The sequence below is a fragment of the Variovorax palleresanus genome (assembly GCF_051144945.1).
Lineage (GTDB): Bacteria > Pseudomonadota > Gammaproteobacteria > Burkholderiales > Burkholderiaceae_C > Variovorax > Variovorax paradoxus_S.
Genome location: NZ_JBJNVP010000002.1, coordinates 670231 through 726338, shown reverse-complemented (window position 1 = coordinate 726338; position 56108 = coordinate 670231). Strand labels below are relative to the sequence as shown.

At 67.0% G+C, this 56108-nt stretch carries 49 protein-coding genes (2 of these 49 only partly in view); 33 read left to right on the top strand and 16 right to left on the bottom strand.

The genetic code is table 11. From position 1 onward, the window contains the following. Nucleotides 1-112 carry the 5' portion of an MFS transporter gene (locus ACJ7Z0_RS07125; RefSeq protein WP_434789274.1) on the bottom strand. Its footprint begins 1112 nt before the window's first position, so only the first 112 of its 1224 coding nucleotides appear in the window; the start codon lies at nt 110-112; the stop codon falls past the left edge of the window. Between the two features lie 208 nt (nt 113-320). Here ACJ7Z0_RS07125 and ACJ7Z0_RS07120 point away from each other — a divergent pair, with 208 nt between their 5' ends. The 4 genes from ACJ7Z0_RS07120 (at nt 321) to ACJ7Z0_RS07105 (ending at nt 5909) form a co-directional block, all read left to right on the top strand. Then, nucleotides 321-2318, top strand: coding sequence for a DNA topoisomerase IV subunit B (locus ACJ7Z0_RS07120; protein ID WP_434789273.1), 1998 nt, complete (start codon nt 321-323; stop codon nt 2316-2318). Nucleotides 2319-2344: 26 nt separating this feature from the next. Then, on the top strand, nt 2345-3235 hold the full coding sequence (locus ACJ7Z0_RS07115; RefSeq protein ID WP_434789272.1) for a lytic transglycosylase domain-containing protein: 891 nt from the start codon (nt 2345-2347) through the stop codon (nt 3233-3235). Between the two features lie 92 nt (nt 3236-3327). After that, nucleotides 3328-5721, top strand: coding sequence for a DNA topoisomerase IV subunit A (parC, locus tag ACJ7Z0_RS07110; protein WP_434789271.1), 2394 nt, complete (start codon nt 3328-3330; stop codon nt 5719-5721). Further along, nucleotides 5721-5909, top strand: a complete 189-nt coding sequence (locus ACJ7Z0_RS07105) for a hypothetical protein (protein WP_434789270.1) — start codon at nt 5721-5723, stop codon at nt 5907-5909. The genes parC and ACJ7Z0_RS07105 overlap by 1 nt, the downstream gene beginning before the upstream one ends. Before the next feature lie 16 nt (nt 5910-5925). Here the strand turns inward: ACJ7Z0_RS07105 and ACJ7Z0_RS07100 are convergent, their stop codons facing one another. Continuing rightward, nucleotides 5926-7047 carry an MBL fold metallo-hydrolase gene (locus tag ACJ7Z0_RS07100; RefSeq protein ID WP_434789269.1) on the bottom strand — a complete coding sequence of 374 codons (1122 nt, stop codon included), beginning with the start codon at nt 7045-7047 and terminating at the stop codon, nt 5926-5928. Between the two features lie 212 nt (nt 7048-7259). Between ACJ7Z0_RS07100 and ACJ7Z0_RS07095 the strand changes: the two genes are divergently transcribed. Further along, a complete protein-coding gene (locus ACJ7Z0_RS07095; RefSeq protein WP_434789268.1) occupies nt 7260-8852 on the top strand; it encodes an esterase/lipase family protein in 1593 nt (530 codons plus the stop codon). 66 nt (nt 8853-8918) lie between these two features. Next, on the top strand, nt 8919-9455 hold the full coding sequence (locus tag ACJ7Z0_RS07090) for a cysteine hydrolase family protein (protein ID WP_434789267.1): 537 nt from the start codon (nt 8919-8921) through the stop codon (nt 9453-9455). A gap of 6 nt (nt 9456-9461) precedes the next feature. Here the strand turns inward: ACJ7Z0_RS07090 and ACJ7Z0_RS07085 are convergent, their stop codons facing one another. After that, entirely contained in the window at nt 9462-10199 is a 738-nt protein-coding gene (locus ACJ7Z0_RS07085) for a metallophosphoesterase family protein (protein WP_434789266.1), read from the bottom strand. Nucleotides 10200-10246: 47 nt separating this feature from the next. Continuing rightward, nucleotides 10247-11968 (bottom strand): magnesium transporter CorA family protein, encoded by a 1722-nt coding sequence (locus ACJ7Z0_RS07080; protein WP_434789265.1) that lies wholly within the window; start codon nt 11966-11968, stop codon nt 10247-10249. 135 nt (nt 11969-12103) lie between these two features. On the opposite strand from ACJ7Z0_RS07080, the gene ACJ7Z0_RS07075 reads away from it, so the two are divergent. From ACJ7Z0_RS07075 to ACJ7Z0_RS07040, 8 genes are all read left to right on the top strand, one after another. After that, on the top strand, nt 12104-12775 hold the full coding sequence (locus ACJ7Z0_RS07075) for an amino acid ABC transporter permease (protein ID WP_434789264.1): 672 nt from the start codon (nt 12104-12106) through the stop codon (nt 12773-12775). A 28-nt stretch (nt 12776-12803) separates the two neighbouring features. Continuing rightward, complete coding sequence (locus ACJ7Z0_RS07070) at nt 12804-13457, top strand: amino acid ABC transporter permease (RefSeq protein ID WP_434789263.1); 654 nt, start codon at nt 12804-12806, stop codon at nt 13455-13457. A 47-nt stretch (nt 13458-13504) separates the two neighbouring features. Next, nucleotides 13505-14302 carry a transporter substrate-binding domain-containing protein gene (locus tag ACJ7Z0_RS07065; RefSeq protein ID WP_434789262.1) on the top strand — a complete coding sequence of 266 codons (798 nt, stop codon included), beginning with the start codon at nt 13505-13507 and terminating at the stop codon, nt 14300-14302. 34 nt (nt 14303-14336) lie between these two features. Beyond that, a complete protein-coding gene (locus ACJ7Z0_RS07060; RefSeq protein WP_431130093.1) occupies nt 14337-15092 on the top strand; it encodes an amino acid ABC transporter ATP-binding protein in 756 nt (251 codons plus the stop codon). Next, nucleotides 15093-15836 (top strand): sugar phosphate isomerase/epimerase family protein, encoded by a 744-nt coding sequence (locus tag ACJ7Z0_RS07055; protein ID WP_434789261.1) that lies wholly within the window; start codon nt 15093-15095, stop codon nt 15834-15836. 12 nt (nt 15837-15848) lie between these two features. Then, nucleotides 15849-16802 (top strand): sugar kinase, encoded by a 954-nt coding sequence (locus ACJ7Z0_RS07050; RefSeq protein ID WP_434789260.1) that lies wholly within the window; start codon nt 15849-15851, stop codon nt 16800-16802. 2 nt (nt 16803-16804) lie between these two features. Beyond that, nucleotides 16805-17788: a 2-hydroxyacid dehydrogenase gene (locus ACJ7Z0_RS07045; protein WP_434789259.1), complete on the top strand. Its 984-nt coding sequence runs from the start codon at nt 16805-16807 to the stop codon at nt 17786-17788. Nucleotides 17789-17927: 139 nt separating this feature from the next. Continuing rightward, the gene (locus ACJ7Z0_RS07040; protein ID WP_434789258.1) at nt 17928-18953 is read left to right on the top strand and encodes a LacI family DNA-binding transcriptional regulator; all 1026 of its coding nucleotides are present in this window, start codon (nt 17928-17930) and stop codon (nt 18951-18953) included. On the opposite strand, the gene ACJ7Z0_RS07035 is transcribed toward ACJ7Z0_RS07040, so the two are convergent. The 5 genes from ACJ7Z0_RS07035 to ACJ7Z0_RS07015 all read right to left on the bottom strand — a co-directional run bounded on the left by ACJ7Z0_RS07035 (nt 18853) and on the right by ACJ7Z0_RS07015 (nt 27162). After that, the gene (locus tag ACJ7Z0_RS07035) at nt 18853-19233 is read right to left on the bottom strand and encodes a hypothetical protein (RefSeq protein WP_431130109.1); all 381 of its coding nucleotides are present in this window, start codon (nt 19231-19233) and stop codon (nt 18853-18855) included. The genes ACJ7Z0_RS07040 and ACJ7Z0_RS07035 overlap by 101 nt on opposite strands. Before the next feature lie 26 nt (nt 19234-19259). Then, entirely contained in the window at nt 19260-19718 is a 459-nt protein-coding gene (locus ACJ7Z0_RS07030; RefSeq protein ID WP_012748505.1) for a RidA family protein, read from the bottom strand. Continuing rightward, nucleotides 19715-20734: a transglutaminase family protein gene (locus ACJ7Z0_RS07025; RefSeq protein WP_434789257.1), complete on the bottom strand. Its 1020-nt coding sequence runs from the start codon at nt 20732-20734 to the stop codon at nt 19715-19717. Before ACJ7Z0_RS07025 ends, ACJ7Z0_RS07030 begins: the two co-directional genes overlap by 4 nt. Nucleotides 20735-20783: 49 nt before the next feature. After that, entirely contained in the window at nt 20784-23537 is a 2754-nt protein-coding gene (locus tag ACJ7Z0_RS07020) for a circularly permuted type 2 ATP-grasp protein (protein WP_434789256.1), read from the bottom strand. A gap of 85 nt (nt 23538-23622) precedes the next feature. Further along, nucleotides 23623-27162, bottom strand: coding sequence for a transglutaminase family protein (locus ACJ7Z0_RS07015; RefSeq protein WP_434789255.1), 3540 nt, complete (start codon nt 27160-27162; stop codon nt 23623-23625). Nucleotides 27163-27331: 169 nt separating this feature from the next. Between ACJ7Z0_RS07015 and ACJ7Z0_RS07010 the strand changes: the two genes are divergently transcribed. The 3 genes from ACJ7Z0_RS07010 to ACJ7Z0_RS07000 all read left to right on the top strand — a co-directional run bounded on the left by ACJ7Z0_RS07010 (nt 27332) and on the right by ACJ7Z0_RS07000 (nt 32358). Beyond that, nucleotides 27332-29782 carry a DNA internalization-related competence protein ComEC/Rec2 gene (locus tag ACJ7Z0_RS07010; RefSeq protein WP_434789254.1) on the top strand — a complete coding sequence of 817 codons (2451 nt, stop codon included), beginning with the start codon at nt 27332-27334 and terminating at the stop codon, nt 29780-29782. A 79-nt stretch (nt 29783-29861) separates the two neighbouring features. Then, complete coding sequence (locus tag ACJ7Z0_RS07005) at nt 29862-31361, top strand: circularly permuted type 2 ATP-grasp protein (protein WP_431130127.1); 1500 nt, start codon at nt 29862-29864, stop codon at nt 31359-31361. A gap of 40 nt (nt 31362-31401) precedes the next feature. Further along, the gene (locus ACJ7Z0_RS07000) at nt 31402-32358 is read left to right on the top strand and encodes an alpha-E domain-containing protein (protein ID WP_093017596.1); all 957 of its coding nucleotides are present in this window, start codon (nt 31402-31404) and stop codon (nt 32356-32358) included. Nucleotides 32359-32385: 27 nt separating this feature from the next. Here the strand turns inward: ACJ7Z0_RS07000 and glpK are convergent, their stop codons facing one another. Then, nucleotides 32386-33879, bottom strand: coding sequence for a glycerol kinase GlpK (glpK, locus tag ACJ7Z0_RS06995; protein WP_434789253.1), 1494 nt, complete (start codon nt 33877-33879; stop codon nt 32386-32388). A gap of 357 nt (nt 33880-34236) precedes the next feature. Further along, nucleotides 34237-35004, bottom strand: a complete 768-nt coding sequence (locus tag ACJ7Z0_RS06990; RefSeq protein ID WP_281148666.1) for a DeoR/GlpR family DNA-binding transcription regulator — start codon at nt 35002-35004, stop codon at nt 34237-34239. A 121-nt stretch (nt 35005-35125) separates the two neighbouring features. On the opposite strand from ACJ7Z0_RS06990, the gene glpD reads away from it, so the two are divergent. The 16 genes from glpD to ACJ7Z0_RS06910 all read left to right on the top strand — a co-directional run bounded on the left by glpD (nt 35126) and on the right by ACJ7Z0_RS06910 (nt 51089). After that, a complete protein-coding gene (gene glpD / locus ACJ7Z0_RS06985; RefSeq protein WP_434789252.1) occupies nt 35126-36799 on the top strand; it encodes a glycerol-3-phosphate dehydrogenase in 1674 nt (557 codons plus the stop codon). Continuing rightward, the gene (locus tag ACJ7Z0_RS06980; RefSeq protein WP_434789251.1) at nt 36799-37872 is read left to right on the top strand and encodes an ABC transporter ATP-binding protein; all 1074 of its coding nucleotides are present in this window, start codon (nt 36799-36801) and stop codon (nt 37870-37872) included. The genes glpD and ACJ7Z0_RS06980 overlap by 1 nt, the downstream gene beginning before the upstream one ends. Before the next feature lie 10 nt (nt 37873-37882). Further along, a complete protein-coding gene (locus tag ACJ7Z0_RS06975; protein WP_434789250.1) occupies nt 37883-38953 on the top strand; it encodes an ABC transporter ATP-binding protein in 1071 nt (356 codons plus the stop codon). 220 nt (nt 38954-39173) lie between these two features. Beyond that, nucleotides 39174-40064 carry a carbohydrate ABC transporter permease gene (locus ACJ7Z0_RS06970; RefSeq protein ID WP_431130147.1) on the top strand — a complete coding sequence of 297 codons (891 nt, stop codon included), beginning with the start codon at nt 39174-39176 and terminating at the stop codon, nt 40062-40064. A 72-nt stretch (nt 40065-40136) separates the two neighbouring features. Then, nucleotides 40137-40949 carry a carbohydrate ABC transporter permease gene (locus ACJ7Z0_RS06965; protein ID WP_434789249.1) on the top strand — a complete coding sequence of 271 codons (813 nt, stop codon included), beginning with the start codon at nt 40137-40139 and terminating at the stop codon, nt 40947-40949. Nucleotides 40950-41078: 129 nt separating this feature from the next. Then, entirely contained in the window at nt 41079-41387 is a 309-nt protein-coding gene (locus tag ACJ7Z0_RS06960; protein ID WP_055805411.1) for a DUF2160 domain-containing protein, read from the top strand. Between the two features lie 95 nt (nt 41388-41482). Further along, nucleotides 41483-43213, top strand: a complete 1731-nt coding sequence (locus tag ACJ7Z0_RS06955; RefSeq protein ID WP_055805416.1) for an ABC transporter substrate-binding protein — start codon at nt 41483-41485, stop codon at nt 43211-43213. Between the two features lie 208 nt (nt 43214-43421). Continuing rightward, complete coding sequence (locus tag ACJ7Z0_RS06950) at nt 43422-44354, top strand: dialkylrecorsinol condensing enzyme (protein WP_434789248.1); 933 nt, start codon at nt 43422-43424, stop codon at nt 44352-44354. Further along, the gene (locus tag ACJ7Z0_RS06945) at nt 44344-45486 is read left to right on the top strand and encodes a beta-ketoacyl-ACP synthase III (protein WP_434789247.1); all 1143 of its coding nucleotides are present in this window, start codon (nt 44344-44346) and stop codon (nt 45484-45486) included. Before ACJ7Z0_RS06950 ends, ACJ7Z0_RS06945 begins: the two co-directional genes overlap by 11 nt. A gap of 2 nt (nt 45487-45488) precedes the next feature. Beyond that, the gene (locus ACJ7Z0_RS06940; RefSeq protein ID WP_434789246.1) at nt 45489-45887 is read left to right on the top strand and encodes a DarG family dialkylresorcinol biosynthesis protein; all 399 of its coding nucleotides are present in this window, start codon (nt 45489-45491) and stop codon (nt 45885-45887) included. Continuing rightward, nucleotides 45884-46864 (top strand): BtrH-related acyltransferase DarH, encoded by a 981-nt coding sequence (gene darH, locus ACJ7Z0_RS06935; RefSeq protein ID WP_434789245.1) that lies wholly within the window; start codon nt 45884-45886, stop codon nt 46862-46864. The genes ACJ7Z0_RS06940 and darH overlap by 4 nt, the downstream gene beginning before the upstream one ends. Nucleotides 46865-47104: 240 nt before the next feature. Next, a complete protein-coding gene (locus ACJ7Z0_RS06930; RefSeq protein ID WP_434789244.1) occupies nt 47105-48013 on the top strand; it encodes an ABC transporter ATP-binding protein in 909 nt (302 codons plus the stop codon). A 5-nt stretch (nt 48014-48018) separates the two neighbouring features. Further along, a complete protein-coding gene (locus ACJ7Z0_RS06925) occupies nt 48019-49176 on the top strand; it encodes an ABC transporter permease (protein WP_434789243.1) in 1158 nt (385 codons plus the stop codon). Nucleotides 49177-49217: 41 nt separating this feature from the next. Then, the gene (locus ACJ7Z0_RS06920) at nt 49218-49448 is read left to right on the top strand and encodes an acyl carrier protein (protein WP_434792625.1); all 231 of its coding nucleotides are present in this window, start codon (nt 49218-49220) and stop codon (nt 49446-49448) included. 61 nt (nt 49449-49509) lie between these two features. Further along, nucleotides 49510-50589 (top strand): beta-ketoacyl synthase N-terminal-like domain-containing protein, encoded by a 1080-nt coding sequence (locus ACJ7Z0_RS06915; protein ID WP_434789242.1) that lies wholly within the window; start codon nt 49510-49512, stop codon nt 50587-50589. Continuing rightward, nucleotides 50586-51089, top strand: a complete 504-nt coding sequence (locus ACJ7Z0_RS06910; RefSeq protein WP_434789241.1) for a hypothetical protein — start codon at nt 50586-50588, stop codon at nt 51087-51089. Before ACJ7Z0_RS06915 ends, ACJ7Z0_RS06910 begins: the two co-directional genes overlap by 4 nt. Before the next feature lie 31 nt (nt 51090-51120). Here the strand turns inward: ACJ7Z0_RS06910 and ACJ7Z0_RS06905 are convergent, their stop codons facing one another. The 5 genes in view from ACJ7Z0_RS06905 to ACJ7Z0_RS06885 are tightly spaced (at most 54 nt apart) and all read right to left on the bottom strand, a layout consistent with a single transcriptional unit that may run on beyond the window. Then, nucleotides 51121-51747, bottom strand: coding sequence for an HD domain-containing protein (locus tag ACJ7Z0_RS06905; RefSeq protein ID WP_434789240.1), 627 nt, complete (start codon nt 51745-51747; stop codon nt 51121-51123). Between the two features lie 4 nt (nt 51748-51751). Next, nucleotides 51752-52843, bottom strand: a complete 1092-nt coding sequence (gene mltB / locus ACJ7Z0_RS06900) for a lytic murein transglycosylase B (RefSeq protein ID WP_434789239.1) — start codon at nt 52841-52843, stop codon at nt 51752-51754. 54 nt (nt 52844-52897) lie between these two features. Beyond that, entirely contained in the window at nt 52898-54916 is a 2019-nt protein-coding gene (locus ACJ7Z0_RS06895) for a transglutaminase TgpA family protein (protein WP_434789238.1), read from the bottom strand. Between the two features lie 31 nt (nt 54917-54947). After that, the gene (locus ACJ7Z0_RS06890) at nt 54948-55919 is read right to left on the bottom strand and encodes a DUF58 domain-containing protein (protein ID WP_434789237.1); all 972 of its coding nucleotides are present in this window, start codon (nt 55917-55919) and stop codon (nt 54948-54950) included. Nucleotides 55920-55956: 37 nt separating this feature from the next. Further along, nucleotides 55957-56108, bottom strand: partial view of an AAA family ATPase gene (locus ACJ7Z0_RS06885; RefSeq protein ID WP_434789236.1) — the final stretch only. Its footprint extends 769 nt past the window's final position; only the last 152 of its 921 coding nucleotides appear in the window; its start codon lies beyond the right edge, outside the window — the gene reads right to left on this strand; its stop codon occupies nt 55957-55959.

The following is a 56108-nucleotide window of genomic DNA, read 5'->3' as shown; positions in this document are numbered from 1 at the left end:
TCGGCTGCAGCCAGAGGCCGAAGCCGTGGCGAATACCCATCGAAAGCGTGACGATCATGGCGCCGCAGATCAGCACCTGCTTGATCGAGAGAGTGGGAGGGGAGGCTTGCATTGCGTCGAATGTAGCGACTTGCATCCTCTGGCAGGTGGAGGGGCCTTGCGCCATTGATGATTTATAGCCAGTGCTTTGATGCGCCCCGGGCATCAAAGCAGACCGGCGCCGTGAACGCCGCGAAATTCGATGGCATGGAGCAGTTGCCGGGCGATGTTCCTGTATGGGTATCCAGTCATTTCGGTTCGACTGACTACAATCCGCCCCCATGGCGACTCCCCTCAAGACTCCCCCCAGTTCATCGTCCGCGTCCTCCGGGTATTCGGAAGGCTCCATCCGCGTGCTCAAGGGCCTGGAGCCCGTCAAGCAGCGACCGGGCATGTACACCCGGACCGACAACCCGCTGCACATCATCCAGGAAGTGCTCGACAACGCAGCCGACGAGGCGCTGGCGGGCTACGGCAAGAAGATCAAGGTCACGCTGCACGCCGACAACTCGGTCAGCATCGAAGACGACGGCCGCGGCATTCCGTTCGGCCTGCACCCTGAAGAAAAGGCCCCGGTGGTCGAGCTGGTGTTCACCCGGCTGCACGCGGGCGGCAAGTTCGACAAGGGCTCGGGTGGCGCCTACAGCTTCTCGGGCGGGCTGCACGGCGTGGGCGTGTCGGTGACCAATGCGCTGTCCAAGCGGCTCGAAGTCGTCTCGCATCGCGAAGGCTCCGTGGCCAGGCTGGCGTTCAGCGCCGGCGACGTGATCGAGGCGCTCGAAATCCGCAAGCTCGAGGCCGGCGAGCGCCGCCAGGGCACCACCGTGCGCGCCTGGCCCGACGCCAAGTATTTCGAGACCGCCGCGCTGCCCATGAGCGAACTCACGCACCTGCTGCGCAGCAAGGCCGTGCTGATGCCGGGCGTGAGCGTCACGCTCACGGTCGAGAAGACCAAGGAAACGCAGCAGTGGCTCTACAAGGGCGGCCTGAGCGACTACCTGATGCAGACGCTGAGCGGCGACCCGGTGATTCCGCTCTTCGAAGGCAGCGGCCATGCCGACAAGAACGCCGACAATTTCGCCGAAGGCGAGGGCGCCGACTGGTGCGTGGCCTTCACCGAAGACGGCCAGCCGGTGCGCGAGAGCTACGTCAACCTGATTCCCACCAGCGCCGGCGGCACCCATGAAAGCGGCCTGCGCGACGGCCTGTTCACGGCGGTGAAGGGTTTCATCGAACTGCACTCGCTGCTGCCCAAGGGCGTGAAGCTCCTGCCCGAAGACGTGTTCGCGCGCGCTTCGTACGTGCTGAGTGCCAAGGTGCTCGACCCGCAGTTCCAGGGCCAGATCAAGGAACGGCTCAACTCGCGCGATGCGGTGCGGCTGGTGTCGAGCTTCGTGCGTCCCGCGCTCGAGCTGTGGCTCAACCAGCACGTCGACTACGGCAAGAAGTTGGCCGAACTGGCCATCAAGGCCGCGCAGACGCGCCAGCGCGCAGGCCAGAAGGTCGAGAAGCGCAAGGGCTCCGGCGTGGCCGTGCTGCCCGGCAAGCTGACGGATTGCGAGAGCAAGGACATCAGCCACAACGAAGTCTTCCTGGTCGAGGGCGACTCCGCCGGCGGCAGCGCCAAGATGGGCCGCGACAAGGAAAGCCAGGCCATCCTGCCGCTGCGCGGCAAGGTGCTGAACACCTGGGAAGTCGAGCGCGACCGGCTCTTTGCCAACACCGAAATCCACGACATCTCGGTGGCCGTGGGCGTCGATCCGCACGGCCCCGCCGACACGCCCGACATGAGCGGCCTGCGCTACGGCAAGATCTGCATCCTTTCCGATGCCGACGTGGACGGCTCGCACATCCAGGTGCTGCTGCTCACGCTGTTCTTCCGGCACTTTCCGAAACTCATCGAAGCCGGCCATGTTTATGTCGCAAAGCCGCCACTCTTTCGCGTGGACGCCCCGGCGCGCGGCAAGAAACCGGCTTCCAAGGTCTATGCGCTCGACGAGGGCGAACTGACCGCCACCCTGGATAAACTGCGCAAGGACGGCGTGCGCGAAGGCGCCTGGAACATCAGCCGCTTCAAGGGTCTGGGAGAGATGAGCGCGGAACAATTGTGGGAAACCACGCTCAATCCGGACACCCGGCGCCTGATGAAGGTGCAGCTGGGACGCTTCGACTTCACGTCCACCCAAGGGGAGATCACCAAGCTCATGGGCAAGGGCGAGGCAGCGGCTCGGCGCGAGCTGATGGAACTGCGCGCTGACGATGTCGACATCGATGTTTGACCACCCTCGTGAAAATTTCAGATTTCATGCGTCCGTTGTTCCTGGCCTTGCTGCTGCTTTGCACGCAGCAGGGGCTGGCGCACGCCGCTGACATCTACGGCTACGTCGACAGCAAGGGCGTGGCCCATTTCGCGGCGGAAAAGATCGACGAGCGCTACCAGATCTTCTTTCGCCGGGGCCAGAGCTTCGACACCTCGCAGGGCGTGTCGCCATTCGGACGCGGCGGGCGCAAGCTCGATGGGAAGGTGCCGCAAGCGTCGCAGACCCTGCTCGCTCTTTTCGAAGCCTCGCCCAGCTACAAGACCGCGAAGGCCGCGCTGCGCGATGCGGCGGACAAGCATTCGATCGACTACGAATTGCTGCAGGCGCTGATCGCCACCGAGTCGGGCTTCGATGCGCAGGCCGTGTCGCCCAAGGGCGCGATGGGGCTCATGCAGCTCATGCCAGGCACCGCGCAGCGCTACGGCGTCTCGGCGGACAAGCGCAGCAGCATCGAAAAGAAGCTGTTCGATCCGCGCATCAACATCGCCGCCGGCTCGCGCTACCTGCGCGACCTGATCGCCATGTTCCCGGGCCAGATCGAACTGGCGCTGGCCGCCTACAACGCCGGCGAGGGCGCCGTGCAGCGCGCGGGCAACAAGATTCCGAACTACAAGGAAACGCAGAACTACGTGCAGACGGTGCTGCAGCTCTACGCCTACCTCAAGCCGTCGGCGGCGCTGGGCGGTGGAGGTGGCAGCAATGCGCGCGGCGGCAAGGCGCCGGGGCGCATTCGCATGGAGCTCACGGTGCCGAAGGGCGGCGCCCTGGGCCGTGGCAACCTGCCGCCCGACTCGCCAAGCGGCATGCCGGCCATGCCCGACATGCCCGAGCAGCCGACGGTATCGGACGGCACAGCGGAAGTGCCGCTGTCCTGAACATGCCGCATCCGCGTTTTTCGTCGCCGATCACTGGGTTGAGCGCATAAAAGGCGCACGGCCCGACAACTGTTTTTCTTTTTCTCTTCTACATGGACTCCCAACCTCCGCTCGATCTCCAGGGTCCCACCGACGGCGACACCACCCTCACGCTGGCCGATTACGCACAAACCGCCTATCTCGAATACGCGCTCAGCGTGGTCAAGGGCCGCGCGCTCCCCGACGTGTCCGACGGCCAGAAACCGGTGCAGCGGCGCATCCTCTATTCGATGTCGCGCATGGGCCTGGGCTTTGGCGGCGCCAACGGCACCGTGGGTGCCAAGCCCGTCAAGAGCGCGCGCGTGGTGGGCGACGTGCTCGGCCGCTTCCATCCGCACAGCGACCAAGCGGCCTATGACGCGCTGGTGCGCATGGCGCAGGATTTTTCGCAGCGCTACCCGCTGGTCGACGGCCAGGGCAACTTCGGCAGCCGCGACGGCGACGGCGCCGCGGCCATGCGCTACACCGAGGCGCGGCTCGCGCGCATCACCAGCCTGCTGCTCGACGAGATCGACGAAGGCACGGTCGACTTCATTCCCAATTACGACGGCAGCACCGAAGAACCGCGCCTCTTGCCCGCGCGCCTGCCGTTCACGCTGCTCAATGGCGCCAGCGGCATCGCGGTCGGCCTGGCCACCGAGATCCCGAGCCATAACCTGCGCGAGATCGCCGATGCCTGCGTGGCGCTGATCAAGGCGAACGGCAAGCTCAGCGACGAGGAGCTGCTGCAGATCGTGCCCGGCCCCGACTATCCCGGCGGCGCCCAGATCATCAGTGGCCCGGCCGACATCGCCGACGCCTACCGCACCGGCCGCGGCTCCCTCAAGGTGCGCGCGCGCTGGAAGATCGAAGATCTTGCGCGCGGCCAGTGGCAGCTCGTGGTCAACGAGTTGCCGCCCGGCGTCAGCACGCAGAAGGTGCTCGAGGAAATCGAGGAAATCACCAACCCGAAGGTCAAGGCCGGAAAGAAGGCCCTCTCCGCCGACCAGACCCAGCTGAAGGCCGCGATGCTCTCGGTGCTCGACGTGGTGCGCGACGAATCCAGCAAGGACGCCGCGGTGCGCCTGGTGTTCGAGCCCAAGACCTCGCGCATCAGCCAGGACGAGTTCATCACCACGCTGCTCGCGCAGACCTCGCTCGAAACCTCGTCGCCGATCAACCTCACGATGGTGGGCATCGACGGCAAGCCCACTCAGAAGTCGCTGCGCCAGATGCTCAACGAGTGGATCGCGTTCCGCGAGATCACGGTTGAAAAGCGCTCGCGACATCGGCTCAACAAGGTGCTGGAGCGCATCCACATCCTCGAAGGCCGGCAGCTGGTGCTGCTCAACATCGACGAGGTGATTGCGATCATCCGCGCAGCGGAAGACCCGAAGGCCGCGCTCATCGCGCGCTTCAACCTCAGCGAACGCCAGGCCGAGGACATCCTTGAAATCCGGCTGCGCCAACTCGCGCGGCTCGAGGCCATCAAGATCGAGCAGGAGCTGAAAGGCCTGCGCGAAGATCAGAAAAAGCTCGAAGACATCCTCGGCAGCCCGACCGCGCTGCGCCGCCTGCTGGTGAAGGAGATCGAGTCCGACGCCAAGACCTTCGAAGACCCGCGCCGCACGCTGATCCAGGCCGAGAAGCGTGCCGTGGCCGAAGTCAAGGTGGTCGACGAGCCCGTCACCGTGATCGTTTCGCAGAAGGGCTGGGTCCGTGCGCAGAAGGGCTGGGCCAGCGAGAAGAACGGCGCCAACGGCTCTGCGGCACCCGAATACAGCTTCAAGTCCGGCGATGCCCTTTACGGCGCCTTCGAATGCCGCAGCGTCGACACGCTGCTGGTCTTCGGTAGCGCCAAGGACAAATCGGTGCGCGTCTACACGGTGCCGGTGGCGTCGCTCCCTGGCGCGCGCGGCGACGGCCAACCCGTGACCACGCTCATCGAACTCGATGCCGGCACGCACGTCACGCATTTCTTCGCGGGGCCGGTGGGCGCAAGCGTGCTGCTGGCCAATACAGGCGGCTACGGCTTCATCGCCACGGTCGAGAACATGATGTCGCGCCAGCGCGGCGGCAAGGCCTTCATCGACGTGGGCGAGGGCGAGCAGCTCTGCCGGCCCTCGCTGGTGGGCGGCGCGAGCGGCGCGGAGCCGATGCCGGCGGCCACGCACGTGGCCTGCGCCTCGACCGGCGGCCGCATCCTGACCTTCGACATCACCGAGCTCAAGAGCCTGCCCAAGGGCGGCCGCGGCCTCACGCTGATCGACCTGGAAGCGAAGGACACGCTGGCGGGCGCCGCGGCCTACACGCGCAGCGTGAAGATCGAAGGCATCGGCCGCGGTGGCAAGGAGCGCGACGAGACGCTGGAAATCCGCACGCTCAACAACGCGCGCGGCAGCCGCGCGCGCAAGGGCAAGGCGGCCGACCTCGGCTTCAAGCCGGCCAGCATCGTGAGGGTGCTGTGATGGGCGGCATCGACATCAGCGTCATCGGCCTCTTCATTGCGGTGGTCACCGGCCTTGCCAGCTTCTGGTTCGGCCGCCGCATGCGCCTGAAGCGCGGGGCCAAGCAGCGCGAGAAGGACCGCATCGCGGCGCAGGCCAACGAAACCCGGCAGCAGCGCCGGGCGCGCGAGCGCAAGGAGCGCAATTAGAGGGCTGTTGCAGGCCTCAATGCAGGCCCTGCCACCAGCGCTCGTTGGTGCGCGCCTTGCCCACCGTCAGCACTTCGCCGATCACCGGCGTCGCCAGTTCGATCTTCTTGGCTTCCGACAGGTCCGCAATGCGATCGAGCGGATCGTGCCAGGTGTGAAAGGCGAGGTCGAAGGTGCTGTTGTGCACTGAATAGAGCACCTTGCCACGCAGGTCTTCGAAGGCCTGCACGCTCTGCTCGGGCGTCATGTGCACGGCGGGCCAGTAGGCGTCGTAGGCGCCGTTTTCCATCAGCGCCAGGTCGAAGCCGCCGAAGCGCTCCCCAATCTGCTTGAAGCCCGGGAAATAGCCCGAGTCGCCGCTGTAGAAGATGCGCTGATCGCCGCTTTGCACCACCCATGAGGCCCACAGCGTGCGGTCGCGGTCGGTCAACGTGCGGCCCGAGAAGTGCTGCGCCGGCGTGGCGGTGAGCTTCACGCCGTCGTGTTCGCCGCCTTGCCACCAGTCGAGCTCGGTCACACGCTCCGCGGGCACGCCCATGGCCACGATCCGCGCACGCACCCCCAGCGGCACGAAGTAGCGCTGCACGCGCTGCGCCAGGTACTCGATGGTGGCCACGTCGAGGTGGTCGTAGTGGTCGTGCGAGAGGATCAGGCCTTCGATCGGCGGCAGCTGCTCGAGCGTGAGCGGCGGCTTGTGGAAGCGCTTGGGCCCGGCGAAGCTGAACGGCGAGGCCCGCTCGCTGAACACCGGATCGATCAGCCAGTATTTGCCCTGCAGCTTGAGCAGGTGCGACGAATGGCCGAGCCGCACCACGTGGTTGGCTTTGTTGTCGAGCGTGTCCAGGTCGGCGGTACTCAGCATGCGCACCGGAATCGGATCGACCGGCACGGTGTCGACCTTGCTGCCGACGATGAAGCGCGACCAGATTCGCCATGCGCTCGCGGAAGGCATGACTTCGGGGTTCGGCAGATTCTGGAAGGTGCAGCCCTTGAACTGCGGCGACCCGTCGTAGCGCACCTCGCAGCCGCTGTTGCTGGTGCATGCGGCCACCAGCGTGCAGCTGGCCGCGAACAGCAGGGTGCCGCAGCGGCGGAAGCTGCGCTGGAGGAGATTCGCGGGGCGGGCGTCTTCGTTCATGGGCTCGGGTGTGGTCGGGTTTTGCGGCGCGAGCTTAGCCCGGGCGCCGCGCCGAATGGTTTCAGCGGCAGAAACATTCGGCGCAAAGGGGCATTTGCGCGGCCCGCCACCTGTCGTATGCCATGCGTTCTATGGATGGCAAGGACCTGGCGCGGCACACTGAAAAGCGCCGCGTCTTGCGGTTTTGCGAGCATGGAAGAGGTGCACACACCATGAGCAGCAACCGCTATCCCATCATCTACGTGCGCGGCTACGCGATGACCGAAGCCGAGCGCGACGACACTGCCGCCGATCCGTTCTGCGGCTTCAATGTGGGCTCCACCGTGTACCGCGCCACGGTCAAGAAGGACGCGCCGGCGCAGAAGTTCGTCTTCGAATCTCCGGTGGTGCGGCTGCTGGCCGACTACCAATACCAGAGCGTCTATCAAAACGGCCTGGACATCCTGGACAACGACTGGAAGCCTTCGCCCGACGAAACCGGCAAGGACGTGGACGGCATTCCGGCTGCCTCCATCGTCATCTACCGCTACTACGACAGCGGCTCGGAGCTGCTCGGCGACGGCAAGTCGCGGGACGTGAAGATCTACGCGCAGGGTTTGAGCAAGCTGATCCTTCGCGTGCGCGACCTGGTGGCGCTGCGCGAGGGGCCCGCTTTCCCGGCGGCCGACTTCCGCTGCTACCTGGTGGCGCATTCGATGGGCGGGCTGGTGGTGCGGGCCTTCCTGCAGAACCCGGCGCTCGGCGATGCGGCGGCGCGCGCCTGCGTGGACAAGGTGTTTACCTATGCCACGCCGCACAACGGCATCGACATGGGCGGCGTCAACGTGCCGGCCTGGCTCACGGCCAACGAGATGAACACCTTCAACCGCGAGAAGATGTCGGAGTTTCTGGACACGGCGCCGGTCGACGGCCGCATGGACTACCTGCCGGCCGCGTCCTTTCCGGCCGAGCGCTTCTTCTGCATGGTGGGCTCCAACCGCGGCGACTACGAAGCGGCCAAGGGCCTTTCGCGCATGTTCGCGGGCCACGGCAGCGACGGGCTGGTGCGCATCGAGAATGCCTCGCTCTGGTCCATCGACGAGCTGAAACGCAGCAAGCCCGTGGCCACCGCCTACGCCTTTCGTTCGCACTCGGGCTACTTCGGCATCGTCAATTCCGAGGAGGCCTACCAGAACCTCGTGCGCTTTCTGTTCGGCGACGTGCGCGTCGATCTCTGGTTCGACGTCGATGGCGTCACCTTGCCGCCCGACCTGCCCAAGGACGCCGACGTCGATGCGCTCTACCAGGTCGAGCTGCTGGCCGCGCCGCGCGGCAAGCGCTGGTACCTGAGCCGGCGCGTGGCCGAGGAAGACTCGCCCGCCTGCCGCACGCACAAGGAACTGACCGATCCGGAAAAGCCCGAGCGCCGCTCGATCTATCTCTCGACCGTGTTCCTTGCCAACAAGGCCCGCGTGAAGCAGGACCGGCCGACGCTGGCCTACGCCATGACGCTGGGCGTGCGCGTGCCCGACTACCAGGTGAACAAGAAGTTCTGGCTCGACGGCCACTACGAAGGCAGTTCGCTGTTCCGCGACACGCTGGTCATCGAGATCGCGCCGCCCCGGGCGGACGATCCGGCGCAGAACTGGAACGTCAAGTACGGCTGGCAGACCGACACCGCGGGGCAGGCGTCGCTGCCGATCAGCCCGAAGCAGCTGGCCAATGGCAAGCTGCAGTTCATCGTGCCGCTTTCAAGCCTGGGCGCGGCACCTGCGGCGCCGGGCATCAGCGGCAAGGTGCGGCTCGAGGTGAGCGCCTGGAGCTGAAGCGGCGCCCCGGAAGGCCGGCTCCGGGGTCATACTCTGTGACCCAAGGTCCTGCTTTCCATCACCATGAAAACTGCCGTCCTCGTCATCGACATGCAGCGTGGCCTCTGTGACGATCCGCCTCGCCCTCACGAGGCCGGAGAGGTCGTGCAGCGGATCAATGCGCTCACCGAACGCGCGCGTGGCGCAGGCGTGCCGGTGGCCTTCATCCAGCACGAGAACGCCGTCGACCTGGAGTTCGATTCCGAGCGCTGGCAGCTGGCCGATGCGCTGCACGTCGATGCGCGTGACACCAAGATCCGCAAGACCACGCCCGACTCTTTCCTGCGCACGCCGCTCGAGGCCTGGCTGACCGGGAAAGGCGTGCAGCGCGTGGTGGTCTGCGGCTATTCGTCGGAGTTTTGCGTGGACACCACCACGCGCCGCGCCGCCGGGCTGGGCTACGAGGTCACGCTCGCGGCCGACGCGCACACCTCGCACGACAAGCCGCACGCCACAGGCGCCTTCATTCGTGCGCACCACAATGCCACGCTCTCGGACATCACGAGCTTTGGCGTGCCGATCCGCGCGGTCGACAGCGCGGAGATCGCGTTCGGCGACTGAGTGCCGCTACGGCATGCGTCCGGTGGAGAGCGCAGAGGCCCAGTCCGGACGCGCGTGCTCCAGAGCCAGCGCAGCCATGGCCGCGTGGTCATACGGCACGGCAATGAGCGTCGAGATCCAGGCACCTTCCGACCGCTCGACGATGGCATAGCGCGCATCCGGCGAACCTGTTTCGACGGCGTGCGGATAGGGATGGATATCGTCATACGCCGGCAGGCCGACGCTGCCCGGATTGACGATCAGCTGCCCGCCGGATGCGCGGGCCACGCGCGGCACGTGCGTGTGACCGCACGCGATCAGCTCGGCATCGACCTTGCCAAGGCGCGCATCGATTTCCGGCATGGTTGCCGCGCGGAAGTTCGAGGACTCGACGGTCTCCAGAAAGTACTCGAGATCGCTCGCCGGTGTGCCATGGCAGAGCAAAACTTCCGCACTGAAGCGAAAGCTCGGCCCCAGCGACGCCATCCATGCGAATTCCTTCCCGCCGAGCCTCGAATGCGCGAACTCGTCCGACGGTCCTCGCCGGCCGGAGGGCAGGGTAAGAAGCTGGCGCTCATGGTTCCCGGCAAGATGAACCCAGTCCTGGGCCATCAGGAACTGCGCGGTCTCCAGCGGCATCAGCGGACCGGAGAGGCTGTCGCCCAGGTTGACGACGGCGTCCACGCCGCGGCGGCGGATGTCCTTGACCACGGCCTCGAGTGCAGGAAGATTCCCATGGATGTCGGAGACGATCGCAATGCGCATTCGCAAACCCTGTGCAGGCAACGGAGAGAGGGGAGAGGGGCGCGATCTTAGTCCGAGCCCGGCCGCCACACCCGCGCCAGCGCGGCCAGCTTGCCCCTGAAGCCCAGCCGGTCGTTCGAGAGCGCATCGATGAAGTCGGAAAGCCGCTGCGACTTCACCATGGTGTAGATGGTCAGCCAGGTCGTGAACCCGAACACCACGCCGAAGGAGATCACCTTGCGCCACAGCGGCGCGTCGGCCTCGGCGAGGAGGTTCATGCCGAGAAAGCCTGTCGTCACCGTGCCGATCAGGCCGAACAGCGTGACCACGGTGAGGCGGACCACGGTGCTGGCTTGCCGGCGCAGGCTGTCTGCATCCAGGTAGGTGTTCATGTCGGCGATGCGCGCCTTGACCTCGTCGTAGAGCGGATCGAGCCCGAGGTGCGCGGTGCACATGTGGGAGAGCGCGCGCACCTGCGCCTGCTCCGAGATCTCGTGGAACCAGTAGCGGTGCGTGAAGCGCAGAAAGCGTTCGAAGCTCGCGCGGATGGCGCGCTTGAACTGCTTCACGCTCGGCGTGCTGCGGATGTCGAGCCGCTTGAGGGCCTCCACGAGCTGGTCCGAGAACATCAGGAGCGAGGCCTTCTGGAAGTGCGCGATGAGAAACAGCAGGAAGTGCTGGTGCCTGAACTGCGCGAGCACGCCGCGGTCGCGGCAACAGAAGAACTCGGAGCGTGCATCGCCCACCACGACCAGTGCGTGGCCGTTGCACAGGTAGCGCGTGTTGGGCGCCGCGCCCGCATCGACCCAGAAGCGGTCGTAGCAATAGCGCTTCTCGAAGTCGGCAAGATGCTGGTCGGCATAGGGCAGGTGCGACTGCTGCGCCGCATCGGCCTCGGCGGCGCCGGTGACCAGTCCGAGCCGGATGAAGTCGTTGCGCGAGAGGCGCTTGGGATCGTCGAGCGAAAGATATGCCATCACCGGCATGCGGTAGTACTCGATCTGGCGGTAACGCAGAAGGCCAGGGTCGTCGGAATGGTCGCTCACCAGCGGCTGCATCAGATAGGCCCAGTGGGCCGAGATGCGCGGCGCGCGGTGCTGGGCCACGTGCGAAAGAAAGGCTTCGCGTTGCTGCGCATCCGAACGCGCGAGCACGCTGCCATCGGCAGCCAGCCATTCGACGCTGGCCATGCAATGCAGCGCGCCGCCCTCGGCATTCCAGCCGGCCGGATACGCGCGGCCGAAACGGTAGAGCAGGTCTTGCGCCTGCGCCAGGCTCAGGTGGTCCGCGCCAACTTCGAGGTTGAGCATCACCACGTCGATGTCGAAGAAGAAATACAGGTCGCAATGCACCACGTCGAGTGTGATGGGCGCATCGCCGGCTTGCGCGACCACGCGCACTGCCGCAATGTCGTGGCGGCGGAATACGCGCATCGGCGAATCGCCGCCGTGGCCGTCTTCATTGCCGCTCTTGCTCTTGGAGCGGCCCTCGCCGTAGAGAAAGCGCTGCACGTACGGCAGGAAGCTCACGAACTCGTTGTAGTGCCGTTCGTGAAAGCGGCTGCTGTCGCCGGTGTATTCATCGATCTCTTCGCGCCATGGCGAGGCATCGCCCATCTCGCGCAGCACGTGCCAGGGACCGTGGTGCGAAGGCTTGTCGTCCGGAGCCGGCATCAGCCGCAGGGGCCAGAGCAGGGCCTGCCTGAAATGCTGCACGGCAGGCGGCGCATAGGCGCCCGCCAGGGATGCGCTTGCCTCTGCGCGGACAGGAGCCTCGGGTGTATTCAGCATCGCATGAGTGTAGGCAGAAGGACTGTCAAAAGGCTGACCTAGGGGAATCCCTAGGTAGGCCTGAAACCGGTTTCATATAAGCTGCAAGCATTGCTTCCGAGGCATGCGCGCGGCCACGCCGTGTTTGCCGCACCCATGAATTACCAGTTTCAATTCGACGCCGTCTTCGCTGCCTGGCCGCTGCTGCTCAAGGGCACCTGGATCACCGTCCAGCTCTCCCTGGTGGCCACGCTGCTGGGCCTGGTGGTCGCTATCTTCTGCGCCTGGGGCAAGACATCGGGGCCAGGCTGGTTGCGCTTCATCGTCAATGCGTACATCGAGGTGATCCGCAACACGCCGTTCCTCGTGCAGCTGTTTTTCTTCTTCTTTGCACTGCCCGCCATCGGGCTGCGCTGGTCGCCGCAAACGGCCGCGCTGGTGGCCATGGTGGTGAACCTGGGCGCATATGCGACCGAGATCATTCGCGCGGGCATCGAGTCGATTCCCAAGGGGCAGATCGAGGCGGGCAGGGCGCTCAACCTGAAGCCCTGGGAGATCTTCCGCTTCGTGATCATCAAGCCCGCGCTCAAGGCCATCTATCCGGCGCTCACGAGCCAGTTCATCCTCTTGATGCTGAGCTCGGCCGTGGTGTCGGTCATCTCGGCCGACGACCTGACTTCGGTGGCCGCCAACCTGCAGTCGCAGACCTTCCGCAGTTTCGAGATCTACATCGTGGTGGCTGCCATCTACCTGGCACTGGCGCTGGCGTTCTCGGCGCTGTTCAAGCTCATCTACAAGCGCACGCTCAACTACCCGGACCGCCGGTAACAGGCCACGCACCCGAGCACAAACAATCATGCGTACCTTCGGCTTTCCCGAATTCCTTTTCATTCTCGAAGCGGCCAAGTGGACGCTGGCGTTGTCGGCCATTGCCTTCATTGGCGGCGCGATCCTGGGGCTGACCATCGCGCTCATGCGCACCTCCGATTCGACCTGGGCACGCACCGTGTCGACGGTGTTCATCCAGATCTTCCAGGGCACGCCGCTGTTGCTGCAGCTGTTCCTGATCTTCTTCGGCGCGCCGGTGCTCGGGCTCGACATCAACCCGTGGATTGCCGCGGGCGTGGCGCTCGTTCTCAACAGCGCGGCCTTCCTGGGCGAGATCTGGCGCGGCTGCATCCAGGCCATTCCGCGCGGCCAATGGGAGGCGGCCGAGGCGCTGAGCCTCAAGTACAGCGCGCGCATGCGCGACGTGGTGCTGCCGCAGGCCTTCAAGATCGCGCTCGCGCCCACGGTGGGCTACCTGGTGCAGATCATCAAGGGCACCTCGCTCGCGGCCATCATCGGCTTTGCGGAGATCACCCGCGCGGGCCAGATCATCAACAACGCCACCTTCCAGCCGCTCGTCGTGTTCTCGGTGGTGGCCGCCATCTACTTCGCGATCTGCTGGCCGCTGTCGCTGCTCGCTGCCCGCATGGAGCGCAGGCGCGCGCAGGCCCTGGCCCGCTGATTCCCTTTTCTCGTCGCTTTCTTTCTTTTTCCCGGAGACACATCCCCATGACCCGTATCACCACCCGCCGCGTTGCGCTGGCAGCTCTCGGCCTGGGCGCCGCGCTCACGGTGTTCGCACCCTTTGCCTCGGCGCAGTCCGTCGCCGACATCAAGAAGAAGGGCGAGATCACCATCGGCATGCTGGTCGACTTTCCGCCCTACGGCACCACCAATGTGCAGAACCAACCCGACGGCTACGACGCCGACGTGGCCAAGCTGCTGGCCAAGGAGTGGGGCGTCAAGGCCAACATCGTGCCGGTGACCGGCCCGAACCGCATTCCCTTCCTGCTGACCAACAAGGTCGACGTGCTGGTCGCCTCGCTGGCCATCACGCCCGAGCGTTCGAAGCAGGTGCAGTTCTCGCAGCCCTATGCGGCCGCGACCATCGTGCTGTACGGTGCCACCAAGACGCCTATCAAGGCGGCGGGCGACCTGAAGGGCCTGCGCGTGGGCGTGGCCCGCGCCTCGACGCAAGACGTGGCCGTGACCAAGGCCGCGCCCGAAGGCACCGAGATCCGCCGCTTCGACGACGATGCCTCGGCCATGCAGGCGCTGATCTCCGGCCAGGTCGATGCCATCGGCTGCTCGGTCACCGTCGCAGCGCAGATCGCCAAGCGCGTGCCCGCCGGCACCTACGAAAACAAGTTCACGCTGGTGCAGCAATCGATGGGCATCGCGATGCGTCCGGGCCAGGACGACCTGCACAAGGCGGTCAACGAATTCGTCGCGAAGAACACTGCCAACGGCGAGCTCAACAAGCTCTACCAAAAGTGGCTGCAGGCCGACCTGCCCAAGATGCATTGAGCCGCCAAGGCAGAGAAAAACGAGGAATCCTGGCATGACGACGGAATCGATCATCCGCATGGAAGCGGTCAACAAGTGGTACGGTGAATTCCAGGTGTTGACCGGTATCGACCTGTCGGTGCGCCAGGGCGAGCGCATCGTGATCTGCGGGCCCTCGGGTTCGGGCAAGTCCACGCTCATCCGCTGCATAAACCGGCTCGAGACGGTGCAGAAGGGCCGCATCGTGGTCGATGGCATCGACCTCACGGCCGGCGGCAAGAATGTGGACGCGGTGCGCGCCGAAGTGGGCATGGTGTTCCAGCAGTTCAACCTGTTCCCGCACCTCACCATCCTGGAAAACTGCACGCTCGCGCCGATGCGCTCGCGCGGCATGACCCGTGCACAGGCCGAAGAGGTGGCCATGAAGTACCTTGCGCGCGTGCGCATTCCCGAGCAGGCCCACAAGTACCCGAGCCAGCTCTCGGGCGGCCAGCAGCAGCGCGTGGCCATTGCGCGCGCGCTGTGCATGACGCCCAAGATCATGCTGTTCGACGAGCCCACGTCGGCGCTCGACCCCGAGATGGTCAAGGAAGTGCTCGACACCATGATCGGCCTGGCCGAAGACGGCATGACCATGCTGTGCGTGACGCACGAAATGGGCTTTGCCCGCAGCGTGGCAGACCGCGTGATCTTCATGGCCGACGGCAAGATCGTCGAGCAGGCGCCGCCCGCCGACTTTTTTGGCAATCCCAAGGACGAAAGGACACGACAATTCCTCGGCCAGATCCTCAGCTCCCACCAAGCACACTGAATGTCCTTTTCCGTTTTGATTTCCCTGTCGTCCTTCGGCGCGGCCGAAGTGGGGCGGCATGGCCAGCTCTGGTGCGCGCAAATGGCATTGGCAGCGGGCGCCGATTCCGTTGAAGTGCGTGGCGAGATGCTGCGTGATGCGGACGCCGAACTGCCCGCGCTGAAGGGCCTCGCCTCCGTGTACTCCAGCCCCGAAGGCCTCTGGGCCGAAGGCGGCTGGCTCGACAGCGCCGCGCTCAAGCGCGGCATCGCCGCAGCGACGCGCATCGGTGCGAAGCGGCTCAAGATGTCCATCGGCGATTTCCAGCCTTCTTCGCACGGCTCGCTCTGGGGCCTGAAAGTGGAACTGTCGCAAACCCGCGTCGAGCTGCTGATCGAGAACGACCAGACCGTGCGTGCCGGCACGCTGCCCGCGCTGCAGGCATTCTTCGATGCGGCCGAGCGTGCCGGCGTCGAGCTGGGCATGACCTTCGACATGGGCAACTGGCACTGGGTTGGCGAGTGCCCCTTGCAGGCCGCAGAGGTGCTGGGCCGCCGCGTGCGCTACGTGCATTGCAAGGGCGCGCAGCGCCTGCCGCACAAGTGGGTGGCGGTGCCGCTGGGCGACTCCGCCGCGCCGTGGCGCGCGGTGCTGCGTGCATTGCCCGCCGACGTGCCGCACGCCATCGAATACCCCTTGGTCGGCGACGACCTGCTGGCCGCCACGCGCACGCAGATCGACTTCATCCGCGCCGCGCGGGCGTAGGCAGAACCACATATGACAGAACCCACCGCTTTCGACGTTGCCCTGTTCGGCGAGGCCATGCTGCTGCTGGTGGCCGACCGGCCCGGTCCACTGGAGAACGCAGAGGCGTTCCACAAGCGCACGGCCGGTGCAGAGACCAACGTGGCCATCGGCCTTTCTCGCCTGGGGCTCAAGGTGGGCTGGGCCAGCCGGCTCGGCACCGACTCGATGGGGCGCCACCTGATCGCCGCCATGAGGGCCGAGGGCATCGACTGCTCGCACGTCATCTGCGATGCGGCGCAGCGCACGGGTTTCCAGTTCAAGGGCCGCGTCACCGATGGCAGCGACCCACCCGTCGAATATCACCGCAAGGGTTCGGCCGCAAGCCAGATGGGGCCGGCCGATGTCGATGAAGCCTGGCTGCGTTCGGCGCGGCACCTGCATGCCACCGGCGTGTTCGCGGCCATCTCGGACACCAGCCTGCAGGCCGCGCTCAAGAGCATGGACGTGATGCGCGCGGCCGGCCGCACGATCTCGTTCGACACCAACCTGCGGCCGACGCTGTGGTCTTCCACCGAAACGATGCGCCACTGGGTCAACGAGCTGGCCTCGCGCGCCGACTGGGTGCTGCCCGGCATCGAGGAAGGCCTGCTGCTCACGGGCCACACCAGGCCCGAGGACGTGGCGCGCTTCTATCGCGAGCGAGGCGCGAAGCTGGTGGTGGTCAAGCTCGGTGCCGAAGGCGCCTACTACGACAGCGACGTGGCCGGCACCGGCCGCGTCGATGGCTTTCCGGTGAAGGAAGTGATCGACACCGTGGGCGCGGGCGACGGCTTTGCGGCTGGCGTGGTGAGCGCATTGCTCGAAGGCAAGAGCGTGCCCGAGGCCGTGCGCCGCGGTGCCTGGATCGGCGCGCGCGCCGTGCAGGTTCTGGGCGACACTGAAGGCTTGCCCACGCGCGCCGAACTCGAAGAAGCAGGACTCTGACCATGACGACAAAAAAGAACGTGCTTGTCTTTCGGCCCTTGCCCGAAGACCAGCTGGCGCGCCTGCAGGCTGCGCACCATGTGACCGTGGCCGATCCGCGCAAGGAGCCCGAGGCTTTCGCCGCCGCGCTGCGCACGGCGAACGGGCTCATCGGCGCGAGCCACACGGTCGATGCGGCGCTGCTCGACGCAGCGCCTGCGCTCGAGGTCATTTCGAGCATATCGGTCGGCGTCGACAACTACGCGCTGGCGGAACTGCACAAGCGCGGCGTCGTGCTGTGCCACACGCCCGACGTGCTGACCGAAACGGTGGCCGATACGGTGTTTGCGATCCTGATGGCGACGCAGCGGCGCGTGGTCGAGCTTTCGAACCTCGTGCGCGAAGGCCGGTGGACGAAGAACATCGGCGACGAACTCTTCGGCACCGACGTGCATGGAAAGACGCTGGGCATTCTCGGCTTCGGCCGCATCGGCCAGGCCGTGGCGCGGCGCGGCGCGCTCGGGTTCGGCATGCCGGTGCTCTATCACTCGCGCCGGCCGGTCGACCTGGCCACGCAGGCACCCGAGCTGCAGGGCCGTGCCACGCACACGCCCCTGGACGACCTGCTCGCGCGTTCGGACATCGTGCTGGCGATGCTGCCGCTGACCGACGCGACGCGCGGCATGATCGACACCGCCTTCTTCGCGCGCATGAAGCCGGGAGCAGCCTTCATCAACGGCGGCCGCGGCGCCACGGTGAACGAAGCCGCCTTGCTCCACGCCCTGGACCACGGCACGCTGCGCGCCGCGGGCCTCGACGTGTTCGCGAAGGAACCGCTCCCCGCCGATTCGCCCTTGCGCACCCATCCGCGCGTGACGCCGCTGCCGCACATCGGCTCGGCCACGCATGAGACGCGGCATGCCATGGCGGAGCTGGCAACCACCAACCTGCTGCAGGTGCTGGCCGGCGAGAAGCCGACGGCGGCGTACGACACGGCGGCTGCATGAACCCGGTGTCTTGCTCCCTCTCCCCCCGGGGAGAGGGTTGGGGTGAGGGCGTCGGCCGTCGTGCAAACGCTACCCACGCCATCGCCGCCGGCCCTCACCCCAACCCTCTCCCCAGGGGGAGAGGGAGCGAGAGCCGCGCATGAACCCCGCGGGCCGCGCGACCATCGCCGACGTCGCGAAGGCAGCAGGCGTTTCCAAAGCCACCGTCTCGCGTTTTCTCAACCACCGCGACCGCCTCCTGAGCCGCGACATCGCGGCGCGCGTGGAGGCGGCCATCGCCAAGCTGGCCTACACGCCCAGCCCGATGGCGCAGGCGCTGAGCCATGGACGCTCGCGGCTCATCGGCCTGATCGTGGCGGACATCACCAACCCTTATTCGGTGGCGGTGCTGCGCGGTGCCGAGAAGGCCTGCCAGGAAGCGGGCTACCTCGTGATGCTGTTCAACCTGGGCAACGAGAGCGAACGCGAGCGCGAGGCCATCGATGCGCTTGCGGGCTACCAGGTCGACGGCTTCATCCTCAACACGCTGGGCCGCGGCAGCAACGTGGTCGACGCGGTCACGCTGCATGGCAAGCCCGCGGTGCTGGTCGACCGCCGCCATGTTGGCATGCACACCGACTTCGTCGCGCTCGACAACCATTCGGCCATGCGCGACACCTGCGGCCACCTGGTCGAAGGCGGCTTTCGCGAACTGCTCTACGTGACCGAGCCGCAGAAGGGCGTGAGCTCGCGGCGCGAACGCACGGCCGCCTTCGGTGCCTGCGTGGCCGCGCACGAGCCGCGGGTGGCGGGCGAGGTCTTCGAGAGCGTCGAAGGCGACGGCGATGCGCTCGACGAAGCCTTGCGCTCGCTGCGGCAGCGCGCAAAAAGGGGGCGCCGGGCGGCGGTGGTCGCGGGCAATGCGGTGGTCACGCTGCGCATCGCGCAATCGATGGCGCGGCTGGGCTGGCAGTTCGGACAAGACCTGGGCTTCGTCGGTTTCGACGATCCCGAATGGGCCTCGCTGATCGGCCCCGGCCTGAGCACCGTGGCGCAGCCGACCGACGCCATCGGCCGCTCGGCCGCTACCTGCCTGATCGAACGGCTGCGGGGGCTGGATGCAGCGCCGCGGCAACTGCTGCTGCCGGGACAACTGGTGGTGCGGGGCTCGTCCCGGCCGGCATGACGGGCTGATCCGCGGCGCGGGCGAGGCCGGCCTCGACGCGCTCTGCAATCCAGCGCTGGAAGCCGCGTTCGGCCTGCAGCTTGAACTCGTTCCTCGTCTGGTTGCAGATGGCGTGGGCAAGCCGCCGGTGCTTCTGCTTGCGGACGCCGCCCAGCGTCGAATCGTTCAGGTGCTCGATGGTGGCCGACTCCGGCGCGCTGCGAGGCTCCGCAAAATCCATCGGCAGCCCGCACCAGTGGCACTTGTTGCCGAAGGACGAGCGCAGGGCCTGCACGCTCATGGCTGTTGCTGCCTGCGCAGAGCCGGTCAGCCGACTTCGGCGATCAGCTCGATCTCGACGCAGGCGCCCATGGGCACTTGCGCCACGCCGAACGCGCTGCGCGCATGCGCGCCCTTCTCGGGGCCGAACACTTCGGCGAAGAACTCGCTCGCGCCGTTGGTCACCAGGTGCTGTTCGGTGAACGTGCCCACGGAATTGACCAGGCTCATGACCTTGACGATGCGGGTGACCTTGTTCAGGTCGCCCACGGCCGCATGCAGCGTGCCCAAGAGGTCGATGGCAATGGCGCGTGCGGCCTGCTTGCCTTCTTCGGTGCCGATGTTTGCGCCGAGCTGGCCGGCCCAGACCTTGCCGTCTTTCTTGGCAATGTGGCCCGAGAGAAAAACGAGATTGCCGGTCCGCACGAAAGGCACATAGGCGGCGGCGGGGGCGGCGACAGGGGGGAGGGTGATGCCGAGGCTGGAAAGCTTGTCGTAAACGCTCATTGGAGGTCCTTGTCTATGGGTTGCGATTCAATCTGCGATTGTGTCTGTGATTGTGACTGCGCCGCCTCCGCGGCCTGGGTCCGCAGCTCTTCGATGGGCCGCACCGTCACGCCCACCTTGAGCGTGTGGCGCGCGCCGCCGTGCAGCACGCCGCGCATGGGCGAGACATCGGAGTAGTCGCGGCCGATCGCGAGTGCAACGTAGTCCTCGCCGGGCTGGCGACCGTTGGTGGGGTCGAATTCGGCCCAGCCGCCGGCGCTGTCGTGGCCGTCTCTGTTGCCGTCGCCGTTGCCGCCATCACTTTCACCGGGCAGGTACACCGAGACCCAGGCGTGCGAGGCGTCGGCGCCCACCAGCCGAGGCTGGCCCGGTGGCGGCTGCGTGAGCAGGTAGCCGCTCACGTACCGAGCGGGCAGGCCCATGGCGCGGAAGCAGGCGATCATGATGTGGGCGAAGTCCTGGCACACACCCTTGCGCTGCGCGAGGGCCTCCACGGCGGGTGTGTTGATCTCGGTGCTGTCGGCGTCGTAGGCAAAGTCTCGGTACATGCGCTCGGTGAGGTCCATCGCCACGTCGAAGGTCGACCGCTCGGGCGCGAAGCTCGCGCGCGCATAGGCCGCGAAGTCGTCGTGGCGCGGCACGTAGGGCGACGGAAAAACGAACTCCGAGGCCGGGTCGAAGGTGGCGTCCTTGCGGTAGCGGAAGCGCTCGCGCACGGCCTCCCAGGGCATGTCGCGCGCAATGCCCGGCGCAAGCAGCGGCGTCGAGGTTTCGACCACGCTTTCGGCGGTGACGACGAGGCTGTCGTGCGTGGATTCGAGCGCAAAGAACGCGCGCATGTTGCCGTAGACGTCGGGCTGCTCGCTGCGCTGCGCGGGCTGCGGCTCGATGGCGAGCTTGTGGCTCACGAGCCGCTGCGAGCCGGTGGCCAGCGGCTTCAGGTGGGCCAGGTGCTGCGCCGTTTCGACCGGGGGCGAATACTCGTAGCGGGTTTCGTGCGTGACATGAAGGAGCATGAAATTTCTCTTTGGCTGCTTCGGTTGCAACCTCGCGGGGAGCGCGTCATCAGGCGCCCACGGAGCGCAGCGATTCGGAAGTGAGCGTGAAGTAGCGCGTGCCGATGGCGTCGGACACATGGTAGGCCGCCGTCTCGCAACTGGCCAGCAGCTCGGCCAGCGCAGGGTAGTTCGCGTCGGCTCCCACCACGCAGAGATGCTCGAGCGTCCAGGTGGCCGGATCGGGCAGTTCGTAGGACAGCGCGGTGAGCTTGCCGGGCGCACTGCCGGCCAGGCGCGCAATGCGCCCGCGCAGCGTTTGCGTGACCCACGCGAGCGAGCGCGGATTCTCGGCATCGAGCACCAGCAGGTCGACCAGCGTGGCCACGTCGCGCCGTTGCTGGTAGCGGGCGTGAAAGGTGATGGTGCTGTCGAACAGAGCCACCATGGCTTCGAAGCCGCTCACTTCGTGCACCGCGCCGTTCTCGAAGCCGGCCTCCAGCGCACTCGAGAGAAAGCCCAGGCGCTCGATGTGGCGGCCGATCGACAGCAGGCGCCAGGCGTCGTCGCGCGTCATGCGGTCGGTCTGCGCACCGGTCATGGCGGCAAGCGCGGTGCTGGCGGATTCGAGCGCGCGCAGTGCCGCGCCGGTGGCAAAGCTGCCTTCGCCGGCCTGCTCGGCCGCGCGCCGCAGAAACTCGGCTTCGGCGCGCATGATCTGGTTCCAGTTGTCCTGCGACAGTCGCTCGCGCACGGCGGCGGCAGCCTGCCGGATGCAGCGCAGGCTGAAGCCCACGCTGCCGCCGCGCTCCACATCGCCGAGCTCGGCGACCAGCGCGCGTTCGAACACGCGGCGCGACTGCGGCGCGGTGGGCACTTCGGCCGGCACCAGCGCATTGCGCAGCGCCATGCGATGCAGCCAGTCGAGCAGCGGGCGCGACGACTGGTCTTCGCTGCCCAGCAGGTTGAGCGTGAGGCGCGCCAGGCGCACTGCGTTTTCGGCGCGCTCGGTGTAGCGGCCGAGCCAGAACATGTTCTCGGCTGCGCGGCTGGTCACGGGCGCGCGGTGCCGCGCCAGCGAGGCCGGCGTGGCGTGCGGCTGCAGCAGGGTGGTGCGGTCGACTTCGCCATGCGTCTGCACCCATACATCGGCGCTGCTGCCGCCGCGCTGCATGGAGGCGATCTGCGCATCGCGGCCCGCGAGCCGTGCCAGCCCGCCGGGCAGCACCCGCCACGACTGCGCGCCGTCGCTCACCGCGAAGACGCGCAGCAGCACCGCGCGCGGTGCGATGTGGCCGGGGCCCATGTCGCTGGCCCAGGTGGGCATTTGCGACAGCGGGAGGTAGCTCTGGATCGTGTGGGCTTCGCCTTCGCGCACGATGCGGCCGGCCCATTCGTCGAGCTGGCGCCGGCTCAGCTGGCTGCCCAGCACCGCGTCGAAGCTGGTCTGGCCGTCGGAGCCGGGATAGGTGGGCTTGATGGCGCAATCGCCCAGCTGCGGCAGCACCGCCTCGAGCGCGGCGCGCTCGCCGCACCACCAGGTCGGCAGCGCCGGCAGCTTGAGCTTTTCGCCGATGAGGCGGCGCGCGAGGCCGGGCAGGAAGCCCAGCAGCGCGGGCGATTCGAGAAACGCCGAGCCCGGCATGTTGGCCACCAGCACGTTGCCGGCGCGAATGGCCTGCAGCAGGCCCGGCACGCCGAGCGTGGAGTCGGGACGCAGTTCGAGCGGATCGAGGAACTGGTCGTCCAGCCGCTTGATGAGCCCGTGCACCGGCCGCAGCCCCTGCAGCGTCTTGAGGTAGAGCCGCTGGTCGCGTACGGTGAGGTCGCTGCCCTCGACCAAGGTGACGCCCAGGTAGCGCGCGAGGTAGGCGTGCTCGAAGTAGGTCTCGTTGTAGGGGCCGGGAGTCAGCAGCGCGATGTGCGGTGGTACGCCGGCCGGGCACATGTGCTGCAGGCCGTCCATCATGGCGCTGTAGGTGGCGGCCAGGCGCTGCACGTGCAGCGCCTCGAAGGCCTGCGGAAACTGGCGCGCGATGGCAAGCCGGTTCTCCAGCAGGTAGCCCAGCCCCGACGGCGCCTGCGTGCGCTGCGAGACCACCCACCAGTTGCCGTCGGGCCCGCGGGCGAGGTCGAAGGCCGCGATGTGCAGCCATGTGTCGCCCGGCGGCTTCACGCCGTGCAGGGCGCGCAGGTAGCCGGGATGGCCACGCACGAGCGCCGCGGGCAAGAGCCCTTCGGCCAGCAGCTGCTGTGGGCCGTAGACGTCGGCCATGACGCGGTCGAGCACGCGCACGCGCTGCAGCACGCCGGTTTCGATCTGGCTCCAGCTCTCGGGCGAGACGATCAGCGGAAAGAGGTCGAGCGACCAGGGACGCTGCGGCCCGTTGGCGTCGGCATAGACGTTGTAGGTGACGCCGTTGTCCCGGATCTGCCGCTCCAGGCTGACCGCGCGCCGTGGCAGGTCGCCGAACCCGCCCGGGCCGAGCTGGTCGAAGAAGGCGTTCCAGCCTGGCGTGAGGGGCGGCTTCTCTCTGGGGGGCGGCGCTGGCTGGACACCCTGGGACTGCGTTTGCGTCTGGGTCTGCGCCTGCGGCGCGCCTGGCACCACGGCCGGGCGCTCCGCCGTGGCGTCGTAGAGCAGGGGCGGCATTGGCGCCATGGGCGGAATGCCCATGGCAGGCCGCGCCGGCGCCGCGGGCGTGGCCTCGCCGCGCAGCTCGTCGAAGTGGCCGGGCAGCGCGGCCGGGGCGAGCGCCGACGCCAGGGCGGCTGGAAATTCCAGCGCCTGGGCGTCGAACAGGGATTCGTTCAAAGGTTCCACAGGGGATGGATTGTCACATTGCCGTCACGGGTGGTGTGACGGCCGATGTGCCAAATGTCCCTTTGCGCCCTTTTAATGCCCGTGCTCAGCGCCGCAAGTCCAGCGTGAATGGGAATTCGCGGCTGCCCGCGAGCTCGATGGTGGCCGGCGGCGTGCGCATCAGGCCGGGCGTATGGCCCATCTCGGTGAAGCGCGACATGCGCCGGCTTTCCGCTTCGTAGGCATTGACCGGGAAGGTGTCGTAGTTGCGTCCGCCTGGGTGGGCGACGAAATACTGGCAGCCGCCCAGCGAACGCTTCATCCAGGTGTCGACAATGTCGAAGGTCAGCGGCGCATGGGCGCCGATGCTCGGATGCAGCGCCGAAGGCGGGTTCCAGGCCTTGTAGCGCACGCCCGCGACAAACTCGCCCACGGTGCCGGTGGGCTGCAGCGGCAGCACCTTGCCGTTGACGGTGATCACGTGGCGGCTTTCGTTCAGGCCGGTGACGCGCACCTCGATGCGTTCGAGCGACGAATCGACATAGCGCACCGTGCCGCCGGCCGAACCTTCCTCGCCCATCACGTGCCAGGGCTCGAGCGCGTTGCGCAGCGAGAGCTCCACGCCCATGGCCTGCACCTGGCCCACCAAGGGGAAGCGGAACTCGAAATGCGGCGCGAACCAGTCGACGTCGAAGCCGAAGCCGGCCTGGCGCATCTCGCTGATCACGTCGTCGAAGTCCATCTTGACGAAGGTGGGCAGCAGGAAGCGGTCGTGCAGCTCGGTGCCCCAGCGCGTGACGGGGGCCTTGTACGGGTCGTCCCAGAAGCGCGCCACCAGCGCGCGGATGAGCAGCTGCTGCGCAATGCTCATGCGTGCGTGCGGCGGCATCTCGAAGGCGCGCAACTCGAGCAGGCCGAGCCGGCCGGTGCTGGAGTCGGGCGAGTAGAGCTTGTCGATGCAGAACTCGCTCCTGTGCGTGTTGCCCGACACGTCGATCAGGATGTTGCGCAGCGTGCGGTCGACCATCCACGCTGGCATGTTCTGGCCGTGGATCTCGCGGTTCTTCGCGATTTCCTTCAGCGCGATCTCGAGCTCGTAGACCTGGTCGTTGCGCGCTTCGTCCACGCGCGGCGCCTGGCTGGTCGGGCCGATGAACATGCCCGAGAACAGGTAGCTCAGCGACGGGTGGTTGTGCCAGTAGAGCAAGAGGCTCGCGAGCAGCTCGGGCCGGCGCAGGAAGGGGCTGTCCGCGGGCGTGGCGCCGCCCATCACGAAGTGATTGCCGCCGCCAGTGCCGGTGTGGCGCCCGTCCGTCATGAACTTCTCGGCCGAGAGGCGGGTTTCGAACGCGGCGTTGTAGAGAAACTCGGTGTGGGCGACCAGTTCCTTCCAGTTGTGGGCCGGATGGATGTTGACTTCGATCACCCCCGGATCGGGGGTGACGGCCAGCATCTTCAGGCGCGGGTCGCGCGGCGGCGGGTAGCCTTCCATCACGATGCGCATGCCCAGCTGCTGCGCCGTGGCCTCGACGGCCGCGACGAGGTCCAAGTAATCTTCCAGGCGGGCGAGCGGCGGCATGAAGACGTAGAGCACGCCCGAGGCGCTGCCTTTTTTCTCGGCCGCGGGGCCGTTGGCGCGCCGCGGGTCGCGCACCTCGACGCACAGTGCGGTGCGCGTGACCCAGTGGGCCGATTCGCCGCGCTGGGGCTGCCGCGTGGCTGGTGTCGCGGAGCGGTCGGCTGCATCGGCCGGGGCCTTGCCGTCGCCTGCGGCTGCGGCATCGCCGCTCGCGGTTCCGCTGCCGCCCGGCGCCTGCATGCGCAGGGCCGCGGGCACCACGGGCGGCGCACCGAATTCATAGGGCACGGCGCCAAGATCGGCGCCCATTGCACCGCCGGCAGGCACGGCATAGCGTGCGCGGTAGTCGGACGAACTCGGCAGTGCTGCGCGCGGCGCGGTCGGGTCGCGCTCGACCAGGTAGGGGTAGTCGCCCTTGCTGGCCCAGGGCTGCGAATCGAGCGGCAGGCGATAGCCCATCGGCGAGTCGCCCGGGATCAGGTAGAGCCGGTCGTCGCGCAGGAACCAGGGGCCGGTTTTCCAGCCCGGGCCTTCGAGCGCGGGAGCGTCCACATCGGCATTGGCGGGTTCGAGCGGCAGCATGTAGCCGATGACGGCGTCGAGCTTTTGCGTGAACACGCGGCGCAGGCGAACCCGCTCGAGTTCGTCGTCGAGCTTCGATTCGAAGGGGTCGACGTTGACCGGCAGGCGGCGTTCGCGCCAGAGGTAGTAATAAACGTCTTCGTAGCCGGGCTGCACGTAGCGCTCGGTGATGCCGAGCTTGTGCGCCAGCACGGTGGTGAAGCGGCGTGCGTCTTCGCTCGTGTAGTGCGTGGGCACGCGCTCGTCGGCAAAGAGCTCGGGCTCGTGCCAGAGCGTCTGGCCGTCGGCGCGCCAGAAGATCGAAAGCGCCCAGCGCGGCAACTGCTCGCCCGGGTACCACTTGCCCTGCCCGAAGTGGAGAAAACCACCCTGGCCGTACTCGGCCCGCAGCTTGTGGACGAGTTCGGTGGCATAGCCGCGCTTGGTGGGGCCGAGCGCATCGGTGTTCCATTCGGGCGCGTCGCGGTCGCTGGTGGCCACGTAGGTGGGCTCGCCGCCCATCGTGAGCCGCACGTCGCCGGCCGTGAGGCGCGCGTCGACCGCGTCGCCGAGCGCCAGCACCTCGGCCCACTGTTCGTCGGTGTAGGGCTTGGTCACGCGCGGCGATTCGTAGATGCGCGTGACCTTCATTTCATGGCCGAAATCGACCTCGGCTTCGTCGACACCGCCTTCGATGGGCGCGGCGCTCGAAGGCGTGGGTGTGCACGCGAGCGGAATGTGGCCCTCGCCGGCCAGGAGGCCCGACGTGGCATCGAGGCCGACCCATCCCGCGCCGGGCAGGAACACTTCGCACCAGGCATGCAGGTCGGTGAAGTCGACCGTGGTGCCGCTCGGGCCGTCGAGCGCCTTCACGTCGGGTGTGAGCTGGATCAGGTAGCCCGAGACGAAGCGCGCGGCCAGCCCGCAGTGACGCAGCAGCTGCACCAGCAGCCAGCCCGAGTCGCGGCAGGAGCCGCTGCCGTTGGTGAGCGTTTCTTCCGGCGTCTGCACGCCGGGCTCCATGCGGATCAGGTAGTTGACGTCTTGCTGGACCTGCTGGTTGATGCCGACCAGGAAGTCGATGGTGCGCTGTTCCTTGCGCTCGATCTTGTCGAGGTAGGCCGACAGGAGCGGCGTGGGTTCCTCGGTGACGAGGTATGGCGCGAGCTCTTCGGCCTGCGAGGCGGTGTACTTGAACGGAAAGTTCTCGGCCTGCGGCTCCAGAAAAAAGTCGAACGGGTTGTAGACCGCCATCTCGACCACGAGGTCGACCGTGACCTTGAACTCGCGCGTCTTCTCGGGAAACACGAGCCGCGCCTGGTAGTTGGCGAACGGATCCTGCATCCAGTTGACGAAGTGATCGGCCGGTTCGACCTGCAGCGAATACGAGATGACCTTGCTGCGGCAGTGCGGTGCGGGGCGCAAGCGCACGACCTGCGGGCCCAGCTGCACCAGGCGGTCGTATTTGTAGTGGGTGACGTGGTGGAGTGCGGCGTGAATGGACATGCGTTTTGTGTGCAGTACTGCGAGATTGCATCGAAAAGATGTCTCTTGTGAGACGCATACTAGCCGAGAAGCAAAGCAATTAACGCGCCATTGAGCGCGGGCCTGGGAGGGTTTGCATCATGTGTTCCGGAGTTTGCTGTTGACGCCGGCGCGGGCGTCCGGTGTCGTCATGGCCGGGTCGTGGGCCTTTGCCGCGCTGGGCGGAACGCTGCTCGGCGCGGCATGCCAGTTGCATCAGGCAGGGCTGTGGAGCGGGGGTGCCTATGCGGCCTTGTTCTTCACGGGTCTCGCGGGGCTGGCCCTGCTTTCGCGGCGATGGCGGCCGATGTTCCATTGGCCTCGTGCATGGCGCATGCTGGCCGGGCTGCCGGTGATCGGGGCCCTGGCCTGCGGAACCTTCGCCGGAGGCGGGCTCGCAGGGTGGCGGGCGGCTGCCTATGCGAGCGGCGCGCTGGACCCGGCCATCGAAGGACGAGACCTGCAGGTGGTCGGTGTGGTGGCACAGATGCCGCAGCGCAACGAGGGCGGTACGCGGTTTCGGCTCGACCTGGAGTCGGCCCGCTGGGCCGATGAGCCCCTCGCATCGCCGCCGCGTGTTCCGGCACGCATTGCGCTCGGCTGGTATCGCGACGACACCAGCCTCTGGGGACGCGCTCCCGAAGGGCGCGCCGCGGCCAGGGGAGACGCGGCCGCCCCGCTGCACGCGGGCGAACGCTGGCGACTCACGGTCCGGCTCAAGGCGCCGCACGGCAATCTCAATCCGCATGGCTTCGACAGCGAACTGTGGCTGTGGGAGCAGGGCGTGCATGCCAGCGGTTACGTGCGAACGGGCGCCCGCGACGCGGCGCCGGCACGTTTGCAGGCCACGTGGCGGCACCCGCTCGAACGTGCGCGCGAAGCGGTGCGAGACGCGGTGTTCGAACGCGTCGCCGACCCCCGGCAGGCGGGCGTGATCGCTGCCCTCGTCACCGGAGACCAGGGCGCCATCGAGCGCAACGACTGGGATATTTTTCGCGCCACCGGCGTGGCTCACCTGATGTCGATTTCGGGCCTCCACATCACCATGTTCGCCTGGCTCGCGGCGCATGCGGTCGGCGCGCTGTGGCGCCGCAGCGGGCGGCTGATGCTGCGCTTTCCCGCACCGCAGGCCGCGCTGGTCGGCGGCGTGTTCCTGGCCGGGCTCTATGCGCTTTTCAGCGGGTGGGGCGTGCCTTCGCAGCGCACGGTCTGGATGCTGGCCACCGCGGCGCTGCTGCGACTCACGGGGCGGCGCTGGCCGTGGCCCCATGTCTGGCTGCTGATCGCGGCGGTGGTGGTCGCCATCGATCCCTGGGCGCTGATGCAGGCCGGCTTCTGGCTCAGCTTCGTCGCAGTCGGGGTGCTGTTCACGACCGGCTTCATGCGGGCGGCCGACGAGAAGACGGGGCCGTCGGCCCGGCTGCTGGCGTTTTTTCGCGAGCAATGGGTGATCACGCTGGCGCTGACGCCGCTCGGCCTGCTGCTGTTTCAGCAGGTCTCTGTGGTGGGCCTGCTGGCCAATGCCGTGGCGATCCCCTGGGTCACGCTGGTGATCACGCCGCTGGCCATGCTGGGCACCGCGGTGGCGCCCCTCTGGGATGTTGCCGCATGGGCGGTCCAGGCGCTGGCCTTGCTCCTGCGCTGGCTGGCCGCGCTGCCGTACGCCACGCTGTCGATGGCCGCTCCGCCGGCGTGGATGGCAGCCTGCGGGGTGGCCGGGGGCGTCCTGCTGGCCATGCGGCTGCCGTGGTCGCTGCGCACGCTGGGGCTGCCGTTCCTGCTGCCGGTGCTGCTGTGGCAGGCGCCCCGGCCGCCTGCGGGGGAGTTCGAACTGCTGGCCGCGGACATCGGGCAGGGGAATTCGGTCCTCGTGCGTACCGCAACGCACAGCCTCCTGTACGACGCGGGGCCGCGCTATAGCCTCGAAAGCGACGCCGGCCATCGCGTGCTCGTTCCTTTGCTGCGCGCCTTCGACGAACGGCTGGACATGCTGCTGCTGAGCCACCGCGACAGCGACCACACGGGTGGCGCGCCCGCGGTGCTCGCGATGCAGCCGCAGGCCGCGCTCCTGAGCTCGATCGAAGCCGCGCATCCGCTGCAGTCGGTGCGCCCGGCCCGGCGCTGCGAAGCCGGCCAGCGTTGGACCTGGGACGGCGTGGATTTCGAGATCCTCCATCCCATGCCGGCCGACTATCTTTCCTTCACCAAGCCCAATGCCATTTCCTGCGTGCTGCGCGTTGCCAACGGCCGCGCCACGGTGCTGCTGGCCGGCGACATCGAGCGCCTGCAGGAAGCGGCGCTGGTGTCGCGAACCCCCGCGCTGCAGGCCGACGTGCTGCTGGCGCCGCACCACGGCAGCAAAACCTCGTCGAGCGCGGTGCTGCTCGAGGCGGTGCGCCCGCGCATCGCGCTGGTCCAGGCGGGCTATCGCAATCGCTTCGGTCATCCGGTCCCGGAGGTGGTCGAGCGCTATGCTGCGTATGGCGTGCGGCTGGTCGAAAACGTGCCCTGCGGCGCCGCTTCATGGCACAGCCGGGCGCCTGCCGAGGTCGGCTGCGAACGGGAGCGCCAGGCCCGTTACTGGCACCATCGCCTGCCTTGAAGACGCGCGGCCGCGCCAACTTAGGGCTTTCACTGGCCTCGAACTTGCTAAGCTATGGCTCAAGGAGATTGGTCGTTCCATGCACAAATTCGATGAGATGTATGAGCAGTTGCCCTATGCGGGGGCTGCAATCAGGCAACACTACAAGCGCTACGACCAATGGCTCGCGAAGCAACCCGGCGAGGTGATGCGGGCGCGTCGCGAGGAAGCGGAAATGATCTTCCGCCGGGTCGGTATCACCTTTGCGGTGTACGGCGCCAAGGACGAGGACGGTTCCGGCACCGAGCGGCTCATACCGTTCGACCTGCTGCCGCGCATCATTCCCGCCCACGAGTGGGAGAGCATGGAAAAGGGGCTGGTGCAGCGCGTCACGGCGCTCAACCGCTTCCTGCATGATGTCTACCACGATCAGGAAATCATCAAGGCCGGCATCATTCCGGCCGAGCAGATCCTGAACAACGCGCAGTTCCGCCCCGAAATGATGGGCGTCAGCGTGCCGCACGACGTCTACTCGAACATCTCGGGCATCGACATCGTCCGGGCGCCCGACGCCCAGGGCAACGGCGAGTACTACGTGCTCGAAGACAACCTGCGAGTGCCCAGCGGCGTGAGCTACATGCTGGAGAATCGCAAGATGATGATGCGGCTCTTCCCGGAGCTGTTCAACCAGAACCGTATCGCGCCGGTGGCGCATTACCCCGACCTGCTGCTCGAAACCCTGCGCGCCAGCGCGCCGGCCGCCACGGCCGAGCCCACGGTGGTGGTGCTGACCCCCGGCATGTACAACAGCGCCTACTTCGAGCACGCCTTCCTGGCCCAGCAGATGGGCGTGGAGCTGGTCGAGGGGCAAGACCTGTTCGTCCGCGACAACTTCGTCTACATGCGCACCACGCGCGGGCCGAAGCGCGTGGACGTGATCTACCGCCGCGTCGACGACGATTTTCTCGACCCCGAGGTGTTCCGCCCCACGTCGACGCTCGGTTGCGCCGGCCTGATGCGCGCCTACCGCGACGGCAACGTCGTCATCTGCAATGCGGTGGGGACCGGCGTCGCCGACGACAAGTCGATCTACCCCTACGTGCCCAAGATGGTGGAGTTCTACCTCGGCGAGCAGCCGATCCTGAAGAACGTGCCCACCTACATGTGCCGCAACAAGGACGAGCTGCAGTACACGCTCGACAACATGAAGGACCTGGTCGTCAAGGAGGTGCACGGCGCCGGCGGCTACGGCATGCTGATCGGCCCGGCGGCCACGCAGGCTGAGATCGAAGACTTCAAGAAAGCCGTGATTGCCAAGCCCGACGGCTACATCGCGCAGCCCACGCTGAGCCTTTCCACGTCGCCGACCTTTGTCGACGCCGGCATTGCACCGCGCCACATCGACCTGCGCCCCTTCGTGCTCTCGGGCAGCGAGGTGCAGATGGTGCCCGGCGGCCTCACGCGCGTGGCGCTCAAGGAAGGCTCGCTGGTGGTCAATTCATCGCAAGGCGGCGGCACCAAGGACACCTGGATTCTCGAGGCGGACCGCGGCGCCAAGCCGAAAGCGACGCAGTCGCAAAGTCAAACGCAATCGGCCTAGCGCAGCAGGCAAGCAAGCAAGGAATCAGGAGAACAAAACGATGCTGTCACGCACTGCCGATCACCTCTACTGGATGTCGCGCTACACCGAGCGCGCGGAAAACACCGCCCGCATGCTCGACGTCAACTACCAGACCTCGCTCCTGCCCCAATCGGCCGAAGTGGCCAAATACGGCTGGCAGGGCGTGCTGTCCATCAGCGAGCTGCTGCCTTCGTACAACAAGAAGTACGAGCAGATCACGCCCCACGACGTGATGGAGTTCATGGTCAAGGACGAGAGCAATCCGTCTTCGATCGTCTCCTGCCTCAAAGCCGCGCGCGAAAACGCGCGCGCGGTTCGCGGCGCGCTCACCACCGAGGCCTGGGAAACGCAGAACACCACATGGCTCGAAGTCAACCGCATGCTGCGCGCGGGCGATTTCGAGCGCGACCCGGCCCAGTTCTTCGAATGGGTCAAGTTCCGCTCGCACCTCTCGCGCGGCGTCACGCTGGGCACCATGCTGCAGGACGAGGCCTTTTACTTCTCGCGCCTGGGCACTTTCCTGGAGCGCGCCGACAACACCGCGCGGCTGGTGGACGTGAAGTTTCACGCCCTCAACAGCGAGTTCTTCGGCACCGCCACCGAGGAAGACCAAGAGTACGACTTCTATCACTGGAGCGCCATCTTGCGCAGCGTCTCGGCCTTCGAGGTCTACCGCAAGGTGTACCGCGACGTGATCAAGCCCGAGCGCGTGGCCGAGCTGCTCATTCTTCGCGCCGACATGCCGCGTTCGCTGCACGCGAGCCTGGTCGAGGTGGTGAACAACCTCGCCAAGGTGCAGAACGAGCAGAGCGCCGAAACCCAGCGCCGCGCCGGCAAGCTGCTGGCCGACCTGCAGTACGCGCGGGTCGACGAAATTCTCGCGACCGGGCTGCATGCTTATCTCACGCAGTTCCTTGATCGCGTGAACGAACTCGGTGGGCGGATCAGCCAGGACTTTCTGGTTCCGGCGCAGTAGTAAAAAAGAACCGCGAGCCGATGCGCCTCAGGTGGCGGTGGCCTGCCGCACCGCCCGCTCCCAGCGGGCCATCGACTCCTCGGCCTGCGCGCGGCCCATGGTCGGCATGAAGCGCCGCTCCACCTTCCACAGCTTCGAGAGCTGGCGCGCGTCGCTGTAGACGCCGGTGGACAGGCCCGCGAGATAGGCGGCGCCCAGCGCGGTGGTCTCGATCACTTCGGGCCGCACCACGGGAATGCCCAGCAGGTCGGCCTGGAACTGCATCAGCAGGTCGTTCACGCTCGCGCCGCCATCCACGCGCAGCTCCGCCACGGGGGTGCCGCCGGCGGCGACTGCATCGCGGCTCATGGCCTGCAGCAGTGCGGCGCTCTGGTAGGCGATGCTTTCCAGCGCGGCGCGCGCGATGTGGGCCACCGTGGTTCCGCGCGTGAGGCCGGTGATGGTGCCGCGTGCGTCGGCGTTCCAGTAGGGCGCGCCAAGGCCGGTGAAGGCCGGCACCATCATCACGCCGCCCGCGTCGGGCACACTCTCGGCGAGCGACTGCACTTCGGCGCTGCCCTTGATGGCCTTGAGGCCGTCGCGCAGCCACTGCACCACGGCGCCGCCGACGAAGACGCTGCCTTCCATCGCGTACTGCGGCGTGGCGTCGGTCTGCGCGGCGCTGGTCACGAGCAGGCCGTTGTGCGAGGGCTGGAACGCGGCGCCCGTGTGCATCAGCAAGAAGCAGCCGGTGCCGTAGGTGTTCTTGGCCATGCCGGCCGCGAAGCAGGCCTGGCCGAAGAGGGCGCTCTGCTGGTCGCCGGCCACGCCGCCGATGGGCAGCGCGCGGCCGAGCAGCGCGGCATCGGTGTCGGCAAAGTGCGAGCTCGACGGTTGCACCTTCGGCATGAGCGCAGCGGGAATGTCCAGCAACTTGAGCAGGTCCGCGTCCCATTCGTTGCGGTGCACGTTGAAGAGCATCGTGCGCGACGCGTTGCTCACGTCGGTCACGTGCACCTTGCCGCCGGTAAGCTGCCACATGAGCCAGCTGTCGACGGTGCCGAAGGCGAGTTCGCCGCGCTCGGCCTGGGCGCGCGCGCCGGGTACGTTGTCGAGCAGCCAGCGCAGCTTGGTACCGGAAAAATACGCGTCGATGACCAGCCCGGTTTTTTCCTGGATGGTGCCGGTCATGCCTTCGTCGCGCAGCTTTGCGCACAGCGGCTCGGCACGACGGTCTTGCCAGACGATGGCGTGATGCACCGGCTGGCCGGTCTTGCGGTTCCACAGCACGGTGGTCTCGCGCTGGTTGGTGATGCCGATGGCGTGGATGTCGGCGGGCTGGAGCTTGGCCTTGGCGAGCACTTCGCGCGCGGTGGCGAGCTGGCTGTTCCAGATCTCCATCGGATCGTGTTCGACCCAACCGGGTTGTGGGTAGATCTGCGTGAGCTCCTTCTGCGCGATGGCGACGATATGGCCTTCGCGGTCGAACACGATGCTGCGCGAGCTGGAGGTGCCTTGGTCGAGGGCGAGCAGGTAGGTCATGGGTTGGGTGTTCCTTGGGGTCTTGTCTTGCGTTCTTGGCGCCGGTTTTTGGGACGCTCTTGTTCAGGGCGCGTGCACAGGCCACCGGGTACTCCCCTCCGCGAATGTCCCCCGCCTTCGGCTCCTCCTTTATTTCGCTGCGGGGAGCACCCGGCGCCCTGCGCCCACTGGGCGCTGCGCTTGTTCAGCTCGATCAATAACCGCTCTGGACAACGATCCCGTCGATGGGGTGCCTTGCGCAGCGAAATAAAGGAGGAGGCCGCAGGCCGGGGGACATTCGCGGAGCAAGGTACCCCGTCGGCGGGAGCGCCCCCCGAATGCCTTAAAGCGCGGCAAGCAAAACGACGAGCTCTCATCTCAATCGCGCGCAATCTCAAGCCGAACCTGCGCAGCATGCAACAGGTCGGCAAATGGCGGTGGTGGCTCCGCATCGGTAAACAGCCGGTCGATCTGCGAGAGCGTGCCGAGCTGGATCATCGCGGGCCGGTTGAACTTGCTTGCATCGGCTGCGAGCCACACCTCCCGTGCCTGCGCGATGATGGTTTGCGCCACTTTCACTTCGCGCAGATCGAAGTCGCGCAGCGACCCGTCGGCCTCGATGCTCGAGACGCCGATCAGCGCGATGTCGACCTTGAACTGGCGGATGAAATCGATGGTGGCCTCGCCCACGATGGCGCGGTCGCGCGGCCGCACCGACCCGCCCGCCACGATCACCTCGCACGAGGTGTTGCCGCTCAGGATGGTCGCCACGTTCAGGTTGTTGGTGATCACGCGCAGGCCGGTGTGCCGCAGCAGCGCCTTGGCAATGGCCTCGGTGGTGGTGCCGATGTTGAGGATCAGCGAGCAGTCGTTGGGCACCAGCTCGGCCACGCGCCGCGCGATGCGCGCCTTGCCTTCGGCATGAAGCGTTTCGCGCTGCTGGTAGCCGATGTTCTCGGTGGTGGAACTCGGTACGCGCACGCCCCCGTGAAAGCGAGTGAGCAAGCCTTCGTCGGCCAGCCGCTGCACGTCGCGCCGCACCGTTTGCAGCGTGACGCCCAGCATGTCGGCCAGCTGCTCGACGGTGACGGAGCCGCGCGTGCGCACGGTATCGAGAAGGTTGATCTGGCGCGGATTGGAGTTCACAGGGGCGTCGTAAAGAACGTGAAGACTCTTTGGAGAGTACAGGCCGTGCCACTTTAAAGCGAAAGAAAACGAAGATTTCTAAGGGAAAACTCGGGGGAAAATCGCGTCAAAAGGAACCCAAATGAAAAGACACGAAAATACAATGGCGCCCTTCCGTGACCAAAGTCACGAATCAACGGGCCCATTTCCTGTGAGCGATTTCTCCTCCAATCCGCCTCTGCCGGCAACCGAATGCGACGTGCTGATCGTCGGCGGCGGCATCAACGGCTGCGGCATTGCGCGCGATCTGGCGGGCCGGGGCTGGCGCGTGGTGCTGTGTGAAAAGGACGATCTCGCCTCGCACACGTCTTCCTCGTCGACCAAGCTCATCCACGGCGGGCTGCGCTATCTGGAGTATTACGAGTTCTCGCTCGTGCGCAAGGCGCTGCAGGAGCGCGAGGTGCTGCTCAAGAGCGCGCCGCACATCATGTGGCCGCTGCGCTTCGTGATGCCGCATGACCCGTCGATGCGGCCGGCCTGGATGATCCGCATCGGCCTGTTCATGTACGACAACCTTGCCAAGCGCGAAGTGCTGCCGGGCTCGCGCAGCATCGACTTGCGCCGCCACGCGGCCGGGGCGCCGCTCAAGCCGCAGTTCAAGCGCGGCTTCGTCTATTCGGACGGCTGGGTCGACGACGCGCGGCTGGTGGTGCTCAACGCCATCGACGCCAGGACGCGCGGCGCCGAGGTGCTCACGCGCACCCGCTGCGTCCATGCGCAGCGCGACGCCGACGGCTGGACCGCCACGCTGGAAGGCGCGGACGGTGGCATTCGCGTGGTGCGCGCGCGCGCCGTGGTCAATGCCGCGGGGCCGTGGGCCGAATCGTTCCTGCGCGGCGTGGCGCAATCGGCCAAGGGCGAGGCGCTGGCCACACGGCATCTGCGGCTGGTCAAGGGCAGCCACATCGTGGTGCCGCGCCTGTTCGAGCACGACCATGCCTACATCTTCCAGAATCCCGACAAGCGGATCATCTTTGCGATCCCCTACCAGGACGAGTTCACGCTGATCGGCACCACCGACATCGAGCTGAACGGCGACGATCCCGGCGCGGCGCGCATTGCCGAGGAAGAGATCGCGTATCTCTGCATGCAGGCGAGCCGCTATTTCGACAAGCCGATCAAGCCGGCCGACGTGGTCTGGACCTATTCGGGCGTGCGCCCGCTGCTCGACGATGCGTCGGGCGACCCGTCCGCGGTCACGCGCGACTACATGCTCGAGTCGAACACCGCGGCGGCGCCGCTGCTCTCCGTGTGGGGCGGCAAGATCACGACCTTTCGCAAGCTGGCCGAAGACGCGGCCGACGAGGTCGGCAAGATGCTCGGCCAATCGAGCGCGCAGCGCCCGCCATGGACCGACGGCGCCTTCCTGGCCGGCGGCGATCTGTCGGCGTGGATCGGTGCCGCCACGCGGCCCGACGACGATTTCGAGCGCTTCGTGGCCGCGGTGCAGGCCCGCCATGCATGGCTCGATGCCAAGCTGGCGAGGCGGCTGGCCCGCGCCTACGGCGCACGCGTGTCCGAGCTGCTTGGAGATGCGCAGGCGATGGCCGACATGGGAGAAGCCGTGGCACCGGGGCTTCACGAGCGCGAACTGCGCTTCCTGCAAGAACAGGAATGGGCCATGAGCGCCGACGACGTGCTCTGGCGCCGGTCGAAGCTCGGGCTGCGCTACACGGCCGAAGAGCGCCAGCAGGTGGCCGACTGGCTGCAGGCGCGCGCAACCAACAACCTCTACATGATCAACGGGAAGCGCTGATGCAATTGACTCTGGAGCGCGTCACCAAGAAGGTCGGCGCGCAAACCTGGCTCTACGAACAGAGCATCGCGCCGAGAAGCGGTGCGGTCACCGTGCTGCTGGGCGCCACCCAGGCCGGCAAGACCAGCCTGATGCGCCTGATGGCGGGGCTGGACACGCCCAGCACGGGCAAGGTGCTGGTCGACGGCAAGGACGTGACCGGCATGCCGGTGCGCGAGCGCAACGTGGCCATGGTGTACCAGCAGTTCATCAACTATCCGTCGCTCAAGGTGGCCGACAACATCGCCTCGCCGCTCAAGCTGCGCGGCGAGAAGAACATCGAGGCGCGCGTGAAGGCGCTGGCCGACAAGCTGCACATCGGCATGTTCCTCGACCGCCTGCCGGCCGAGCTGTCGGGCGGGCAGCAGCAGCGCGTGGCACTGGCGCGCGCGCTGGCCAAGAACGCGCCGCTGATGCTGCTCGACGAGCCGCTGGTGAACCTCGACTACAAGCTGCGGGAAGGCCTGCGCGAAGAACTCACGCAACTGTTCGCCACCGGCGATTCGACGGTGATCTACGCCACCACCGAGCCCGGCGAGGCGCTGCTGCTGGGTGGCTACACGGCCGTGATGGATGCGGGCGAACTGCTGCAGTACGGGCCGACAGCCGAGGTGTTCCATGCGCCGCAGTCGCTGCGCGTGGCCCGCGCCTTCAGCGATCCACCGATGAACCTTTTGCCTGGTACCGCAACCGCTGGATATGTGCAATTGGCCGGCGGCCCCAAGCTCGCGCTGGCCGTGCCGGAGAACGTCTCGGGCGCGGTGACGGTCGGCCTGCGCGCAAGCGCATTGAACGTCGGGGCGGGGGAGGGCGACATCGCCTTGCCAGGCAAGGTGGAGCTGGCCGAAATCTCGGGCTCCGACACCTTTGTGCACGTCGACACGGCGGTCGGCGAACTGGTGGCGCAGCTCACCGGGGTGCACCGCTTCGAATTGGGCACGCCGATCACGCTGTATTTCAGCGCGTCGCAAGCCTATGTGTTCGATGCCGGCGAAAAGCTGGCGCTCGCGCCGGCATGGCGCAAAGGAAACTAGGAGCCTCGCTATGGCACGCATCGATCTCGACCTGGCCCACGCCTACCGACCCAACCCGACGCAGGACAGCGACTATGCGCTGCTGCCGCTCAAGATGAGCTTTCGCGACGGCGGCGCCTACGCCTTGCTCGGCCCCTCGGGCTGCGGCAAGACCACCATGCTCAACATCATCTCGGGCTTGCTCGTGCCTTCGCAGGGCACGGTGACGTTCGACGGCCGCGACATGACGCGCGCCACGCCGCAGGAACGCAACATCGCGCAGGTGTTCCAGTTTCCGGTGATCTACGACACCATGACCGTGGCCGAGAACCTCGCGTTCCCCTTGCGCAACCGCAAGGTGCCTGAGGACCAGATCAAGAAGCGCGTGGGCGAGATCGCCGAGATGCTCGACATGAGCGGCCAGCTCAACCAGCGCGCGGCGGGCCTGGCGGCCGATGCCAAGCAGAAGATCTCGCTCGGCCGCGGGCTGGTGCGCAACGACGTGTCGGCGGTGCTGTTCGACGAGCCGCTGACGGTGATCGACCCGCACCTGAAATGGCAGCTTCGCCGCAAGCTCAAGCAGATTCACCGCGAGCTCAAGCTCACGCTGATCTATGTCACGCACGACCAGGTCGAGGCGCTCACCTTCGCCGAAGAAGTGGTGGTGATGACGCGCGGCAAGGCTGTGCAGGTGGGCAGCGCCGAGGCGCTGTTCGAGCGTCCGGCCCATACCTTCGTCGGCCACTTCATCGGCTCGCCGGGCATGAACTTTCTTTCTGCGAAGAACGCGAACGGCGCGCTCGAGGTCGCGGGGACGCCGCTCGTACCCACGCGCGAGCTGCCGCAGGGCGCGCTCAAGATCGGGATCCGGCCGGAGTACCTGCGCCTTTCTAACGCGGGCGCTGCCGGTGCCGTGCCCGCCGTGGTGAAGCAGGTGCAGGACGTCGGCACTCACGCCATGCTGAGCGCGCAGGTCGATGGCAGTGTGATCAAGGTGCGGCTGCACTCGGAAGACCAGCCGCCGGCGGTGGGCGACACGGTGTGGTTGCGGGTGCTCGACACCCACACTTGCTATTACAAGGACGAGGAACTGGTGGCATGAACACCCCGATCAAACTGGGCCTGATGCCTTCGTCTTTCTCCCTCCCCTCCCGGGGGAGGGCAGGGGTGGGGGCAAGCGGCGCATCCATTGCGCGCTCTGCCCGCCCCCATCCCAACCTCGGTGCAGGCAGCCAGAGGCTGCCGCTCTTCGGGCTGTCCAGTTCCGCGCAGGCGGAACTGGAGCCGCAGCCCTCAGCCCCAAAGGGGGAAGGAGCAACACCATGAACGCAACCAACAAGCCCATCAATCAAAAGGCCTGGTGGCTCGTGCTGCCGGTGCTGATCTGCGTGGCCTTCTCGGCCATCGTGCCACTGATGACGGTGGTCAATTACTCGGTGCAGGACATCATCTCGCCCGACCGGCGCGTGTTCGTCGGCACTGAATGGTTCGCCTCGGTGATGCGCGACGACGAACTGCACCAGGCGCTGTGGCGCCAGCTGGGCTTCTCGCTCTCGGTGTTGCTGGTCGAGATTCCACTGGGCATCTGCCTTGCCTTGTCGATGCCGGCCAAGGGCTGGAAGTCTTCCGCGGTGCTGGTGGTGGTGGCGCTGTCGCTGCTCATTCCGTGGAACGTGGTCGGCACCATCTGGCAGATCTATGGCCGTGCCGACATCGGCCTCCTGGGCCACGCGCTGCAGAAGTTGGGCGTCGACTACAACTACACCGGCAGCGCGGCGGACGCCTGGCTCACGGTGCTGGTGATGGACGTGTGGCACTGGACGCCGCTGGTGGCGCTCTTGTGCTTTGCCGGGCTGCGCTCGATTCCCGATGCCTACTACCAGGCGGCGCGCATCGATGGGGCCAGCAAGTTCGCGGTGTTCCGCTACATCCAGTTGCCCAAGATGCGCGGCGTGCTCATGATTGCGGTGCTGCTGCGCTTCATGGACAGCTTCATGATCTACACCGAGCCCTTCGTGCTGACGGGCGGGGGGCCGGGCAATGCCACCACCTTCCTGAGCCAGTACCTCACGCAGAAGGCCGTGGGCCAGTTCGACCTGGGGCCGGCGGCAGCTTTCTCGCTGATCTACTTCCTCATCATTTTGTTGTTCTGCTTCGTGCTCTACAACTGGATGCAGCGGGTCGGCACGCAAGAAGTGGAGAAAGAACAATGAATCCGTCGCTGAGCCGCCTCAAGGCGGATGCTCCCCCTCGGGGGGACGGCGCGCAGCGCCAAGGGGGTCAACATGTCTGAAAAGCGATTCCGCAAGCGCAGCATCTTCCTGATGCTGTACATCCTGTTCGCGCTGTTGCCCATCTACTGGATGATCAACATGAGCTTCAAGACGAACGAGGAAATCGTCTCGAGCTTCTCGTTCTTCCCGCACGAGCTCACCTGGGCCAACTACGCGCGCATCTTCACCGACGAGTCGTGGTACTCGGGCTACATCAACAGCCTGATCTACGTGGCGATCAACACGGTGATCTCGCTCACCGTGGCGCTGCCGGCGGCCTATGCGTTCTCGCGCTATTCGTTCCTGGGCGACAAGCACGTGTTCTTCTGGCTGTTGACCAACCGCATGACGCCGCCCGCGGTGTTTTTGCTGCCGTTCTTCCAGCTGTACAGCACCGTGGGCCTGATGGACACTCACCTGGGCGTGGCGCTGGCGCACCTTTTGTTCAACGTGCCGCTGGCGGTGTGGATTCTCGAAGGCTTCATGAGCGGCATTCCGCGCGAGATCGACGAGACGGCGTACATCGACGGCTACTCGTTCCCGCGCTTCTTCGTCCGGATCTTCCTGCCGCTCATCAAGGCCGGCGTGGGCGTGGCGGCGTTCTTCTGCTTCATGTTCAGCTGGGTCGAGCTGCTGCTGGCCCGTACGCTGACCAGCGTGAACGCGAAGCCCATCGTGGCGACCATGACGCGCACGGTGAGCGCCTCGGGCATGGACTGGGCCACGCTGGCCGCGGCGGGTGTGCTCACCATCGTGCCGGGCGCGATCGTGATCTGGTTCGTGCGGCACTACATCGCAAAGGGCTTTGCGATGGGACGGGTTTAGGTATTGACTCCTTCTCCCTCTGGGAGAGGGCAGGGGTGAGGGCAAGCGGCGTTTCCATCGAGCGCCGATGCCCCCATCCCAACCTTCCCCCAGAGGGGGAAGGAGCAAGAAAAGAAAAGGAGCTGAGAAATGTTCGATTGGATGGTCTGGACCACCCCCGTGGCCGTTTTCTTCACCTGCATCGCACTCATGCTGGTTGGCATGACGGTGTGGGAGTTCAAGTCGCCCACCACGATGCGGCGCGGCTGGCTGCCCATTGCCACGACGCGAGGCGATCGGCTTTTCATCGGCCTGCTTTCGGCGGCCTACTTCAACCTGGTCTTCATCGGCCTGGCCGGCAAATTCCAGGAATGGCTGGGCCTGCAGGCCGAGCCTTCGATCTGGATCAGCTTCGTGCTGTCGATGTTTCTCCTGGCGCTGGTGATGCGCAAGGGCTAGGCCCAAGAATTTGTTTTCAGACGCGACCGGCTCTCCGCCTCCCCGGAGCCGCGATCGAAAAAACCGGGGAAGCTTTCAACCGAGGAGACACATTCATGAAGATGCGCTACACGGCATTGGCAATGGCAGCGGCGATGTTCGCCGCGCACGGTGCATGGGCCGCAGAGCCCGAGGCCAAGAAATGGATCGACAGCGAGTTCCAGCCGTCGACCCTCAGCAAGGACCAGCAGACCGCCGAGATGAAGTGGTTCATCGATGCGGCCAAGAAGCTGCAGGCAAAGGGCGTGAAGGAGATCTCGGTGGTGTCCGAGACCATCACCACGCATGAATACGAATCGAAGACGCTGGCCAAGGCTTTCGAGGAGATCACCGGCATCAAGGTGAAGCACGACCTGATCCAGGAAGGCGACGTGGTCGAGAAGCTGCAGACCTCGATGCAGTCGGGCAAGTCGATCTACGACGGCTGGATTTCCGACTCCGACCTGATCGGTACGCACTACCGCTACGGCAAGATGATGAACCTGACCGACTACATGGCCGGCGCAGGAAAAGAGTTCACCAATCCGGGACTCGATCTCAAGGACTTCATCGGCACCAAGTTCACCACGGCACCGGACGGCAAGCTCTACCAGCTGCCCGACCAGCAGTTTGCCAACCTGTACTGGTTCCGCGCCGACCTGTTCGACCGCAAGGACCTGAAGGACAAGTTCAAGGCCAAGTACGGCTACGACCTGGGCGTGCCGCTCAACTGGAGCGCCTACGAAGACATCGCCGAATTCTTCAGCGTCGACGTGAAGACCATCGACGGCAAGCCGATCTATGGCCACATGGACTACGGCAAGAAGGACCCGTCGCTGGGCTGGCGCTTCACCGACGCATGGCTGTCGATGGCCGGCACCGCCGACATCGGCAACCCGAACGGCATGCCGATCGACGAATGGGGCATCCGCGTGGGCGACGACAAGTGCACGCCCGTGGGCGCCGCGGTGTCGCGCGGCGGTGCGACCAACTCGCCGGCCGCCGTTTACGCGCTCACCAAGTACATCGACTGGATGAAGAAGTACGCGCCCAAGGAAGCCATGGGCATGACCTTCGGCGAAGCCGGCCCGGTGCCGGCGCAGGGCCAGATTGCCCAGCAGATCTTCTGGTACACCGCCTTCACGGCCGACATGACCAAGAAGGGCCTGCCCGTGGTGAACGAGGACGGCACGCCCAAGTGGCGCATGGCGCCCGGCCCGAACGGCCCCTACTGGAAGCAGGGCATGCAGAACGGCTACCAGGACGTGGGTTCGTGGTCCTTCTTCAACGGCCATGACGCCAACAAGACGGCCGCCGCCTGGCTCTACGCGCAGTTCGTCACGTCCAAGAGCGTCTCGCTCAAGAAGACCATGGTGGGCCTGACGCCGATCCGCGAATCGGATATCCAGTCGAAGGCAATGACCGACATGGCGCCCAAGCTCGGCGGCCTGGTCGAGTTCTACCGCAGCCCGGCCCGCGTGGCATGGACGCCCACCGGCACCAACGTGCCCGACTATCCGAAGCTCGCGCAGCTCTGGTGGAAGAACGTGGCCGAGGCCGTGACGGGCGAGAAGACCCCGCAGAAGGCGATGGACAACCTGGCCGACGAGATGGACAACGTGATGGCCCGCCTCGAGCGCGCCGGCATGGCCCATTGCGCACCCAAGCTCAACGCCAAGGGCGATCCCAACAAGTGGCTGAGCGACAAGAACGCGCCGTGGAAGAAGCTGGCCAACGAAAAGCCCAAGGGCGAGACCATCGAATACAGCAAGATGCTGGCAGCCTGGAAGGAAGGCAAGGCGCGCTGACCGCCTGCGTTTCTTGCAGAACAGCCGACGAGGGCCGCGCCGAAGGGTGCGGCCCTTTTTTCGTCTCTATCCGTGGGGTCGGCGCGACGGCATGACCAATGGCAGATGCGCCAGTGCGACGCTTGGCTTACATTCGACGGCCCCCGCTCAGCCCCAACAAGTGACCTCAAGCATTTCCAGCCCCGCCGCGCGCCCCAAACGTGTCCTGGTGATTCACTATTCGCAGACGGGCCAGCTCGGCAGCGTCGCCGACCAGATCGTTGCGCCGCTCAGGGCCGATCCGCAGATTTCCGTGCACGCCGAAACGCTGCGCCCGCAAGCGGATTTTCCGTTTCCCTGGCCGTTCCTGACCTTCTTCGATGCCTTTCCGGAGTCGGCCCACCTGAAGCCGGCGCCGCTGGCGCCGCTTTCGCTGACCGGGGACGAAGACTTCGATCTCGTCATCCTGCCTTACCAGGTCTGGTTCCTGGCGCCGTCGCAGCCCATTACCGCCTTTCTCAAGCATCCGCTGGCAAGCCGCCTGCTCCGGGGCAAGCCCGTGGTCACCGTCATCGCCTGCCGCAACATGTGGCTGCTGGCGCACGAAAAGCTCAAGGGCCTGCTCGACGCGGTAGGCGCGCGGCTGATCGACAACGTGGTGCTGACCGACCCCGGCCCGACGCTGGCGACTTTCTTCACCACGCCGGCCTGGCTCATCTGGGGCCGCAAGCGCGGGTTCTGGGGCATGCCCGACGCCGGCCTCAGCGCCGAACAGGTCCAGGGCGCGGGTCGCTTCGGCCGCGCGCTGCGCGAGGCGCTGCACAACGATCTCGAGCGCGGATCGCAGCCGCTGCTCGCGGGCCTGGGCGCAGTGCGGGCCGATGCCCGGCTCTTGATCAGCGAAAAAGCCGGCACGCGGAGCTTCTTCCTCTGGGGCAAGCTGATCGTGGCGGCGGGGCGGCCCGGCGCATGGCAACGCAAGCCGTTGCTGCTGCTCTATGTGGTCTTCCTTCTTGTGCTGATTGTCACGGTCGTGCCCGTGAGCTTGACGCTGCAGGCGCTGCTGCGGCCTTTGTTCAAGGGGTGGCTGACTAAAATGACGGCTCACTTCGAGCGCCCCTCGGGCTCGGCCACAGACCGCTCCCACCTCTATGACGACTGATGTTTTCCTGACCCGTACCGCCGCTTTCCTGCCTTTTTCGCCGGTCGGCAACGAAGACATCGAAGAAGTACTGGGTCGCATCGGCGGCAAGGCGTCGCGAGCGCGGCGCCTGATCCTTCGCAGCAACGGCATCGAATCGCGCCACTATGCGATCGACCGGTCCACCGGCCTGCAGGCCATGACCAACGCACAGCTCACGGCCTCGGCCGTCCGCGCTCTCGGCGACCCCGAAGACATCGGCCGCGTCGACTGCCTCGTTACCGGCACCTCGCTGCCCGACCAACTGCTGCCCAACCACGCCGTGATGGTGCATGGCGAGCTCGGCTGGCCGCGGCTCGAGGTGGTGGCCTGCGCCGGCATCTGCCTTGCAGGCACCACCGCGCTCAAGCATGCCTGGCTCTCGGTGCGCGCGGGCGATGCGCAACGCGCCGTTGCCACCGGCTCGGAACTGGTGTCACCGGTGATGCGCGGTTCGCGCTTCGAGGCCGAACTCGAACACCAGCTCGAAGCCCTCGAGAAGCGGCCCGAGATCGCGTTCGAGAAAGACTTCCTGCGCTGGATGCTGTCCGACGGCGCCGGCGCCGTGCTGCTGGAGCGCGTGCCGCGCGGGCCGCTGTCGCTGCGCATCGAATGGATCGACCTGTCGTCGGCAGCGCACGAGCTGCCGGTGTGCATGTACTCGGGCGCCGACCGGAACGCCGAGGGCGGCCTCGACGGCTGGGCGCGCACGCAGCCGCAGGATTGGCACCGCGACTCGACCTTCGCGATCAAGCAGGACGTGCGCCTGCTCAACGAGAACATCGTGCGCGCCACGCTGGGCGAGCCGCTCGCAGCCATCGTCGAGCGGCGCGGCCTGAAGGCGGCCGACATCGACTGGTTCCTGCCGCACCTGTCATCGAACTATTTCGCCGAACCCGTTGCCCGCTGCCTCGAAGCCATGGACTTCGCAATCCCGCGCGAGCGCTGGTTCAGCAACCTGGCGCGCAAGGGCAATACCGGGGCGGCATCGCCTTACATCATGCTCGACGAGCTGTTCCGTTCCGGGCGCATCAAGCCCGGCCACAAGCTCTTGATGTTCGTGCCCGAAAGCGGCCGTTTTTCGAGCGGCTTCATCTATATGGAGGCTGTGTAGCCATGGACGTCGACGCCGTTCCGCAAGAAGGCAATGCCACCCTCGGCGGCCATGCCAAGCTCATGTACGCGCGCGACGCGCAGGGCCGTGTCGTCACCACCACCTCGCGCGGCTGGGAGGCTGAAGAAATCGTCACCAGCCATGCGGTCGACGTGCTCGTCGTGCAGGCGCAGGCGGCCAAGGAGCGCGTGGCCCAGGGGCTCGCGTCGCCGCTCGAATACTGGATGTACGAACGCCGCATGGACGTGGCGCTGCTCTCGCAGACCAGCGGCTTCTGGCAATGGCGCGTACGGCGCCACCTGAAGCCCAAACACTTCGCAGCGCTGTCGCAAAAGCACATGGCGCGCTATTCGGAGGCGCTGGGCCTGCCCGTTTCCACCTTGCAAGGCCTGCCGTCGTGAACTTCGAACATCAACAAGCGGCGCATTGCGAAAGCGGCGTCATCTCGAACCTGATGCGCCACCATGGTGCACCCATGACCGAGAGCATGGCGCTCGGCCTGTCGTCTGCGTTGTCGTTCGCCTACCTGCCGTTCATCAAGCTCTCGGGCCTGCCGCTCATCTCGTACCGCATGCCGCCCAAGGCCATCATCAAGGGCCTCTTGGCACCAATGGCCGCGCGCTTCCGCTTCGAGACCTTTCGCAGCCCCGAGGCGGGTGCCCAGCGCCTCGACGCCCTGCTGGCCAGCGGGCAGATCGTGGGGCTGCAGACCTCGGTCTACTGGCTGCCTTACTTTCCGCCCAACATGCGCTTTCACTTCAATGCGCACAACCTGCTGGTCTACGGCAAGGACGGCGACGACTACCTGATCAGCGATCCGGTGTTCGAAGAGCCTGTGCGCTGCGCCAGCGCCGACCTGTCGCGTGCGCGCTTCGCCAAGGGCGTGCTTGCGCCCAAGGGCCTCATGTATTACCCGCAGTCGATCGAGCGCAAGACGGTCGACGCGGCATCGGTGACAAAGGCCATCCGCAAGACCGTGCGAAACATGCTCGCGCCCATTCCCATCGTCGGTGTGCGCGGCATGCGCACGCTGGCCAAGCGCATGCAGAAGCTGTCGCCAACCGACTCACGCAGCGTCGATTTCATCGGCCACGTGGTGCGCATGCAGGAAGAAATCGGCACGGGTGGGGCGGGTTTCCGTTTCATCTATGCGGGCTTCCTGCAGGAGGCGGCGCAGTTGCTCGACAAACCGCAGCTGCAGCAGATGTCCGAGCGGCTCATCGCCATCGGCGACGGCTGGCGCGCCTTCGCGCTCAAGGCAGCGCGCATGGTGAAGGGGCGCGAGCCGGTCGATCCGGCGGCGCTGGCCGAGCGTCTGCGTGAGCAGGCGCAGCAGGAGGAAACGTTCTTTCGCGACCTGAAGGCTGCTGTTGCCTGAGATGGAGCATCGTTTCTCGATTCGGTGCGCAGGTCGTATGGTGCGTGGTTCAGGACGTTTCTGTTCAGGGCGCTTCTGTTCAGGGCGCGTGCACAGGCCACCGGGTACTCCCCTCCGCGAATGTCCCCCGCCTTCGGCTCCTCCTTTATTTCGCTGCGGGGAGCACCCGGCGCCCTGCGCACACAGGGCGCTGTCGTTGTTCGGCTCGAACAACCACCACTCCGAACAAGCAACACGCCGATGCTCGAACTGAAGAACCTCGGCTACCGCTATCCGCATGCCGGAAGGCCTGCGCTGGAAGATGTGTCGCTTGCGGTACCGAGAGGTTGCGTCATGGGTTTGCTGGGCCCCAACGGCGCCGGCAAGACCACGCTGATCTCTCACCTCTCGGGCGCGCTGGCCGTGCAGTCGGGCGAGATCCTCATCGACGGCCAAGCGCTCCAGCAGGTTCGCGCCAAGGCACCCACGCGCATCGCGGTGGCGCCGCAGGACCAGGCCTTCTATCCCATGCTCACGGTGACCGAGAACCTTGCATGCTTCGCGGCGGCGGGCGGTCTCACCGGTGCGCGCAAGAAGGCGCGTATCGAAGCCTGCACCCGATTTTCGCAGCTCGAGCAGTTTGCAAGTGTGCGCGCCGAGCGCCTCTCGGGCGGGCTGAAACGCCGGCTCAACCTGGCCATTGCTCTTTTGCCCGAACCCGAGCTGATGCTGTTCGACGAACCCACGGTGGGCGTCGATCCGCAATCGCGCGCCTTCATTCTGGACGCCATCAAGAGCTTGGCGGAGCAGGGCGCGGCCGTGATCTACGCCTCGCACTACATGGAAGAGATCGAAGCCATCGCCGACCGCGTCGCCATCCTCGACCACGGCCGCGTGCTGCGCGAAGGCTCGCTTGAAGAGCTGCTGTCGAAGAGCGCGATGCTGCTCACGCTGGCGGCCGACGGGCTGGACGAACAGAAGCTCTCGCGCTTCGGCACCGTGGAGCCGGGCGGCGTGCATTGGCGCGTTCACCTCAACGAGGGCACTGGCCCCGGTCCCGTGTTGCAGGCCCTGGAAGCCGAAGGCATCGAGGTGCGCCACGCCGAGTTCGGCCGCCACGACCTCGAGCAGCTTTTCATGGCGCTCACCCATCGTTCCCTGCGCGACTGAACGCCATGCTGCTTGCGCTCATCAAGAAGGAACTGCTCGCACTCGTGCGCGACATGCACGGGCTCGCGGCGCTGTTTCTCATGCCGATGATCTTCATCGTGCTGATGTCGCTCACGCTGAAAGACATCTATCGCCCGCCGCTGGCCGAACTGAGCTATGCGGTGGACATGCGCGACAACGAGACCCCTGCGCAATGGCTGCAGCAGATCTGGCAGCGCGGCCATGGGGCACCCCAAGCGCTCGATGCCGACTGGCAGGCACGGTTGCGCAGCGGCGCGCTCAAGTACGTCATCGTCCTGGAGCCCGGCCTCTCGGCGGAACTGGAGTCGGCCGCGCTGTCGACCAAGGCCCACATCCGTCTGCTGACCGAGCCGGGCATCGACGCCAACCTGTTCAACGCCCTGCGCGCCGAACTGGTCGGCGCGTCCGGCGAACTGAAGGCGCGCCTCGCGCTGGCGGTGCCCGGCACTTCCGGCCCGCCGCCGGGCGCCTCGATCCAGGCGCTGGTAAATGCCGAGCGTTATTCCACCGCCGGGCCGCGGCCCACCTCGGTGCAGCAGAACGTGCCGGCGTGGCTGGTGTTCGGCATGTTCTTCGTGGTGGCCTCGCTCTCCAGCCTGTTCGTGCAGGAGCGCAGCTCGGGCGCGCTGGGCCGCCTGCGCAGCCTGGGCGTGTCGCGCTTCATGCTACTGATGTCGAAAGCGCTGCCTTACCTCGGCGTCAACGCGCTGCAGGCCGTGCTGATGCTGGCGGCCGGCATCTGGCTGATGCCGCTCATCGGCGGCGATGCGCTCTCCCTCGCGGGCATCCATTGGGACGCGCTGGTGCTGGCGCTGGCCGCGGTGAGCCTGGCCGCGGTCAGCCTGTCGCTGGCCCTGGCATGCCTGGTGCGCAGCCATGCGCAGGCCGCGACCATCGGGCCGATGGTCAACGTGCTGATGGCGGCCGCGGGCGGCATCATGGTGCCGAAGTTCGTCATGCCGGGCTTCATGCAGCGGCTGGTCGAAATCTCCCCGATGAACTGGGGGTTGGAGGCACTGCTCACCGTGCTGTTGCGCGGCGGCAGCGTGGCCGACACCTTGCCGCAGGTCGGCCGGCTCGTGGTGTTCGCGGCCGCCATGTTCCTGCTTGCCGTCTTTCTGTTTCGCAGGCCCGCATCGTGACCGACTCTGTATCCGCTGAATTCATTGCCAGCCTGAAGGCCATGGTGCTCGAGGCCGTCGAAAAAGACGCGCCACCGGGTGGCCTTGGCGACGACGAGCCGCTGTTCGGGCCCGAAGCCCGGCTCGACCTCGACTCGCTCGACGCCCTGCAGGTGTCGATGACGATCCATCAGCGCTTTGGACTGCGCATGCCCGACAGCAAGGAAACGCGGCGCGCGCTCACGTCCATTGCCCACCTGGCCGACCACCTGGTGCAAGCGGGCAAGGCATGAGCCGCCGCCCGGCCGCTCCGAAGGGGGCTCGCACCGCAGTGCGAAGCACGAAGGTCATTCAATGAGCATCGAGGGCGTGTATGTTGCCGGCATGGGCCTGGCCTGTGCACTGGGCAACGATCTCGCGTCCTCCGTGACAGCACTTGCGCGCGGCGGTGTGCAGCCCCGTCCGGTCGCCGTCTCCGAAGGCGTCCGCTGGCCTGTGTTCATGCTGCCCACGCAGGATGGCAGCTGGGCCGAGCGCTTGGCGCGTACCGTGCGCAGCGTCGCGGCGCAGGCAGGCGAGGGCGCAGGCGGACGTTCCGGCCCGCTCTTCGTGGCATCGTCTTCGCTGGACATTGGCAACATGGAGCACGAGGTGCAAGACCTCCGCCTGGGCGGCGACCTGCAGGACTTTGCCGGCCTCGTGGCCGGCGCGCTCGACTGGCAGGGGCCGGTTTTCACCATCTCCACGGCCTGCACCTCGGCGCTCAACGCCGTGCTGGCGGCCTGCGACTTCATTCGCAGCGGCGAAGCCGACGAGGCCCTGGTCATCGGGGCCGAACTCGGCAATCGCTTCACCGTGGCCGGCTTCGGCGCCATGCAACTGCTCTCGCCTGATGGCGCGCGGCCTTTCGGCGCCGGCCGCAACGGGTTGGTGCTCGGCGAGGCGGTGGCCGCATTGCGCCTCGGCTCGCGCGCGGCGCGCTGGCGCATTGCCGGTGGGTCCAACGTGGTCGATGGCCGCAACCCCTCGGGCACCGAAGCCAGCGCGTTGATTGCCATGTGCCATGGGGCCCTGTCGCAGAGTGGGCTGAGTCCGCGGGATATCGACCTGATCAAGGTGCAGGCCGCGGGCAGCCCGGTCAACGATGCGATCGAGGCGCAGGCGTTGAAGCAGGTCTTCGATACGCTGCCGCCGCTGGTGTCGCTCAAGTCGCTGCTTGGCCATACGCTGGGTGCATCGGGGGCCGCCGAACTGGCGCTGCTCGTCGCCTGTATCGAAGCCGGGGCATGGCCTTCGACCGGCTACGCGGTCGACGGCGAACTCGGCATCGCATTGAGTTCACAGGCGCCCGCCAGGCTGCGCAACATCCTGCTCAACGTGGTCGGATTCGGCGGTGGACACGCCTCGCTGGTGCTGGAGGATTGCACCGCATGAACGCCGGTTCCTCCGTCGCGTGGCGCACCGTTGCGTACTTCAGTGCCGATCCGCTGCCTGCGGATTGGCGCGACCAGCTGGCGCATCGGCTTGGCCGTCGGCCGCGGCGCGTCGGCCTCTGGACCGAACTCGCGATGTACGGCGCGCGCTGCTGCCTCGATGCCGCGGGCGAGGATGCGCTGCCCACGGGCGCCCGCCTGCGCGTGTCGAGCATGCGCGGTGCCTGGGGCGCGACGCATGCGGGCTTGGCGCAGCTCGACGCAGGCGCGCTGATGCCGTTCACCTTCATGCAGGGCCAGCCCGCATTGATGCTGGCTGAGGTCGGCCGCTGTCTCGACTGGCAGGGCGACGCGGGCTTTGCGCTGTGCCGCGACCCGCAGCAGCTGCTGCAGCTTTCGCGGATCGGCGCGGGGAGCGCCGGCTTGCTGCTGGGCGTGGTGGAAGAGGAGCGCAATGGCGAAATGCCGCGCTCCGAATGGTGGCGGCTGGTGCCGGCCTGAAGCACCGCAGTCTCGCCCGCGCTTTGCAGGATCAGGCTGTTGCCGCGATCGACCGCGCCAGGTTGGCGCGAGCGCGTGCCTCCAGCAGCGCATGCATCCGGGGCGTGGCGTAGATCGCTTCCCGTGCCAGGAAGCGCTGCAGGATGGCGCGGCGGCGCGGCAAGCGCACCGCGTCGGGCACGAAGGCGTATTCGGCGTGCACCTGACGTTCATATTCGTCGAAGCGCTCCCGCTCCGCACCGAGGATCGACAGGTCGATGTCGATCAGCAACTCGGCATCGCGGCCTTCAGGCACGGCATCGTGCCGCGTGGCCATCACCAGGGCGTGCACACGTTCGGTCGACTCGGCTTGCACGCCGGACGCGAGCAGGGCACTACGCGCCCATTCGGCACTGCGTGCCTCGTTGTCGTGGGCATGCACGTCGTAGATCGCGTCGTGAAACCAGAGCGCAAGCGCGACTTCGCCCGGGCGCTCAGCCAGCGCTTGCTCGCGCTCGAACCACGTCAGGCATTCGCCCAGATGCTGCAGGGTGTGATAGTGGCGCTGCGGCTCGCTGTAGCGGCGCTGGAGCTCGATGCACAGCGCCTCGTCAGCAGAGGCCACGCCCAGCGCGCGCCACGCGGCGTTCCAGTTGGCCAGCAGCACCTCGGGTGTCACGGCGTCATTGCTCCATCGCGGCCTTGACCTCCTGGCCAAGGTCGAGCACCGACATCGCGTAGTAGCTGCTCCAGTTGTAGCGCGTGATCACGTAGAAGTTGCGCGTGCCCGCCACATAGGTCGGTGGCGCATCGGCACCGTTCTGCAGCTCGATCAGCGCGAGCAGGCCCTTGTGCAGCAGGCCCTCGCCTTCAGGCACCGCGCCAGCCGCCACGAAGCTGTCGGCACTGAAGCTCGGCAGGATGTCGGGTGCCAGAAGCATCGCCTTCTTGAGTCGGGCCTCTTCGAAATGCACGGGGTAGACGGCGGGCATACCGGGTGTCCAGCCAAAGGCCTTGAAGTAATTGGCGACCGAGCCGATCACGTCGGCGGGGTTGTCGACCAGGTCGATGCGGCTGTCGCCGTCGAAATCGACCGCGTACTTGGCGATGCTGCTCGGCATGAACTGCGGCATGCCCATGGCGCCTGCGTAGCTGCCCACGGGCCGCAGGGGATCGTCGGAGGTGCGGCTCTTGGTGCTGAGAAAACTCTCCAGCTCGCCGCGGAAGAAAGCTTCGCGCTCGGCCGCGCGCGGGTGGGCCTGCGGAAAGTCGAACGCCAGCGTGGACAGCGCATCGATCACCCGGAAGTTGCCCATGTTGCGGCCGTAGATGGTCTCGACGCCGATGATGCCGACGATGATTTCCGGCGGTACGCCGTACACCTCTTCAGCCCGCGCGAGCGTCTCGGCATTGGCGCGCCAGAAGCGCACGCCGGCGGCGATGCGCGTCGCGTCGATGAAGCGGCTGCGATAGGCCTGCCAGTTCTTCACCGAGCCGACAGGCCCGGGCAACATCAGGCGCGGCACGTTCGGCAGGAAGCGGGCGCTGCCGATGGTGGCGCGCACCCATTCGCGGTCGAGGCCGCGTCGTTCGGCCACGTCGTCGGCAAAGCGCATGGCGTCGTCGCGGGTGGCGTAGGGCGTGCTGCCGGCCACGGTTTTCACCGCGCGGCCGTTGCCGGTTTTCTGGGCTTGTGCACCCAGGGACCACGCGCAGCAAGCGGCGAGCAGGATGACGGCAGCGGCGCGCGGCGGCGCAGGTAGAAAAAATCGCATGGGCGCGATTGTGCCGTCCGCCCGCGAGCCCGCCTTCGCGGGACACATGCGGTTTCAGCGCTTGGGGTTCGGCACGGGCCAGTTCAGCCGGCGGAACTCGGTGCGCAGTGCCCCCAGCGAATTGGGCGAGGCCTCGGCGTAGCGCTGGGCTTCGAGCTTCAGCAGCCAGTCGCGCACCGCCTGGGCAGCGGGGCCGAAGCGAGCTTCAGCCTGCGCGGCCATCTGGCGCGGCGGCGCCGTCTCTGGCACCTGGAGGCCTGCCTTGGCGAGGCGCGCGCGCGCCTGGGCCAGCAGCCGCAGCCATGGGTCATGCTGGCTGCGTTCCCACAAGGCCCATCCCACGCCGGCCAGGCTTGCGCCCACCAGCAGGTAGAGCAGCACGTAGGCCAGGTCTTCGAGGCTTGGCGTCTCGAAGCCCATGCTCTTCAGCAGGTTGAGCTGGCGGCTCTGGGTGTAGTTGAGTACCCACTGGTTCCAGCCATTGTTCACGGCTTCCCAGGCGGCGCGCACGTTCTGCGCCAGTGTCGGGCTCATCGCGCCGATGGCACCGGCAAAGAGGCCTGGCTGGGGCACGAGCCGCTGCTGCTGGCCGACGCGCCCCGGCGACACCGCGCCGGTCGGGTCGACGCGCATCCAGCCGACGCTTTCCTGCCAGACCTCGGCCCAGGCATGCGCATCGCTCTGGCGCAGCACCCAGAAGTTGTCGACGCTGTTGAGTTCACCGCCCTGGTAGCCGGTCACGATGCGCGCCGGAACGCCCAGCCCGCGCATCAGCACCACGAAGGCCGAGGCGATGTGCTCGCAGAAGCCTTCCTTGCGGTCGAACCAGAACTCGTCGGCCGTGTCGTTACCATAAAAGCCCGGCTCCAGCGTGTAGGTGTAGCCGCCGGTGCGCAGCCGCTGCAGCGCCGCGCGAACGAAGGCCTGCGTGTCGGCGTTGGCCATGGCGGGCTGGGCGCGCATTTCAGTGGCCAGCGCGGCGGTGCGCGGGTTCGATCCGGGCGGCAGCGCCAGGTATGGGCGCAGCGCGGCCGTCTGCCGCGTCGGGCCACTCGCGAACTGCGTATGGCTTTCGGCGCGGTAGCGCACCAGGTCGGAGATCGGGCGGTTCGCGAGCCACTGCAGGTCGGGCGTGCCCAGCACTTCGAAGCCGGGTACTTCGGGCGGGCTTTGCGCCGCATCGAGCGTGAGCAGCCAGGGCCGGTGGCTGGGCTCGAGCGTGATCTCGTAGCGTACCGGCTGGCCGCTGGTGCGCAGGTTGCCCGAAGCCGGCCCGCCGCGCGACCAGCTCGGCAGCGCCGTCCACTCGCGCCCGTCGAACTGCGTGAGCACCGGGCCGCGGAAATAAAGCTGGCTCTGCGGCGGCACGCGGTCGTTCTCGAACTTGATGCGCGCCGCAATGCGGTCGTCCAGCGCCAGTTCGGCGATGGTGCCCACGCGCATGGTGTTCGACAAGCCGGTGCGGCCTGCCATGGCGTCCGCGGGCGTGCCCCACAGCGGCGCGAAACGCGGAAACAGCAGGAACAGCGCCAGCATGATCGGCGCGCCCAGCAAGGCCATCCAGCTGGCGGTGCGCGCCGCCAGCTTCAGCGGCGGCTTGCCCACCGGCATGTGCGCATTGACCAAAGCCGTGAGCAGGCCCAGCAGCGCAAGCAGCATGGTGACCGCGGTCATCAGCGACTGCGAGTAGAAGAAGTTCGTGAGCATCGCGAAGAAGCCCAGGAAGAACAGCACGAAGGCGTCCCTGCGCGCGCGCAGCTCCAGCGTTTTGAGGGCCAGCAGGATCACGACCAGCGTGACGCCGGCGTCGCGGCCCAGCAGGGTGCGGTGCGTGGCGTAGGTGGCGGCCAGCGTCAGCGCCAGCAGGCCCACGCGCGCCCACTTGCCCGGCAGCGGGCGGGCTTCGATGGCCAGCGTGCCGCGGTACACCAGGATCATCGCGGTGATGGCCGTGCACCACCAGGGCAGGTTCTCGGCCTGTGGAAGCACGATGAGTGCGATGACCATCAGCAGGAACAGGGTGTCCCTGGCGTCCCGTGGCAGCGCCGAGATTTCGCGCATGAACTTGTTCATGCGCGGCGCTCCGGGCGGAAGAAGCGGGCGGTCAACATAGGGCCAGCGCTTCCAGGCAGGCTCTGCGGTGCGCCTCGCCCTGCGACGGCTGCACCACCCGTCCGGCCACGCGAACGCCGTAGTCCACGCCCAGCCGGTCTGCCATCAGCACCCATGCGCAAAGCCTTGAAAGACGTGCTTCGGTGTCGGCGACGTTGGCCGCCTGCGCGTCGAGCCACAGCTCTTCGCGCTGGGCTTGCTGCGTGTCGCGGCTCACCAGGTCTTCCGACCCGGTGGCTTGCGCGCGGGCCGCCTTTTTCCAAACCACGAGCTTGAGCGGGTCGCCGCGCCGGTAGGCCCGCAGGCCGTCGTATTCCCCGGCGGCCTGGGCGCGCAGGGCAGCGGACGTGGCCGCCGGACCCGACAGGGGCTCACCGGGCGGCAGCGGCGGCGGATGCGCCTCGGGCGTTGGGTAGACCAGCATCTGCGCGGCGGGCCGCCACACCGTCCAGACACGGAAGGTTCCGAGCGGAAAACGGGTTTCGGCCGTCAGGGGCGGCACCGGGTGGAGGCCGCGCCTTTCGGGCTGGAAGGCGATCTCGACCGTGGCGCTGCCTTCGGCCGGCACGTCGGTCCAGGCCCATTGGCCGCTGCCGCGCACCGCCATGCCGATGCCGTAGCGCACGCTGCGCCGCGTGTTGTGCAGCACCACGCGAAAGACGGCGGCGGCGCCCGCGTAATGCGGCTCGGGCGGCGTCAGGTGCATGGCCAGGCCGCGCAGCGTGGCGTGGCACACATGCATGCCCACGGCCACGCTGCCCGCGAGCAGGAAGGTCAGCAGATAGCCGAGGTTGAGCTGGTAGTTGATCGACGCGATCAAGAGCACCAGCAGCGTGGCGCCCAGCAGCCAGCCGGCGCGCGTGGGCACGATGTAGACATTGCGCTGCGTGAGCTCCAGCGTGTCCGAAGGCGGCCGGCGCGACAGGAACCAGCCGTCGATGCGCGAGCGTAGCGACGCGATCATCGGTGGCAATGCGTCTGGTTCACGGGCGGATTCATCTTTATGGCAGCGGCACGTCCGCGATCATCGCGCGCACCTGCTCCACGGCGCCCCGGCCCGCATCGCCCACCGGGGTGAGGCGGTGCGCGATGGTCTGCGGCAATATCGACTGCACGTCGTCGGGCGCGACATAGCTGCGGTTGGCCAGCAGCG

What these genes read in the sequence shown, in the direction of transcription:
- ACJ7Z0_RS07120 (WP_434789273.1), top strand. Translation starts at nt 321, where the DNA reads ATGGCGACTCCCCTCAAGACTCCCCCCAGTTCATCGTCCGCGTCCTCC.
- ACJ7Z0_RS07115 (WP_434789272.1), top strand. Translation starts at nt 2,345, where the DNA reads ATGCGTCCGTTGTTCCTGGCCTTGCTGCTGCTTTGCACGCAGCAGGGG.
- parC (WP_434789271.1), top strand. Translation starts at nt 3,328, where the DNA reads ATGGACTCCCAACCTCCGCTCGATCTCCAGGGTCCCACCGACGGCGAC.
- ACJ7Z0_RS07105 (WP_434789270.1), top strand. Translation starts at nt 5,721, where the DNA reads ATGGGCGGCATCGACATCAGCGTCATCGGCCTCTTCATTGCGGTGGTC.
- ACJ7Z0_RS07100 (WP_434789269.1), bottom strand. Translation starts at nt 7,047, where the DNA reads ATGAACGAAGACGCCCGCCCCGCGAATCTCCTCCAGCGCAGCTTCCGC.
- ACJ7Z0_RS07095 (WP_434789268.1), top strand. Translation starts at nt 7,260, where the DNA reads ATGAGCAGCAACCGCTATCCCATCATCTACGTGCGCGGCTACGCGATG.
- ACJ7Z0_RS07090 (WP_434789267.1), top strand. Translation starts at nt 8,919, where the DNA reads ATGAAAACTGCCGTCCTCGTCATCGACATGCAGCGTGGCCTCTGTGAC.
- ACJ7Z0_RS07085 (WP_434789266.1), bottom strand. Translation starts at nt 10,199, where the DNA reads ATGCGCATTGCGATCGTCTCCGACATCCATGGGAATCTTCCTGCACTC.
- ACJ7Z0_RS07080 (WP_434789265.1), bottom strand. Translation starts at nt 11,968, where the DNA reads ATGCTGAATACACCCGAGGCTCCTGTCCGCGCAGAGGCAAGCGCATCC.
- ACJ7Z0_RS07075 (WP_434789264.1), top strand. Translation starts at nt 12,104, where the DNA reads ATGAATTACCAGTTTCAATTCGACGCCGTCTTCGCTGCCTGGCCGCTG.
- ACJ7Z0_RS07070 (WP_434789263.1), top strand. Translation starts at nt 12,804, where the DNA reads ATGCGTACCTTCGGCTTTCCCGAATTCCTTTTCATTCTCGAAGCGGCC.
- ACJ7Z0_RS07065 (WP_434789262.1), top strand. Translation starts at nt 13,505, where the DNA reads ATGACCCGTATCACCACCCGCCGCGTTGCGCTGGCAGCTCTCGGCCTG.
- ACJ7Z0_RS07060 (WP_431130093.1), top strand. Translation starts at nt 14,337, where the DNA reads ATGACGACGGAATCGATCATCCGCATGGAAGCGGTCAACAAGTGGTAC.
- ACJ7Z0_RS07055 (WP_434789261.1), top strand. Translation starts at nt 15,093, where the DNA reads ATGTCCTTTTCCGTTTTGATTTCCCTGTCGTCCTTCGGCGCGGCCGAA.
- ACJ7Z0_RS07050 (WP_434789260.1), top strand. Translation starts at nt 15,849, where the DNA reads ATGACAGAACCCACCGCTTTCGACGTTGCCCTGTTCGGCGAGGCCATG.
- ACJ7Z0_RS07045 (WP_434789259.1), top strand. Translation starts at nt 16,805, where the DNA reads ATGACGACAAAAAAGAACGTGCTTGTCTTTCGGCCCTTGCCCGAAGAC.
- ACJ7Z0_RS07040 (WP_434789258.1), top strand. Translation starts at nt 17,928, where the DNA reads ATGAACCCCGCGGGCCGCGCGACCATCGCCGACGTCGCGAAGGCAGCA.
- ACJ7Z0_RS07035 (WP_431130109.1), bottom strand. Translation starts at nt 19,233, where the DNA reads ATGAGCGTGCAGGCCCTGCGCTCGTCCTTCGGCAACAAGTGCCACTGG.
- ACJ7Z0_RS07030 (WP_012748505.1), bottom strand. Translation starts at nt 19,718, where the DNA reads ATGAGCGTTTACGACAAGCTTTCCAGCCTCGGCATCACCCTCCCCCCT.
- ACJ7Z0_RS07025 (WP_434789257.1), bottom strand. Translation starts at nt 20,734, where the DNA reads ATGCTCCTTCATGTCACGCACGAAACCCGCTACGAGTATTCGCCCCCG.
- ACJ7Z0_RS07015 (WP_434789255.1), bottom strand. Translation starts at nt 27,162, where the DNA reads ATGTCCATTCACGCCGCACTCCACCACGTCACCCACTACAAATACGAC.
- ACJ7Z0_RS07010 (WP_434789254.1), top strand. Translation starts at nt 27,332, where the DNA reads ATGGCCGGGTCGTGGGCCTTTGCCGCGCTGGGCGGAACGCTGCTCGGC.
- ACJ7Z0_RS07005 (WP_431130127.1), top strand. Translation starts at nt 29,862, where the DNA reads ATGCACAAATTCGATGAGATGTATGAGCAGTTGCCCTATGCGGGGGCT.
- ACJ7Z0_RS07000 (WP_093017596.1), top strand. Translation starts at nt 31,402, where the DNA reads ATGCTGTCACGCACTGCCGATCACCTCTACTGGATGTCGCGCTACACC.
- glpK (WP_434789253.1), bottom strand. Translation starts at nt 33,879, where the DNA reads ATGACCTACCTGCTCGCCCTCGACCAAGGCACCTCCAGCTCGCGCAGC.
- glpD (WP_434789252.1), top strand. Translation starts at nt 35,126, where the DNA reads ATGAAAAGACACGAAAATACAATGGCGCCCTTCCGTGACCAAAGTCAC.
- ACJ7Z0_RS06980 (WP_434789251.1), top strand. Translation starts at nt 36,799, where the DNA reads ATGCAATTGACTCTGGAGCGCGTCACCAAGAAGGTCGGCGCGCAAACC.
- ACJ7Z0_RS06975 (WP_434789250.1), top strand. Translation starts at nt 37,883, where the DNA reads ATGGCACGCATCGATCTCGACCTGGCCCACGCCTACCGACCCAACCCG.
- ACJ7Z0_RS06970 (WP_431130147.1), top strand. Translation starts at nt 39,174, where the DNA reads ATGAACGCAACCAACAAGCCCATCAATCAAAAGGCCTGGTGGCTCGTG.
- ACJ7Z0_RS06965 (WP_434789249.1), top strand. Translation starts at nt 40,137, where the DNA reads ATGTCTGAAAAGCGATTCCGCAAGCGCAGCATCTTCCTGATGCTGTAC.
- ACJ7Z0_RS06960 (WP_055805411.1), top strand. Translation starts at nt 41,079, where the DNA reads ATGTTCGATTGGATGGTCTGGACCACCCCCGTGGCCGTTTTCTTCACC.
- ACJ7Z0_RS06955 (WP_055805416.1), top strand. Translation starts at nt 41,483, where the DNA reads ATGAAGATGCGCTACACGGCATTGGCAATGGCAGCGGCGATGTTCGCC.
- ACJ7Z0_RS06945 (WP_434789247.1), top strand. Translation starts at nt 44,344, where the DNA reads ATGACGACTGATGTTTTCCTGACCCGTACCGCCGCTTTCCTGCCTTTT.
- ACJ7Z0_RS06940 (WP_434789246.1), top strand. Translation starts at nt 45,489, where the DNA reads ATGGACGTCGACGCCGTTCCGCAAGAAGGCAATGCCACCCTCGGCGGC.
- ACJ7Z0_RS06930 (WP_434789244.1), top strand. Translation starts at nt 47,105, where the DNA reads ATGCTCGAACTGAAGAACCTCGGCTACCGCTATCCGCATGCCGGAAGG.
- ACJ7Z0_RS06925 (WP_434789243.1), top strand. Translation starts at nt 48,019, where the DNA reads ATGCTGCTTGCGCTCATCAAGAAGGAACTGCTCGCACTCGTGCGCGAC.
- ACJ7Z0_RS06920 (WP_434792625.1), top strand. Translation starts at nt 49,218, where the DNA reads ATGGTGCTCGAGGCCGTCGAAAAAGACGCGCCACCGGGTGGCCTTGGC.
- ACJ7Z0_RS06915 (WP_434789242.1), top strand. Translation starts at nt 49,510, where the DNA reads ATGAGCATCGAGGGCGTGTATGTTGCCGGCATGGGCCTGGCCTGTGCA.
- ACJ7Z0_RS06910 (WP_434789241.1), top strand. Translation starts at nt 50,586, where the DNA reads ATGAACGCCGGTTCCTCCGTCGCGTGGCGCACCGTTGCGTACTTCAGT.
- mltB (WP_434789239.1), bottom strand. Translation starts at nt 52,843, where the DNA reads ATGCGATTTTTTCTACCTGCGCCGCCGCGCGCCGCTGCCGTCATCCTG.
- ACJ7Z0_RS06895 (WP_434789238.1), bottom strand. Translation starts at nt 54,916, where the DNA reads ATGAACAAGTTCATGCGCGAAATCTCGGCGCTGCCACGGGACGCCAGG.
- ACJ7Z0_RS06890 (WP_434789237.1), bottom strand. Translation starts at nt 55,919, where the DNA reads ATGATCGCGTCGCTACGCTCGCGCATCGACGGCTGGTTCCTGTCGCGC.